General features: G+C 49.3%; 53 protein-coding genes and 1 tRNA gene. 25 read left to right on the top strand and 29 right to left on the bottom strand.

All coding sequences use genetic code 11. The annotated features are described in order from the left end of the window. The first annotated feature begins 144 nt into the window (after window positions 1-144). Window positions 145-2,631: an HDIG domain-containing metalloprotein gene (locus tag H6G50_RS22320; RefSeq protein WP_190721500.1), complete on the top strand. Its 2,487-nt coding sequence runs from the start codon at window positions 145-147 to the stop codon at window positions 2,629-2,631. Window positions 2,632-2,793: 162 nt separating this feature from the next. Here the strand turns inward: H6G50_RS22320 and H6G50_RS23940 are convergent, their stop codons facing one another. Further along, complete coding sequence (locus H6G50_RS23940) at window positions 2,794-3,450, bottom strand: DVUA0089 family protein (RefSeq protein WP_199303375.1); 657 nt, start codon at window positions 3,448-3,450, stop codon at window positions 2,794-2,796. A 419-nt stretch (window positions 3,451-3,869) separates the two neighbouring features. On the opposite strand from H6G50_RS23940, the gene H6G50_RS22310 reads away from it, so the two are divergent. Both H6G50_RS22310 and H6G50_RS22305 read left to right on the top strand, forming a co-directional pair. Continuing rightward, window positions 3,870-4,517 (top strand): hypothetical protein, encoded by a 648-nt coding sequence (locus H6G50_RS22310; protein ID WP_190721498.1) that lies wholly within the window; start codon window positions 3,870-3,872, stop codon window positions 4,515-4,517. A 26-nt stretch (window positions 4,518-4,543) separates the two neighbouring features. Continuing rightward, window positions 4,544-5,890, top strand: a complete 1,347-nt coding sequence (locus H6G50_RS22305) for a Mur ligase family protein (RefSeq protein ID WP_190721495.1) — start codon at window positions 4,544-4,546, stop codon at window positions 5,888-5,890. Window positions 5,891-6,099: 209 nt separating this feature from the next. Here the strand turns inward: H6G50_RS22305 and H6G50_RS22300 are convergent, their stop codons facing one another. From H6G50_RS22300 to H6G50_RS22285, 4 genes are all read right to left on the bottom strand, one after another. Further along, entirely contained in the window at window positions 6,100-7,464 is a 1,365-nt protein-coding gene (locus tag H6G50_RS22300; protein ID WP_190721493.1) for a 16S rRNA (cytosine(967)-C(5))-methyltransferase, read from the bottom strand. 343 nt (window positions 7,465-7,807) lie between these two features. After that, the gene (locus tag H6G50_RS22295) at window positions 7,808-9,481 is read right to left on the bottom strand and encodes a phosphatidylglycerol lysyltransferase domain-containing protein (RefSeq protein ID WP_190721491.1); all 1,674 of its coding nucleotides are present in this window, start codon (window positions 9,479-9,481) and stop codon (window positions 7,808-7,810) included. A 6-nt stretch (window positions 9,482-9,487) separates the two neighbouring features. Next, window positions 9,488-10,042 carry a DUF1003 domain-containing protein gene (locus H6G50_RS22290; protein ID WP_190721489.1) on the bottom strand — a complete coding sequence of 185 codons (555 nt, stop codon included), beginning with the start codon at window positions 10,040-10,042 and terminating at the stop codon, window positions 9,488-9,490. Window positions 10,043-10,127: 85 nt separating this feature from the next. After that, the gene (locus H6G50_RS22285) at window positions 10,128-11,018 is read right to left on the bottom strand and encodes an alpha/beta hydrolase-fold protein (protein ID WP_190721487.1); all 891 of its coding nucleotides are present in this window, start codon (window positions 11,016-11,018) and stop codon (window positions 10,128-10,130) included. Between the two features lie 300 nt (window positions 11,019-11,318). Here H6G50_RS22285 and H6G50_RS22280 point away from each other — a divergent pair, with 300 nt between their 5' ends. Then, entirely contained in the window at window positions 11,319-11,798 is a 480-nt protein-coding gene (locus tag H6G50_RS22280) for a DUF4168 domain-containing protein (RefSeq protein ID WP_190721484.1), read from the top strand. A 15-nt stretch (window positions 11,799-11,813) separates the two neighbouring features. Then, entirely contained in the window at window positions 11,814-12,275 is a 462-nt protein-coding gene (gene ureE, locus H6G50_RS22275; protein WP_190721482.1) for an urease accessory protein UreE, read from the top strand. Here ureE and H6G50_RS22270 read toward each other — a convergent pair. From H6G50_RS22270 to hetZ, 3 genes are all read right to left on the bottom strand, one after another. Next, window positions 12,238-14,583: a transglutaminaseTgpA domain-containing protein gene (locus tag H6G50_RS22270; RefSeq protein ID WP_190721481.1), complete on the bottom strand. Its 2,346-nt coding sequence runs from the start codon at window positions 14,581-14,583 to the stop codon at window positions 12,238-12,240. The two genes, ureE and H6G50_RS22270, sit on opposite strands and share 38 nt — an antisense overlap. Window positions 14,584-14,797: 214 nt before the next feature. Then, a complete protein-coding gene (locus H6G50_RS22265; protein WP_190721478.1) occupies window positions 14,798-15,940 on the bottom strand; it encodes a hypothetical protein in 1,143 nt (380 codons plus the stop codon). Window positions 15,941-15,956: 16 nt separating this feature from the next. Continuing rightward, window positions 15,957-17,075, bottom strand: a complete 1,119-nt coding sequence (gene hetZ, locus H6G50_RS22260) for a heterocyst differentiation protein HetZ (RefSeq protein ID WP_190721476.1) — start codon at window positions 17,073-17,075, stop codon at window positions 15,957-15,959. A gap of 197 nt (window positions 17,076-17,272) precedes the next feature. Between hetZ and H6G50_RS22255 the strand changes: the two genes are divergently transcribed. Continuing rightward, on the top strand, window positions 17,273-17,746 hold the full coding sequence (locus tag H6G50_RS22255; RefSeq protein ID WP_190721469.1) for a hypothetical protein: 474 nt from the start codon (window positions 17,273-17,275) through the stop codon (window positions 17,744-17,746). 155 nt (window positions 17,747-17,901) lie between these two features. On the opposite strand, the gene nblB is transcribed toward H6G50_RS22255, so the two are convergent. The 3 genes from nblB to H6G50_RS22240 all read right to left on the bottom strand — a co-directional run bounded on the left by nblB (window position 17,902) and on the right by H6G50_RS22240 (window position 19,823). After that, a complete protein-coding gene (gene nblB, locus H6G50_RS22250) occupies window positions 17,902-18,561 on the bottom strand; it encodes a phycobilisome degradation protein NblB (protein ID WP_190721467.1) in 660 nt (219 codons plus the stop codon). A gap of 95 nt (window positions 18,562-18,656) precedes the next feature. Beyond that, the gene (locus H6G50_RS22245) at window positions 18,657-19,115 is read right to left on the bottom strand and encodes a CBS domain-containing protein (protein ID WP_190721465.1); all 459 of its coding nucleotides are present in this window, start codon (window positions 19,113-19,115) and stop codon (window positions 18,657-18,659) included. A 135-nt stretch (window positions 19,116-19,250) separates the two neighbouring features. Then, on the bottom strand, window positions 19,251-19,823 hold the full coding sequence (locus H6G50_RS22240) for a metal-binding protein (RefSeq protein ID WP_190721463.1): 573 nt from the start codon (window positions 19,821-19,823) through the stop codon (window positions 19,251-19,253). 53 nt (window positions 19,824-19,876) lie between these two features. On the opposite strand from H6G50_RS22240, the gene H6G50_RS22235 reads away from it, so the two are divergent. Next, window positions 19,877-19,949 (top strand) — tRNA-Val (locus H6G50_RS22235). A 414-nt stretch (window positions 19,950-20,363) separates the two neighbouring features. Here H6G50_RS22235 and H6G50_RS22230 read toward each other — a convergent pair. The 4 genes from H6G50_RS22230 to H6G50_RS22215 form a co-directional block, all read right to left on the bottom strand. Further along, window positions 20,364-20,786: a DUF4332 domain-containing protein gene (locus H6G50_RS22230; RefSeq protein ID WP_199303357.1), complete on the bottom strand. Its 423-nt coding sequence runs from the start codon at window positions 20,784-20,786 to the stop codon at window positions 20,364-20,366. Between the two features lie 212 nt (window positions 20,787-20,998). After that, window positions 20,999-21,328, bottom strand: a complete 330-nt coding sequence (locus H6G50_RS22225; protein ID WP_190721461.1) for a hypothetical protein — start codon at window positions 21,326-21,328, stop codon at window positions 20,999-21,001. Between the two features lie 149 nt (window positions 21,329-21,477). After that, the gene (locus H6G50_RS24305; protein WP_242032945.1) at window positions 21,478-22,101 is read right to left on the bottom strand and encodes a hypothetical protein; all 624 of its coding nucleotides are present in this window, start codon (window positions 22,099-22,101) and stop codon (window positions 21,478-21,480) included. Next, window positions 22,040-23,131 (bottom strand): glycosyl transferase, encoded by a 1,092-nt coding sequence (locus H6G50_RS22215; RefSeq protein ID WP_190721459.1) that lies wholly within the window; start codon window positions 23,129-23,131, stop codon window positions 22,040-22,042. The genes H6G50_RS24305 and H6G50_RS22215 overlap by 62 nt, the downstream gene beginning before the upstream one ends. A 208-nt stretch (window positions 23,132-23,339) precedes the next feature. Here H6G50_RS22215 and H6G50_RS22210 point away from each other — a divergent pair, with 208 nt between their 5' ends. Next, entirely contained in the window at window positions 23,340-24,923 is a 1,584-nt protein-coding gene (locus tag H6G50_RS22210; RefSeq protein WP_190721457.1) for an NB-ARC domain-containing protein, read from the top strand. An 88-nt stretch (window positions 24,924-25,011) separates the two neighbouring features. On the opposite strand, the gene H6G50_RS22205 is transcribed toward H6G50_RS22210, so the two are convergent. Next, window positions 25,012-25,206: a hypothetical protein gene (locus H6G50_RS22205; RefSeq protein WP_190721455.1), complete on the bottom strand. Its 195-nt coding sequence runs from the start codon at window positions 25,204-25,206 to the stop codon at window positions 25,012-25,014. A gap of 289 nt (window positions 25,207-25,495) precedes the next feature. Between H6G50_RS22205 and H6G50_RS22200 the strand changes: the two genes are divergently transcribed. The 6 genes from H6G50_RS22200 to H6G50_RS22175 all read left to right on the top strand — a co-directional run bounded on the left by H6G50_RS22200 (window position 25,496) and on the right by H6G50_RS22175 (window position 32,201). Beyond that, window positions 25,496-26,017, top strand: a complete 522-nt coding sequence (locus H6G50_RS22200; RefSeq protein WP_190721454.1) for a methanogen output domain 1-containing protein — start codon at window positions 25,496-25,498, stop codon at window positions 26,015-26,017. Between the two features lie 17 nt (window positions 26,018-26,034). After that, window positions 26,035-27,429 (top strand): ATP-binding protein, encoded by a 1,395-nt coding sequence (locus H6G50_RS22195; protein ID WP_190721452.1) that lies wholly within the window; start codon window positions 26,035-26,037, stop codon window positions 27,427-27,429. Between the two features lie 79 nt (window positions 27,430-27,508). Next, window positions 27,509-28,795 (top strand): ATP-binding cassette domain-containing protein, encoded by a 1,287-nt coding sequence (locus tag H6G50_RS22190; RefSeq protein WP_190721450.1) that lies wholly within the window; start codon window positions 27,509-27,511, stop codon window positions 28,793-28,795. A gap of 342 nt (window positions 28,796-29,137) precedes the next feature. Beyond that, window positions 29,138-29,698 (top strand): signal peptidase I, encoded by a 561-nt coding sequence (lepB, locus tag H6G50_RS22185; RefSeq protein ID WP_190721448.1) that lies wholly within the window; start codon window positions 29,138-29,140, stop codon window positions 29,696-29,698. Window positions 29,699-29,707: 9 nt separating this feature from the next. Beyond that, the gene (locus tag H6G50_RS22180; protein ID WP_199303356.1) at window positions 29,708-31,594 is read left to right on the top strand and encodes an alpha/beta hydrolase; all 1,887 of its coding nucleotides are present in this window, start codon (window positions 29,708-29,710) and stop codon (window positions 31,592-31,594) included. Window positions 31,595-31,724: 130 nt separating this feature from the next. Further along, window positions 31,725-32,201, top strand: coding sequence for an AAC(3)-I family aminoglycoside N-acetyltransferase (locus H6G50_RS22175; protein WP_190721446.1), 477 nt, complete (start codon window positions 31,725-31,727; stop codon window positions 32,199-32,201). Between the two features lie 69 nt (window positions 32,202-32,270). Here H6G50_RS22175 and H6G50_RS22170 read toward each other — a convergent pair whose 3' ends face one another. Further along, entirely contained in the window at window positions 32,271-32,531 is a 261-nt protein-coding gene (locus H6G50_RS22170) for a hypothetical protein (RefSeq protein ID WP_190721444.1), read from the bottom strand. 78 nt (window positions 32,532-32,609) lie between these two features. On the opposite strand from H6G50_RS22170, the gene H6G50_RS22165 reads away from it, so the two are divergent. Continuing rightward, window positions 32,610-32,759: a hypothetical protein gene (locus H6G50_RS22165; protein WP_190721442.1), complete on the top strand. Its 150-nt coding sequence runs from the start codon at window positions 32,610-32,612 to the stop codon at window positions 32,757-32,759. A 16-nt stretch (window positions 32,760-32,775) separates the two neighbouring features. On the opposite strand, the gene rfbB is transcribed toward H6G50_RS22165, so the two are convergent. Together rfbB and H6G50_RS22155 are read right to left on the bottom strand one after the other, a co-directional pair. After that, window positions 32,776-33,816 (bottom strand): dTDP-glucose 4,6-dehydratase, encoded by a 1,041-nt coding sequence (gene rfbB / locus H6G50_RS22160; RefSeq protein ID WP_242032944.1) that lies wholly within the window; start codon window positions 33,814-33,816, stop codon window positions 32,776-32,778. A gap of 208 nt (window positions 33,817-34,024) precedes the next feature. Further along, window positions 34,025-34,660 (bottom strand): hypothetical protein, encoded by a 636-nt coding sequence (locus H6G50_RS22155; protein WP_190721440.1) that lies wholly within the window; start codon window positions 34,658-34,660, stop codon window positions 34,025-34,027. 186 nt (window positions 34,661-34,846) lie between these two features. Here H6G50_RS22155 and H6G50_RS22150 point away from each other — a divergent pair, with 186 nt between their 5' ends. Further along, entirely contained in the window at window positions 34,847-35,911 is a 1,065-nt protein-coding gene (locus H6G50_RS22150) for a pentapeptide repeat-containing protein (protein WP_190721438.1), read from the top strand. Window positions 35,912-36,097: 186 nt separating this feature from the next. Here H6G50_RS22150 and H6G50_RS22145 read toward each other — a convergent pair whose 3' ends face one another. Together H6G50_RS22145 and H6G50_RS22140 are read right to left on the bottom strand one after the other, a co-directional pair. Continuing rightward, complete coding sequence (locus tag H6G50_RS22145) at window positions 36,098-37,045, bottom strand: S-layer homology domain-containing protein (protein WP_190721436.1); 948 nt, start codon at window positions 37,043-37,045, stop codon at window positions 36,098-36,100. Window positions 37,046-37,126: 81 nt separating this feature from the next. Further along, the gene (locus tag H6G50_RS22140) at window positions 37,127-37,540 is read right to left on the bottom strand and encodes a universal stress protein (RefSeq protein ID WP_190721434.1); all 414 of its coding nucleotides are present in this window, start codon (window positions 37,538-37,540) and stop codon (window positions 37,127-37,129) included. A 161-nt stretch (window positions 37,541-37,701) separates the two neighbouring features. Between H6G50_RS22140 and H6G50_RS22135 the strand changes: the two genes are divergently transcribed. From H6G50_RS22135 to H6G50_RS22125, 3 genes are all read left to right on the top strand, one after another. Beyond that, complete coding sequence (locus H6G50_RS22135; protein ID WP_190721432.1) at window positions 37,702-38,907, top strand: phosphoglycerate kinase; 1,206 nt, start codon at window positions 37,702-37,704, stop codon at window positions 38,905-38,907. A 496-nt stretch (window positions 38,908-39,403) separates the two neighbouring features. Continuing rightward, window positions 39,404-41,197 carry a PKD domain-containing protein gene (locus tag H6G50_RS22130; protein ID WP_190721431.1) on the top strand — a complete coding sequence of 598 codons (1,794 nt, stop codon included), beginning with the start codon at window positions 39,404-39,406 and terminating at the stop codon, window positions 41,195-41,197. 317 nt (window positions 41,198-41,514) lie between these two features. Beyond that, window positions 41,515-42,291 carry a pathogenesis-related family 1 protein gene (locus H6G50_RS22125; RefSeq protein ID WP_242032943.1) on the top strand — a complete coding sequence of 259 codons (777 nt, stop codon included), beginning with the start codon at window positions 41,515-41,517 and terminating at the stop codon, window positions 42,289-42,291. Between the two features lie 111 nt (window positions 42,292-42,402). Here the strand turns inward: H6G50_RS22125 and H6G50_RS22120 are convergent, their stop codons facing one another. Continuing rightward, complete coding sequence (locus H6G50_RS22120) at window positions 42,403-42,789, bottom strand: Fur family transcriptional regulator (RefSeq protein ID WP_190721429.1); 387 nt, start codon at window positions 42,787-42,789, stop codon at window positions 42,403-42,405. Window positions 42,790-42,938: 149 nt separating this feature from the next. Between H6G50_RS22120 and purS the strand changes: the two genes are divergently transcribed. Continuing rightward, window positions 42,939-43,214, top strand: coding sequence for a phosphoribosylformylglycinamidine synthase subunit PurS (purS, locus tag H6G50_RS22115; protein ID WP_190721427.1), 276 nt, complete (start codon window positions 42,939-42,941; stop codon window positions 43,212-43,214). A gap of 4 nt (window positions 43,215-43,218) precedes the next feature. Then, a complete protein-coding gene (gene purQ, locus H6G50_RS22110) occupies window positions 43,219-43,911 on the top strand; it encodes a phosphoribosylformylglycinamidine synthase subunit PurQ (protein ID WP_190721425.1) in 693 nt (230 codons plus the stop codon). Between the two features lie 19 nt (window positions 43,912-43,930). On the opposite strand, the gene H6G50_RS22105 is transcribed toward purQ, so the two are convergent. After that, entirely contained in the window at window positions 43,931-44,875 is a 945-nt protein-coding gene (locus H6G50_RS22105; RefSeq protein WP_190721423.1) for a hypothetical protein, read from the bottom strand. Window positions 44,876-45,043: 168 nt separating this feature from the next. Beyond that, window positions 45,044-46,465: a nucleoside transporter C-terminal domain-containing protein gene (locus H6G50_RS22100; RefSeq protein ID WP_199303352.1), complete on the bottom strand. Its 1,422-nt coding sequence runs from the start codon at window positions 46,463-46,465 to the stop codon at window positions 45,044-45,046. A 272-nt stretch (window positions 46,466-46,737) separates the two neighbouring features. Here H6G50_RS22100 and H6G50_RS22095 point away from each other — a divergent pair, with 272 nt between their 5' ends. The 3 genes from H6G50_RS22095 (at window position 46,738) to H6G50_RS22085 (ending at window position 50,072) form a co-directional block, all read left to right on the top strand. Beyond that, window positions 46,738-47,001, top strand: coding sequence for a hypothetical protein (locus H6G50_RS22095; protein WP_190721421.1), 264 nt, complete (start codon window positions 46,738-46,740; stop codon window positions 46,999-47,001). 79 nt (window positions 47,002-47,080) lie between these two features. Then, window positions 47,081-48,427: an acetyl-CoA carboxylase biotin carboxylase subunit gene (gene accC / locus H6G50_RS22090; protein WP_190721419.1), complete on the top strand. Its 1,347-nt coding sequence runs from the start codon at window positions 47,081-47,083 to the stop codon at window positions 48,425-48,427. A 793-nt stretch (window positions 48,428-49,220) separates the two neighbouring features. Then, window positions 49,221-50,072: a site-specific DNA-methyltransferase gene (locus H6G50_RS22085; RefSeq protein WP_190721417.1), complete on the top strand. Its 852-nt coding sequence runs from the start codon at window positions 49,221-49,223 to the stop codon at window positions 50,070-50,072. A gap of 164 nt (window positions 50,073-50,236) precedes the next feature. Here the strand turns inward: H6G50_RS22085 and H6G50_RS22080 are convergent, their stop codons facing one another. The 5 genes from H6G50_RS22080 to ndhC form a co-directional block, all read right to left on the bottom strand. Continuing rightward, window positions 50,237-51,748, bottom strand: a complete 1,512-nt coding sequence (locus H6G50_RS22080; protein WP_347239980.1) for a helicase C-terminal domain-containing protein — start codon at window positions 51,746-51,748, stop codon at window positions 50,237-50,239. Further along, a complete protein-coding gene (locus H6G50_RS22075; protein ID WP_190721415.1) occupies window positions 51,741-51,878 on the bottom strand; it encodes a hypothetical protein in 138 nt (45 codons plus the stop codon). The genes H6G50_RS22080 and H6G50_RS22075 overlap by 8 nt, the downstream gene beginning before the upstream one ends. 236 nt (window positions 51,879-52,114) lie before the next feature. Beyond that, window positions 52,115-52,567 (bottom strand): NAD(P)H-quinone oxidoreductase subunit J, encoded by a 453-nt coding sequence (locus H6G50_RS22070; protein WP_242032946.1) that lies wholly within the window; start codon window positions 52,565-52,567, stop codon window positions 52,115-52,117. A 43-nt stretch (window positions 52,568-52,610) separates the two neighbouring features. Then, on the bottom strand, window positions 52,611-53,357 hold the full coding sequence (locus H6G50_RS22065) for an NADH dehydrogenase subunit K (RefSeq protein WP_199303350.1): 747 nt from the start codon (window positions 53,355-53,357) through the stop codon (window positions 52,611-52,613). Then, on the bottom strand, window positions 53,348-53,710 hold the full coding sequence (gene ndhC, locus H6G50_RS22060; protein ID WP_190721408.1) for a photosynthetic/respiratory NAD(P)H-quinone oxidoreductase subunit C: 363 nt from the start codon (window positions 53,708-53,710) through the stop codon (window positions 53,348-53,350). Before ndhC ends, H6G50_RS22065 begins: the two co-directional genes overlap by 10 nt. Window positions 53,711-53,935: 225 nt before the next feature. Between ndhC and H6G50_RS22055 the strand changes: the two genes are divergently transcribed. Further along, on the top strand, window positions 53,936-54,874 hold the full coding sequence (locus H6G50_RS22055) for a lipid kinase (protein ID WP_190721406.1): 939 nt from the start codon (window positions 53,936-53,938) through the stop codon (window positions 54,872-54,874). Window positions 54,875-54,964 lie beyond the last annotated feature (90 nt).

Here is a 54,964-nt window from a genome sequence, read left to right as displayed (position 1 = left end):
ATGGATTGGGTCAGTCTTATGCTGGGCATTCTAGCAAAGAATGTTAGATTAATACAAAGCCGTCCTAGAAGGACGGGGTTTTAAACCCAATTTTTCGATAAGCTAGGTGGCATTTTACGCGCTATAACGGGTTGGGGCATTGTTATGAAAAGCTGGAACGCACTGACCGAGCAGATTAAGGGGTGGCATCAGCGCTCGCAGCAGGGCAACGGCTCGCTGAGCAAAAAATTAGCTTTCTTAGAAAGCGAAAAATTGAGATTGAAAGGATCGGGCAAGGAAGCCCTCTGTTCGCCAACTTCGCGGCCGCATAACTCAAAAATTCCCGCTCCTGCGATCGCGGCTTTTGCAATCTTATCCTTAACCAGCGCGATCGGCTACCGCTTCTACAATCAGCCCCAACTTAAAGAAGGAACTTTCGCCCCAAAAACACTGATTGCCAGTCGGGATGCAGTCGTAGAAGATATCCAAACGACGGAAGCCAAGCGCAAAGAGGCCCAAACGGGCATCATTCCCGTTCTTAAAATTGATTCCGCGATCGACCAACGGATCTACGAACGCTTTGACGAGCGGATTGGCGAAGTCGATCGCTTGCGGGAGATTGCCGGAAGCGTTCCTTTCGCGAGCGAATCGCTGTTGTCTTTATCCAATCAGCAATCGCTGCGACGTTTGGATGAAAAAGATTGGCAGGCAATGGTAGCAGCAATCCGAAGGAATGCCGCCGTACCGCCCGCTTTTGGTGGGTTAGTCGTGCCGGAATTCAGCGACGGAAGCGCGATCGCGCAGCTTCAGGCTTACGCACGACAAGCCGGATCGGTTCAACTCGAAGACGCGATCGCGCGTATCGAGAAAGCCCGCAGTCAATATAAAATCGCGCTTTCTACCCTCGAAGGGAAAACAGAAGACAGTTTCGCGGTTGGCGAGCGCCAAGCCTTGTTAGATATCGAAGACAGCGCTTGGGAATCCAGCAAACAAGTAATGCGTCTTGCCCTACAACGCATTTTAGTGCAAGGGATTCCCGAAGGGTTGCCCGAACAGATTCAAGAACAAACTGCCCTCATTCATTTGAGTGGGGAAATTCCCGATGGTGCTTTGGAAACCGGCGTGCGATCGCTGCTTGCGGTTTTAGAGCCAAACTTAACTCAAGATCTCGATGCCACTAAAATCCTTGCAGCACAAGCCGCGAGAAAAGTCAAGCCTGCGATTTACGAAGTGAAAAAGGGAGAGATTATCGCGCGCGAAGGCGAACTCATCGGACGGCAGGAGTTCGTATTGCTCGATGAATTGAAACTGAGTCGGCGCGGCGTGAATTGGCGGGGGCTGATGCTGAGTGCGCTCTTGGCGAGTAGTTCCTTTGGGCTGCTGATTTTCGTTCGGCAACGCCTCAATTTGCGCCTGCGCAGTCGCGATCGCATCCTCATCTGTTTGTTAAGTATCAGTACCCCGTTACTGGTACAGTTTAATTTTAAATACCTCAATCTCGCCGCGATCGGTTTATTAGCGAGTAGCTTTTATCATCCGACCCTCGCGATCGCGCAAGTTCTCGTAGTGAGCGGTTTGACAGCTTTCAGCGCCCTCACCCCAGAAGGCGTAACGAGCGTCCCTTGGGAATACATTATCCCCAGCGCCACCGGGGGTTTAGTCGCTGCATTGGTGGCGGGGCGGTTGCGCAGTCGCGAGGACTTAGCGCTATTAGGCGGTGCAATTGGCTTGACGCAAGGTAGCATTAACCTGCTCGCTACTTTGATTGTCAGCGCCACTCCCGGCACGATTTGGACGGTGGTATTGCCGGGAGCGTTGATTTACGGTTTGTCGGGCGTGGCGTGGTGGATTGTCGCCCTCGGGCTGTCCCCTTACTTAGAACGAGTGTTCGATCTGGTTACGCCGATCCGATTGGCAGAACTGTCCAATCCCAATCGCGCCTTACTCGAACGGCTAGCGACAGAAACCCCCGGTACATTCCAGCATACGCTCTTCGTCGCTTCCCTAGCTGAAGCTGCCGCGCGCGAGTTGCGCGCCAACGTCGAACTGGTGCGCGCCGGTACGCTATACCACGATATTGGCAAGATGCACGATCCGCTGGGATTTATTGAAAATCAGATGGGCGGCCCCAACAAACACGATACAATTAACGACCCTTGGAAGAGTGCGGAAATTATTAAAAAGCACGTCAGTGAGGGACTAGCGATCGCGCGCCGGTATAATCTGCCTCAAGCCATTCGCGATTTTATCCCGGAACACCAAGGAACGATTTTAATTTCTTATTTTTACCTGCAAGCGCAGCAACGCGCCCAGCAGGAGGGGAAAACGGTATCAGAAGCCGATTTTCGCTACGCCGGACCGGTTCCGCAATCGCGAGAAACGGGGATTGTTATGCTGGCGGATGCTTGCGAAGCCGCGCTGCGATCGCTCCAAGACGCGACACCGGAGCTTGCTTTAACCACAATCAAAAAGATTTTTACCGCTCGCTGGCGCGATCTTCAACTTGCTGAATCGGGTTTGAAGTTAGAAGAATTGCCGCTCGTTGCCGATGTTTTCGTGCGGGTTTGGCAGCAGTACAACCATCAGCGGATTGCCTATCCGAAAGCGGCGTTGGAAATCAAACCCGCTCCCAAATCGACGACGCGATCGTAATGTTCCCTGCGCTAAGTTTTGTTGAAGTTGCGCGTTGAAGATTACCGAAAACAAAATTACGCTCTCCTAATACCAATTCTCCGAGTTCGGACGACACATCTTGAGGGGTGAAACCCCTAATAGATCTAATTTTCTTGATTTTTAATTTTTAATTTTTAATTGCTATATATTGTTATCAGCATTCCCCTTCTTTTTGCGCTTAAGAATCGAACCTGCACCCAGCGCGCCCATCGCCGCTAAACCAACGACAGAAGTCGGTTCGGGAACGGATGTTTGTCGAGTCACCGTCACATCCCCCTTAAAGGTGAGTTGATATTTCCCAAATGTTCCGTCAAATGCTTCCCAATCCCAATCATTGTTAACTCCCCGCCGAGCTTCCGAATCGCTAAACAGGAAATCGCTGATTGCCAGAACGTAATTGCCCAAACCTAGATTCACCGATAAGAAAGAATCTTCACCAAATATAGAGCCATCTGCAACTCCATTAGAATCGTCATTCTCTGCAACAAAATTTCCCAACAGTCCTAAACTTCCCTTCGCATCAAACTCGTATAGTCTCAAGTAGGTATCGAGACTACTTTTTCCAGTCAATATCAAACTATCGCCTTTAAGAACGCCGAAGGAGAGAGCGTCGATTTCGATCGCACCGGCTGTATTAACCTGTAAGTTCCAGTAATCCACGGTTACATTCCCCGCATCGTCATCGAAGATCGTTCCGTTCGCGATCGTAGCAGCACGGGCAACTTCCCCGACTCCCAGACTCAGCAGCGCTGTTCCCGCAGCCGTCAAAGCAAGTTTTTTAAAGGTTTTAGTAGGCATTGGCTTAATTTCTCTAAAATAATCAAGGTTTGCAGCAGGTAGAAGCTATCCGATCGCGCCCTTATTGAACTCTAATCCCTGCAAGGAGCGAAAGCACTCCAAAAAAATTCCGAACGCGAGCGACAGCCGCGAACACTCGGACGGTTCAGTAGATTTGACCAGAAAGCCTGGAATACTCGCCCGATATTGATAGGGTTTTAACCAACGAAAGAAGGAATGAAAGCGCGATCGTCTTAGTAAAACAAATGAATTGAAAAGATGCTAGAGTTTTTTCGGAACTTACGCAATTCGTTACACAATTCGTTCTTTTTGATGTGGAAGAACGGGCAAACCCCGCTCTCTACCGTCATCTGAGTTTGCTCCTTGACGGCAGACCGTCAAGCCGCTAATCTGCTATAGACTTCAGTTGCAAATCGATCGTGAAATTGCGTATTGTTTCCCCCGCCCTGATTTTGACGTTGCTTTTCGGAAATGCGCCCTGTTTCGCAAGTTCGCTAAAAAGTGCGCCCTCAACTGCAACGACGTTCGAGACTTTAGAAATTGCCCAGTCAGTGTGGCGGCGGTTTACCTCGCCGGGAGGCGATTTTACGATTTTAATGCCGGGTGAACCGAAGGCGACAGCGGCGAGTACGACGATTAATGATGCCCCCGTTGCGATCGTCGGCTACTTCGTCGAGCGGTATGATGATACGGTGCGCTACTTAGTGACGCGCATCGATTTTCCCAACAGCCTTGATACCAGTAAAATCGATCGCGAGCAGTTTTTGAGCGCGATGCAAAATCAAATTTTGCAGCAAACGAACGGTGAAATGTTACAGGATCGCGTGGTGATGCTGGGCAGTTATCCAGGGCGAGAAATTAAGCTACAAACCACTTCTAATAATCGCCCTTATATTGCTATCAATCGCCTCTATTGGGTCGATCGCAGCATTTATCAGATTAGCGTGACCGTGCCTCAAAATCTTGAATCTAGTTTAGCAGGAAGCAGCACGGGTTTCTTGGATTCATTTAAACTGATTCCGATCGAGCCGCCTGCTAATCCGATCGAGCCACCTGCTAATTCTTAAGAAGATTTTTTTAACAATCTACTTTCATGTCTTTCATCAATCGACTGCGCTTAGGATTTGCCGTTGGAGTTGCTAAAACCGTCACTGCTGGAGTGCGCGGGCTGCGCCTGGGGGCAGCAAGCGTTTTGCCGGGAGAAGTTGCGCGACGCATTTATCCCAACTTGCTACCGCTGCTGTTTCAGCAAGCGAAACAGGGCGTAATTTTAGTAGTAGGAACAAATGGAAAAACGACGACTTCCCTGCTATTGCGAAAAATTTTAGAGGATGGGGGCTTTCGAGTCGCTCACAATGAAACCGGCGCAAATTTAATTAATGGTTTGGTGACAGCGCTGTTAGAAGATACGAGTTTAATCGGTCAACTCGATATCGATTATGCAATCCTGGAAGTTGATGAAAATATTCTACCGTTGGTCTTGCGAGATTGTCGTCCGAGGTTAATTTTAGGGTTAAATTTGTTCCGAGATCAACTCGATCGCTATGGAGAAGTCGATACCATCAGTCAGCGCTGGAAAACTGCGATCGCGCCCCTCCCCCCAGAAACCGCGATCGTTCTCAATGCCGACGATCCCACTCTCTCTTATCTCGGTCAAAATTTAACCCAAAAAGTTCTCTTTTTCGGCTTAAGCGAACCGCAACTTTACCTCGAAGCCCTTCCCCACGCTGTCGATTCAATCTACTGTCCGAACTGCGGTCATTCCCTCAATTATCAAGGCGTTTATTTATCGCATTTAGGCGATTACGATTGTCCCGCTTGTGGATTTAAAAAGAGTCAACCCGCGATCGATAGTAAAGAATGGGGGCAAATTTTAATCGGAGTTTATAATAAGTATAACACTTTAGCAGCGGGATTAGTTGCAAAAGAATTAGGGATTAATTCTGAAGTGATTACCAAGGCAATTCAAAACTTTCGAGCGGCGTTTGGACGGGCAGAAGAACTGACGGTTGAAGGCAAGCACGTTCGGATTTTGCTCTCAAAAAATCCGGTAGGAATGAATGAAACATTGCGGGCGGTAACGCAGATCAAAGAAGCCGGAAAGTCTTCAACGACGTTAATTGTTTTAAACGATCGCACGCCCGACGGAACTGATGTTTCCTGGATTTGGGATGCAGACACGGAAAAACTCGCCTCAATGGGCGGTACGATTATTGTCAGCGGCGATCGCGTCTACGATATGGCGCTGCGGATTCAGTACAGCCAGCCGGAACTCAAAGCCGAAAAAAATGGTTTAAACTTAGTAGTCGAGGAAAACTTAGAAGACGCGATCGCGACGGCTTTAAAAACAACGCCCGCCGATGAAACCTTACACATTATCCCGACTTATTCGGCGATGCTTGAAGTGCGGGAATTGCTGACCGGAAGAAAGATTTTATAGCGTTTTTCACTTGGGTGAGGTACGGAGCGATCCCCCACGGGGCGGCGTTTAATTTCGAGATGGGGCGACTCCAATTTTCGAGGAGATCTCAAGCGCCGCCCCGTCAAAACAGCGTCCCTAAAATCCCCCTTACTAAGCGGGCTAAGTGTTTCACCTTAAGTTGACGCTAATGAACACTGTTACGCCCTTACAAAATTTAGGGATATTACCTAGAATTTCAATTGAAAGCGAGCCATAAAAAAGCCATCCATTTGGTGCTGCGAGGGCAGAATTTCAATCCAACCTTCGGGTTGCAGGAAGGGGGCAGCGGGGGAGTCTGCGGCGGGAGGATCGATGTGCCAGTCGGGATGGGTAGCCAGGAATTGACGCGCGATCGCGCTATTTTCTGGCGCGTTGAGAGTACAGGTGGAATACACCAGAACGCCGCCCGGTTTCACCCAAGTTGCAGCACTTGCGAGCAGTTCTTGCTGCAAATTTGCCAGTTCTTGCAGTTTTTGCGGGGTTTGCCGCCAGCGAATATCGGGATGGCGGTGGAGCGTGCCGAGTCCGGAACAGGGGGCATCGACGAGGACGCGATCGCTACTTTGCGCCCATTGGGGGAAATTGCGGCTGTCGCCGGTGCAAGTTTCGATGCAGTGGAGTTGCAGGCGTTGGGCGTTGGCTTCCACTTTCCGCAGGCGAGAGGCGACGCGATCGCACGCGATAATTTTCCCCCGATCTTCCATCAATTCGGCAATATGCGTCGTTTTCCCCCCCGGCGCGGCACAAGCATCGATAATCGTTTCTCCGGGCTGGGGATCGAGGCAATGAACGACTAATTGCGCGCTCGCATCTTGTACCGTCCAATGTCCATCTTTAAATCCGATTAAATCTTGAATTGCGCCGGTTTTGCCGACTAAACGTAAGGCTTGGGGTAGGGGGGGAAGGTGAGAAATTTGAGTATTTTTTTCGCTCAATTGCTGCGAAAGGGCGGCTTCAACCCCTTCGAGGGAAACGCGCACGGGATTGACGCGCAAATCGAGAGCGGGAGGTATATTAAACCACTCGCAAAGCTTCTCGGTTTCTGCTTCGCCGAATTGCTCGAGCCACAATTCAATTATCCAGTCGGGGTAGCTGTACTGAAGCCCCAACCGCTGGACGGGATTTTCGGGGAGAAGGAGCGGATCTTTGTCGCTGCGAAGATATTGGCGCAATAAACCGTTGACAACGTTAGCGAGTTTTCCCAAACGGTTGCTTTTAGCGAGTTCGACGCTGGTATTGACGGCGGCGGAGGCGGGAATGTGGGTAAGGTAGCGCAGTTGATAGAGTCCGAGATGGAGAATGAGGCGCAAGTCGGGGGGCTGCTGGCGGGCGGTTTTCTTGCCTAGGGTATCGATGAGTGCGTCGAGGGTACGCTGTCTGCGGACGCACCCATAGACGAGTTCGGTGGTTAAGGCGCGATCGCTCGGATTGGCTGAGGTTTTATGGAGGACGCGATCGAGGGCTGCATCGGTATACGCCCCGTGGCGATCGATATTTTGCAGGGCAATTAAGGCGAGTTGGCGGGCGGAGGAAGGGGTTAAGTTAGCGTTCAAAATTCGGAAGGGAGTTAGGGAAAACGAGTTGTCAATTTAGCGATCTTATCGTCTCTTTAGCGCGTCGTCGCGAATTTCTTCGCATTTTCTGCGCGATCGCGATCTCGATCTTTCCTTCATTTGAAATGGATTAATACTAATTCTCATTGAGCTTGCATTGTTCCCTAGGGTAGTGGCACAGCACTGCTATGTACCTACTAGGATTTCGTGCCAACCTAAATCTTTTTAAACGAAAAAGAACGAAGTAAATATTTACGATTTTTTGCAATTTTTTCTTTACGAAAAGACTTGACAACAGTATTATGGAAGCATGGGAAAATGTGCCGCCCTGTAGGGGGTCTTCTTAAGAACCGGGTTTAAAATAATCGAGCAAGCGATCGCCCGAATCTGCCCGAACTAACGCCACAACCACATCGGGCAAAGCAACCGTTCCCGGATAGACAAAGTAACGAGATTCCCAGCGCGGGCGAAATTTCCCTTTATAAGAATGCAGCCCTTTGAAGTTATAAAAACGGTTGAGATGTTCGTAGAGATAATTCAACCCTTTCTCTAATTTTGAGGCTTCATCCGTACCCCCGACTCCAGCGAGGGCAGATAATCCTAAATTCAAACTGCTATAACCCCGTTCTTGGAAATGCTGAAACATGGAAATGAATAAAAAATCCATTGTCCCGCTTTCAATTCCCGTTCGATGGCGCATTAAATCGATCGCGACTTCATTAAGCTGATATTCGGGAATGAGATTGGCAAAGGCGACGATTTCCCCCGTAGCTTTCTCGACGGTGGCAACTTCGCACGATCGCAAATAGTCTTCCTCAAACCAACCGAGAGAGAACTTTTTTTCTGCCCCTTGAACCTGCTGCAACCATTCATCGCTGATACTGCGGAGAACTTGGATTAGTGAATTGCTGAGGGGAGGCTGGTAAAATTGGATGCGATCGCCCACTTTCGTACAGCGATTGACAGCAGTCCGCAAATTTTGGGCAGCTTTTCCTTTGAGGGTAAAAGTATCGAGATCGACGATCGCTTCTTCGCCGATTTTGATCGCTTTAAAACCCGCATTACGGTACAGTTCGAGATAATCTGGTTGTGTTTGATAAAACGCCGGATACCAGTCGTTGCGCTGACAAAACCCTTGAAACCCCAAAATCGCTTCCATGCGGTCTTCTAGAGGCCCAATCGGGTCGCCCAGCGCGATCGCGCCCCGTCCTTTCGGCACGTAAGCAATGACGCTTTGAACTGAGGGACTGAAATAATACGCTTTATCTTCGAGTAGCGCAAACCTCGCCAAAGCAGAACGCCCGTAACGTTCCACCAACGCTTTAGCTTGCTGGCGTTCTGTGGGGGTTGCGGGTTCTCCGCGCAACAAAACCGGACGCAAGAGGAAATACAATGCAGAGATAAAAGTTACTGCGCCGACAGTATAAATAGAATTAACAAAAAAATGACCGAAGCGGGTTCGCGGTTGAACTCCAGCGTTATCGTCGAAGGAGAACATCGCCAGAGTTTTAAAGAAAGCATCGAAGAGGTTAAAATTAAGGCGATGGCTGCGATCGTGCCAATAAAAACCGATGGTTCCGTAAGCGAGGGTAAACAGTAAAGCACCCAAAAAAACCCTTGCACCTTGCGCAATGGAAGGCGGATCCGATCGCGCCGTGAAACTGTGGCGCATCGCTAGTAATTGTAGCAGCAGTACCGATGCGAGTAGACTCTCTTCGATATCTAATCCTTTGAGGAGGTGGGATGCGATCGAAATAATTAAAAGCGCGATCGCTAAAATCCAAGCAACTCGTTTGCGTCGCAGTAAATTTGTTGCCAAAGCGAGCAGAAAAAAACCGCTTAACGCTGCAAAAATATGCGCTCCTGCCCGCACTTCAAAAGGAAAAATTTCTTCAAGCCACTTAACTCGCGAAGGGAAACTAGGAGTCGCTGCGGAAATTAAATTAACAACTCCAACTAAAGCCGTAAGTCCTGCTGCACTCCAAATCCCGATCGCGGTTCGCTGTTTCTGTCGCATTAACTTTTAACTCCCTTCTTCTGTTGGAGCTAGATTCTCTTTTTCTCGATTTTGTTGTGAAACTAAAAAAGCTTCCAAACGTTCGATTTGCTGGCGCTGCTGAAGCAATAAAGTTTTGAGTTCGGCGATTTCTTGTTCGCGCAACAGATTAATTTTATCTTGCATCAACTCGATTTCTAGCTCGGATTTCAGGTTCACTTCGTAGTCGTGACGAGCTTCAGCGCGATCGATCGCCGCTTGCCGATTTTGACTCATCATAATAATCGGTGCGGCATAAGCAGCTTGAAAAGAAAGCATCAGATTGAGCAAAATAAAAGGATAGGGATCCCAATGTTGCGTGCGGGCTGCCACATTGAATAATACCCACAACATTAAAAATAGACTTTGAATAATAATAAACCTCCAAGACCCCATCACCGCCGCAAAAGCATCTGCTAAGCGATCGCCAGGGCTGACGGAAGGTTTAGGAGGATTGTGAGCGGGTTTTTGCTCTCGCAAGCGCAGTAAAAATTGATATTCTTCTTTACTGACTCGAGCGCGAAGCGGTCTTTTAAGAGACATGGTTAAGTAATGAATAATGGATGATGAATGATGAATAATGAATGGAGGAATGATGAGTGATGAATTACGAATTACGAACTACGAATTACGAATACTGTTTTCCAACATAACTTAACTGGTCGTAAAGGTGCTTGTGCCAATAGTTCCAACCCGAATCCGGGCCGACAATTCCGTGACCGCCACGATAAAGATGATACTCGTGACCGATGCCTAATTTTCGTAGCGTTTGATGAAATTGTAGCGTTGAGGCGCGAAACTCTTTATCGTCCTCACCCGCATCTAAAAATATCCGAATGTTTTGACGTTGCTGCGCCGGAATGTTAGCAATAAAAACGTTCGGACTATTTTCAGCGCCCGAACTATCCGTAAAATAACCGCTACTGCTGAAGAAAACCTGAAAATTATCCAGGTGGCGCAAGCCAATATTCAACGCTCCCCAACCTCCCGAAGATTGACCGCCTATTGCCCAAAACTTGGGGTCTTCTAGGGTACGATATCGCGACTTTACAACCGCGACTAACTCTTCACCAATCAGCGTTCCAACTTTACCGTTCGGCCCGTCAAAATAATTAGAATCCCAAAAAGGACTCGTTCCGCGCTTATCGTTACCATCGGGAGTAATTACGATCGCGGGCGGTAATTTTTTGCTGCGGTACAAATCGTGTAAGACGGAAGTTACGGCGGCTTTATCCTCATAAGCGCGCGCGTCGCCATGTCCGCCATGCAGGAGGAAAATAACGGGGTAGCGTCTCTGGGGTGAGGTGGCATAGTCGGGCGGTAAAATAACACCGTATTCTCGTACCTCTCCCATCGCTTGACTTTTAAAACTTTCGATCTGAAAACTTAAGCCAGTATCTGCTTCAATGGGGGGCGGATCGAGTTGGGGCGTACCGGCAACGAAGACATACCAGAATCCTCCACCGAGCAAGACCAGCAATGTGGAAAAACTTCCAAGCAGAAAATTTCGCCAACTCATAGAACTTTAAAGAGTATGATTTGCTATCTGGAGTTTAAACTAATACTGCTTGGGAGAATTAAAAATTAAAAATTAAAAATTCAAGATGTTGACTCAGGGCCATTTCAGCAATAAGCTAAAGCGCATTTAAATTGGGTAGACCCAATCTCCCCCTCACCCTCTCACCCTCTCACCCCCTCACCCCATCTCCCCCTCTTCCTTCGGATGCGCGGCGGAACTTATTGCGACTAAAATAATTCAGAAAAAGTGTATTCCCCTGAAGAGTAGAGTATCCATCCTTTCGTCGGTCAATTTTTCAATATGCTCGCAACCCTATTGTTACCCTCTCGTACCCGCCAAGCCATTAACCGTGCCGTTCTTGTCGGTGCGATGACGGCAGGCAGTTTGTTTCTGAACCTCATACCTGCAATTTCAGGGTCCTCGCATCGCCTTAGCTTCCAAACTTCGGCTTACGCGCAATCGATAAACCAAGCGGAGATTACGAACTACGCTCGCGCTGTACTGGCAATGGAACCCCTGCGCCAAGCCACTTATGATGATATTAAGCGTATCGTCGGTTCCGGTGACGTTCCTAATATCGTTTGCAGCCAGCCTTCGAGTTTTAGCAGTCTGCCGGGAAATGCTCGACAAATTGCGGTGAATTATTGCAATAAATCGCGGGAATTCGTGCGTTCCAGTAATTTGACTGTCGAGCGCTTTAATGAAATTACCGACTCACTGGGGTCAAATGCCGATCTCAAGCGGCGTATTCAGAATGCCATGATCGAACTTCTACGCTAAGGTTTGGTTTCTCGAATGTTGGCATTTACCGAACGTCTATCTTCCCCTCGCCCTGACGACGCGATCGCAAAGCGCTCGAGGAACGAGATCGCGCGTTCCCTGGCACTAACGGCGGAAGAACGCACTCGCACTCGCTACCGCTTTAATACTCCAGAAGGCGAGTCTATTGTCTTGTGTCTGCCTCGGGGAACGGTTTTGCGAGATCGGGATGTGTTGCGATCGCCCGCCGGAGATTTGCTGCAAATCCTCGCAAAACCGGAACCCGTTCTCACGGTGACGGCAGACGATCCCCTAACTTTACTCCGCGCCGCCTATCATCTCGGCAACCGTCACGTCCCCCTCGAAGTTACTGCCACCTATCTACGTCTTTCGCCCGATCCGGTGCTAGAAGCGATGTTAGTTCAATTGGGAGTACGCGCGATCGCGGAAGTTGCGCCGTTTAATCCGGAGTCGGGCGCGTATCGCCATTCTCATTAACGCTTAAGCGCCGCAAACTGCGGTTTAAAGCGCGCAATTGCTGGCTTAAGTAAGCCGTATTTTGAGTTTCTTTCCCGTAGCACCAGCGCACGTAAGCTTGAGAAATTTCGTTGACAATCGCAGCCGTTTCTGGGGAATCGACGCGAGCGCTACGAGCATATTCCAAGGGCGTTTGGGCGGGATGCTTCGCAGCACCGCGCAGAGCCAGACTATCGAGCATTTGTTGGTAAATACGCTCCATTGCGGGCATTTTTGACAATTTGCGGCGATAGCGCCAGCTTTTCCAATTATTCCAAATAATCCAACCGAGGAAACCCAAACAAGCAAGCAGGATTAAGCCGAGAATGAAGCCGAACCAGCCGCCGGAGACTAATCGCCAGAAGGCAAACAAGAGAACCGCGATCGCGCCGCTCGCTTTCTGCCACACTAGATTAAGAAAGCTCGTAACCGGCGAGGGCAGCCATCCGGCAATCCAATTCCAAAATTGCCGCAATACCCCAAAAGTTTCGTATTCCTCAAACGACGGCGGAATTAGCGAGTGTCCCGGCATCGGATCGAAGGCGAACCAACCGTATTTCGGGAAAAAGACCTCCGTCACGGCATACGCATCCGTATTTTTAACTAAGTAAAATCCGGTAAAAGGATTGAACTGACCCGTCCCGTAGCCCGTCGCCACGCGCGCGGGAATATCGAGAGAACGCAGCATAACCGCGAGAACGGTGGCGAAGTGGTCGGGATTGCCGCCTTGATAGCGAAATAGAAAGCTTTCAACCAGATCGTCCTTTTCTCCTAACGGCGGCAGGTTGGGGAACATCTGGTAATTCTGTTTGAGGGATTGAGCCAACCACAAAGTTTTTTCGTAAGGTGACGCGATCGGCTTCGGAGAACGACTCAGTAATTCTTCTGATTTTTGGCGAACTTTTGCGCGAATTGCTGGGGGAACGTCCAGATAAAAGTTGCGAATATTTTTCGGGTAATCTGTCGGTGCTTTTCCGAGGGCGGTGCGATCGCGGTAAGGAACCTCAGAAATGACCGTATAAGACAGATCCTCCGCTAAAGTCGCGGGCGCGCGGATACCGCCTTCGGGATCGACCGCGATTTCTGGAGTCGGGAAGTAGATATTTTTAGGCTGGGATAGCGCCGGAACGAGGTTGGGAAGCGGCTCAACTACGGTATAAGTTTGAATAACCTGTCGGGTTTCGCCTTGTCCGTAGGGTGGAGATAAGAAAAATTGATACGACCAAGAGGAGCGATTGATGTTCGTTAACTTGTCATCGCGAGAAATCTCCCAACCCCTGCCGGTGTAGCGATCGAATCCTAACACGCGCCAAAATCCCGGCGCTTGCGATCGCACCCGCAGCACGGTTTTCGGTTTCAGCCCGCCGCCCGCGCCAAAACCTTGATCGATTTGGCTGCGAAATCCATAGTAAATATCGCCTTCGCCATTCTCGCCCGCTTCGGTTCCGCCGCCGCCGTTCTGGGTATCATTCTGTCCGGAACCCGCGCGCACGCCGGGATTGTAAATGCCGCGATTGTTGTCGTTAAATCGCGCATTTTCGAGTTCCGCCGCACCGCTGACGGGGAAGGTATATTGCTGATAGCCCGGAAAGCGGGGCATCAGGGCAAAAATCGTCAATCCCAACGGCAGGATCGCCAGCAATAAGAGGGCGAGTTGTTTGAGGGAAACGGCGGGATATTTCCGAGTGGAAGCCGTTGAGAGAGGCTGTTTTTGTTTTTTGAGAGAAAATTGAGGGAAGCGATCGACAAATCCAAGGCGCGATCGGTAATCAAGAACTAAAACCGGCAGCGCAACGGCGAGAAATACCAGCAATAGCGGTCCAAAAGCCAGCGTTTCGCTGACTGTCGCCGCCACCCCCAACAGAATCAGTGCAATCACCATCGAATAGCCCAAATCCTTACGTCGGGGCAGATCGAAGCTATGGAAAATTTGCAACTGAATCAACAGTTCGGCAAGCACCAAGCGCGTATCGTTCAAATTCTCGAACAACTTAATGAAGAAGGCCGCCAAAGCAATCAGCATTCCAATCGCGATAAAAAACTTAGCCGCGATATTGCGCTTGCGGCGATTCCGCCAACTCCAAACGCCTCCAACCAGACTCAACGGAATAGCCCAGAGACTCATCCACGTACCGCCCGCCACATCGGTGGCGACAATACCAACCGCCACCAGCAGTTGCACCATTGCCCGCAGCACGATTGACTCTTCGGTTTCTAAGGGCGGAAGCGATGCGAGACGTTGCTGTAATTGTTCGTACCAGCGTCGGGGAAGCAGTCGCGAGCTTTGCATGGCAGTATCGAGTTTAAAACCTCAGTTATTCCCTTCTTACCCAGTTTTGGGGGTTGGTGAAGCAACTTCTTCATGTTAGCCGAGTTTACTAACAAGGAAGGGTTCGCCCTTAACGATGGGGAATGACTGGGTTAGTCACTCGGCGAGGGCGTTAGCTTTAACGTCTCGCGCCTTGCATATTCAAGTTTCTTTAACTTCCCGTATCAGGAGGTCGTTAGCGACAAATAATCGTAAAGGAGAGAGGTTGACGCTCGCATCCGGTTAAATGAATGGTCGCCGGATAGATTTGTCCCGGCTGCCAATCGAATAACTCTACTCTCAGCGGTCCGGGATAAGTGCGATCGGCACGAGCCGATTCTTGAGGGGTTTCCACCGCCAAACTTCCGCCCTTGGGCAACCGGACACCGATCCGGAGGACTTTCGTCCCGGTCGAACGGTTGTTGTCAGCAAAATCCGCACGCACCTGCAACAAGCCAAAATCCGTTTGCCATTGCAATTCTGCGATCGGTTCTTGGGGCGAGAGTGTTAGCGTCAGCTTGTCCATAATTTCCCGCGCAGCGAGTAGCGAGAGGGCGATCTGTTGCTCGTGGGTGGCACTGTCGTAGTCCCGGGGTAGCGATGCTGCTAACTCCTGCCGCTGACGTTCCTGTTCTAATGCAGGCAGGCGACTGGGGGCTAACGATAAGCGAATGCGCCCTGCCATATCGTCGAGTAAAGGCAAGCGATCGGGGAATAGCCGACTCACCGCCTTAACCGTCTTCGCTTCCGACGGTCCAAACGTATTGAGAACCTCGGTACAAGACTCGAACAAAAGGCTGAGAACTCGTTCCGGGAGTTCCACCGGCAACAGATTTAACAATTGCGGCATCCAGAACTGACGGGCGGGAACCGTTCGCTCGGTGGTGTCGTCAGTGTACTGAGGTAGGGTATCGGGAACGTCCATTTCCCAGGGGAATCGGGGGGGATGTCGTTCGATTTCAACTTGCAGCCTGCGCTTCAGCAGCGCTTGAAAACGTTTGCGCACGGTCGGTATTTCTCCCATGTTCAGAGGTTGAGCGCGTTGGGCAGATCCACCAAACTGAGAGGCGATTTCTTCATCTTCTGCCCAATCCAAGGGATCTTCGAGAGCGTAAAGAAATTCGTCATCGACTTCAATCGGTTCTAAGTAGGTCGTTTCTAGCATTGCATCTAATCGATCTTGCGAGCCGTCTCGCTGTTCCGGTCGCGGTGAAAAGCCCGAAGTTTGGGGCTTTTCCGATGGCTCGGAGTCAGACGGATCGGCAGTGGATTTTTGTTTCAGCCAATCTAGGATTTGGCGGTACGCAAAATCCGAATTGTCTTCTCTGTCACTATTCATGTTGAAATGCACCCGATCAGGATACTGAGCGATTGCGAATATCCCAGGCTGTCTCGAGGAGTTTAAACCAAAGCTTTTCGGTCTGCGGAACCGTTAGAGACAAAGCCCGGGCGATTTCGGCAATCTCAATTTTTTGTTGCTTCAACTTTAACAGTTGACGTTGGGGGTCGCTTAATTGTTGGTTAAACTGCTGCCATTCTTGGGGGGTGAGGCCGAGGTTGCGATCGAGATCGGCCTCTAACCACTGATGGACCAGTTCCCAACGATGGGACAGGGAGAAGCGAATGAGGTGATATTTAAAGCGCTGTTGTAGGTAGTCTCGCTCGCGCGGCGTGATGCCGAGAATTTCTTCGATTTCGCTGGTGGAGAGGTCTTTTAGGCGCAGGATGAAGTAGTCGAGGCATTCTTCTTGTTGGCGAGCTTTGAGGTAGTCGATGAGTTCGGCGATGACGGTTTCTCGGATTCCCGCGTCGGGAAGGAGTCCTTCTTGTTCGACCATAAAGGAACGCGCGATCGCGGCGGCCCGATTGCGCCCTTCGGTTTCTGAGTCCCCAGAACTCCCTTCGGCGGCCATATCCATATCGATGGAGGTTTCCGGCGGTTGCTTCTGGGAGAAGGTTTGCGCTCGCAATATAATCAGTTGTTGGGCGCGACTGCCGGGAAGGGGAATGCGGCGCTTGGCGTAGCGCTCGCAGAAGGCCATGTATTCGGCAAGTTCTAGGCGCGATCGCGGTTGATAGCTTGGTTCGAGTTCGGCTTCCCGACGGAACGCATTCAACGCCTCCGCATAGAAACCCTGCAAAAAGTCTTCAATCAGCGTCACTCGCGCCTGATAGCTGGCTGCTTCTTGCGACGGACAGATATAGCGATAGACGATCGCGCTTAAGGTACTTTGCAATTCAATTCGCCCCCGCGCCGAGCCGAGTTTGTAGTAACGCAAGCATAATTTGAGGCGGTGGTTGGCGAGGGTTTTCGCCCAGCCCTCCATTTCGCCAGAAGCCTGAATGCGCGAACTTTCTTGACAAATGCGGGTTACTTCTCGGGTAATGCGGCGAGTAACGTTTTGGCAGATTTGCTCTGAAGCTCGCGTAGATTGCCGCAGTTGCTTCAAAACCAGGTTAAAAATAAATTCCACGTTCTCAGCACTTATTTATCTTGCTTTTTGGCTTCGATCCCGCAGGGATCTGAGTGATTAGCGGCGAGCAACAGCTGCCGAATTGCTTCTCCCCCTACAGCAACTCATCAGAACCGTTATCTACACCTTAAAATATGTCCGTAATTCACTAATCGCCATCAGTAAGATTACGGTTTCCCCCTAATAAAAACTTAGATATGAACTTAGACGATCAAGTCCAACTTTTACTGAATAATGCCCCCGAAGACGAAAATGTCCGAAACGCAATGGCTCGGGCTGTCGGTCCCGTCCTTAAGAGTTTAGCCTCTCGAATGCAGCATCTGAATTATTTTGTTATTCGGGGAACCGAGAGCGGCTTCCTGATTACTACTCTGTCGAATCGCACTTTGCCTCAAGTTGAAAAAAGAGCGATCTATGCTTTCTCCAGCGAAAAAGACGCTCGCGCCTTTCCCAGCAGTTCTCATCGGGACTGTACGGTAGAATCGCTCCCTGTTACTCATATTTTATTTCAAATACTTGCTCTCGAGAGCGTGGATAGCATTATCTTTTTGGAAACGAGCGGCCAGAGCGATCGCGGCGTTGAAATTCGTCGTCGCGATCTCCAACAGTTGGTACAGCAACAATTACAAAAGTTTCAGCGAGCGCGCAATATCCCTCCCGATTTGGCTTGAAATGTCAGGGGGAGATTGCAGCGATCGCTTACCCATAACCCCAAAAAATAGGGGCGAAGGAGCATTCGCCCTCAAATTTTAGCATCCCTATTTTTGGTATTTTGTCAAGCCTCGCCTTACGAATGATTCAGTCCAGTGCGAGGAGTGGACTGTTTCTAGAGGAGGGCTTGGACGAGTTGGGCGACGGCGGGTTCGGGATCTTTTTGCAATTCTTCGAGGGCAGAACGAGTTTCCGGACGATCGAAGTGAATCAGCGCTTGAGCGAGACGATAGCGAATTTGCCAATCTTCATCCTGAGTGTAAGCCAGAAGAAGGGGAATCGCGCGTTCGTCTTTCAACTCGCCTAAAGAACCGATCGCGGCTGTTTTAATGGCATCAATGTCGGATTGCAAGGCTTCTTGCAATAAGTCAAAGGCGCGCGCGTCGCCCATTTCACCGAGGGCAGCTACAATGCTCATTTTGACCAGCCAGCCGGTGCTGTCGTCCATTTCGCGATACAGTGCGACGAGATCGTCGAAGAGATCGGTGAGTTTGAGGGCTGAGATCGCATCGGCGGCAGCAGCGCGCACGTCTAATTCTTTATCGGTTAGCAGGCGATCGCGCAACAGTTCTCTCGTCCGTTGCAAATCGCATTGACCGAGAGTGTCCATTTGGCTAACGGCAGAATAACGCACCCGCGCGTTAGAATCGACAATTAACGGCTGAATCATTTCGTAAGCGACGGCCGGATCGAGATCGCGCAGCTTATTGACACCGCTGAGGCGATCGCCGTAATCGTCGGAATCGAGAAGTTCTTTAACAGAATCAGGAGTCATAGGAGTTTACTAAAAACTTGGAGATGCGAAAGCCTTGACGCGCTCGCACAAAGCATAAACGCGCATTATAGCAATCGGGTTTTGACAAAACTTAACTAATCTTCAACCATCGAGCGCAGGATATCGCGTTGAGTAACAATCCCCGTCGGGCGGTCATTTTCATCAACGACAATCAAGCGACGAATTTTTTTATCGTGCAGAATTTTAGCCGCTTCTGGCAAAGAGCAATTGGGCGAAACCGTAACCGGATTTTCGGTCATCACTTCGCCGACGGTTTGTCCTAAAGCCTTATGCAACTCTTTCTCGTACTGGGTTGGATTTTTGAGATAGATCACACTATCGAGGAACATCACGTAGGGGGGCGTTTCTGCACCCGATTCTTGCCACATTAAATCGGCTTCAGAAAGTACGCCAACCGCTTTGCCGGTTTCATCGACAACGGGCAAGCCGCTAATATCGCGTTCGACAAGCAATTTGATGGCCTCCCGCAACGGCGTTTGCGGTTGCACCGTAATCGGGTTGGGAGTCATCAGATCGGCGACAGTTTTAGACATTGCTGAGGATTGAGAGGGGTTCGATAGAGTCCTTGACTCATTTTGACATACTCCTCGCGCCTTTACGCGCGGGGATCGCTGTCCGAGTTTTTGGTAAGTCTTGCAGGAACCGAGTCGGCTAACGCGATCGGATATTTACCGTTTGCGGGGACGGGTTTTGCGCCGCCTTTTCGATTTGTTGGCGGGGAACAGACCTTTGAGTCCCTGTCTGCGGAAGCGTTTGGAGGTAGTGCTGAGGGTATCCGCGATCGCGTGACTCATTGCACCTAACTCCAATCCGACGAAGGCTGCGATCGCGTGCCAGCGATAGTCCGACAGCCAAACCAGACTCGCCTCCCCAAAAGCGCGCCAATTCCAAGCAAACCCCCAAAATAACTGGGCTAAGGCCACGCCCACAAATCCCGCAAAAGCCAGAAAACTGCCTAAATAAAGCAGACGAAACACCGTCCCCACGATTAAACCGTGGGACAATCCAGAGCGATGGCCGACGTATTTTTGATACGGCAGCCATAACCCGCGCAATGCTCCCCAGCGCTTAAACTGTACTGAGTGAATATCTAAATCCGGGCCGAACATCAAGCCGCTAAAGAGGAACATCGCGGCAACCAGAAGCGTTAACTCGCCGTTGCGAGTCAGGGCGAAGGAACCGCCGACAATCCAAGGTAAAGCCCAAAGGGTAATGCGATCGTGAGTGCGACCGGAAGGCATGAAAAAAAATTGTTAGGCGCGCGCGTTTTATGTTAACTTAGTCTAATAGTACCGGGCGATTAGCTCAGCGGTAGTAGCGCTTGCCTTACAAGCAAGATGTCACTGGTTCAAATCCAGTATCGCCCATCCCCAGAAAACCTCTGAAAACTCCTACAGGCAAGCTTTTTAACATTTCTTTGAAGCTAGCCTTAAAATTGTTCTTTCTCCCCTCGCATTTTCCCCCTTTAGTAAGGCTACTGTGTACACACATCTCGATCGCGGAACCGTTTCGGAACATTCCGATGTCTCAAGAGCCGATGGCTCGTTTCTCTTTCTCAATAAGCTTGAGTTGTTAAGAATCAACTCTGAATTGTGAAAGCCTTGCCTAGCAAGGCTTATACAGATTGGGGGTCTCAATTGTCTACTTGTGTGTACACAGTAGCTTTAGTAAGGGGGGTTAGGGGGGATCGGGAGAGGGGCTGGGGGTGAGGGAAATCAAGACTGTTGGATAATGCACCTCAGACGTTACCCATGTTATTGAAAGCCCAGACAAAAATTAATTTAAAAGGGAACTCGCATCGCAACGCGCGCTTCTTCTACCCAACGCCGCGTCACATCGACAGGCGGACATAAATCGTTTCGCTGCAAAGTAGCGACTTCCAAACGCAACACTTGGCGGTGCAAGCGGTGTACGGGAGTTTGGGCTAACTGCGAAACCGAAGCAATGCCGGAATGCAGCAAAACGCCGCAATACTGGCAGCCAACACTAGGCAAGCGGGCTAAATCGGCTAAAGCTGCCCATTTTTTGAGGTATTGGGGGTGAAGGTGGAGTTGGGCAGCGAGATCGGATTGCGATCGCGTCGTGTTCGATCGCGACAACAACTGCTTTGTCGTTTCGATCCCGCAAGCTTTCAGTTGTTCGATCTGTTCTTGACTCAATCCTGGTAAATCTGCGATCGCCCAATGGCAAGCTTGCATATTCATATTTCCTCCTCGGAAAAATGGTTAAAACCAAAGTTATAAGACTGCAATTGTTTGACAAACCCTTAATCTGCTGTCTGAAGTGCAATCCCTACTGAAGAACGGCAATAACTTCCGCAGCATCATTTCAGCGAACTACCCCGCCCGAATCGGGGATGGGCAGTTCCAGCAATCTTTTGATAAAAGCGGGTCATTAAGGGCCGAGTCGTGCGGGGTTATTCCGCGAGATCCCCTCCATCTTCTAACCGAGGTTCGCTTTCCGCCGCCTCTAACTCAGAAGCCACCGAAACCTCTTCCGTCGGTTCTTCTTCCTCTTCCCGCCAAGGCGAATCGTAATGATTCCAAGGCAAAATCGGCGTGTCGGGGAGTTTATTCGTCAGGACGGCAATCTGCTCTGGATCGGGTTCGGGCAGCACGAATTCTCTTTCCTCCGGAACGCGCGCTTCCGAGCGACTCTGGGCGGGATCGGTGGAATCTTCTGGCGATTCCTGCGATAACTCCACGGTAGAATCGCTCGGTATAGGGGTAGAGATAGGATTTATCATCGATCGTTGGCGGGTTAAGCGAACAAATTTCCTCGGATTTAGAGAGATAACCATAAATGGAACAAACCTTCAACTCGTCCTCGAAAAAAGGGGAAACGAGCGATCCGCATCGCGGATCCCCTCGGGCGCGCGCTCCCTTTCAGCATAGTTCAAAAAGACAGATATGTCTTAAAGTCGGGTAACAAGTAGGCAAAGATGACTTGTAGCATAATGACAAGGGCTACCGTCCAAGTGACGTAGGCGGAATAGGTGAGGGATTGAGACACATCATCGAGGCGCTGCTTGTTAATTTGGTAAGTTTGGACGAGATTGACCATCATTTTTAGATGATATTCCTCCGGCGTTAGCGTTAAATAATGCTCTAAAAACTTGCGATCGCCTAAATTGGGACTCACAGCCACTTGACGGGGCAAAAAAGCATTAATCAGCAGCGAAAAATTAATTAAAAAACCGACAATTTCGCCCAAACTAAACCAACTTTGGGCAAACATCAGCCGCGACAGCGTTAAGCTCGTCAAGAGCGCGCCATTCACCACAAACAAAATATTAAGTTTTGTGGTGAGGTTGTGACTTTCTTGACGCTGCTGCTCGAGAACGGAGCGCACATCCGCCGCAGCGAGGGCAAGCGTCGGGCAAACTTCCTGCTTTTTGGTTTCTTCGGCTTTGCTCTGTATTGGCGGTTCGGCGATCGCTTGAAAGGGTTGAACGGCGTTAGTTTCGGGAAGAATTGCGGCAATAGTCGATGAGAGCGCGAGCGATTGAATCTGTTCCATCGGTGGGTAGAGGGGTGGTTTGGCGGGGGGGAGAGAGAGGAACGTGCAAGAATTCCCAAGCCCCTCGGAAAAATTCGTCAGCACTTAGGATTTGATGGCGGGCGTAATTTTGTAGCCCCTCGAGCAAGATGGGCGATTCGGCAAACCCTTCGCGCGTTAGCGAAACGATGGAGGCGTTGAGGCGCAGCGCTTCGGAAAACGTGCTATATCCGGGTTTGGAAACAATCCGCCCGCACAAGGGCATAAAATCGACGGGGCGGTAAGCGCGATCGCAGACTTTAATTAAATTCGGCAAATCTGGCGCGCGATCGTCAAACGTGATAAATTGCCAGTCCGAAAAGTCCTTAATATTATTGTAAGGAATTTCTTGCAATCCTAACCCACCAAAGGTTAATAAAACTATTTTTTCTGACGGTGCGTGGAGGCGAAAGGTTGCGCGCAGTTCGGATTCGTCGAAGTGGGGCGTTCCGCCCGTCAATCCCATGTCGGTGATGTGGGGAAAGGCGCTCATCGGTTCGTGGAGCGGCAAGCGGAACAGGCGATCGCATTGACGGTAACATTCAGAAATCCAATCGGCAATTTCGTTAAATTCTCCGCCCCAATCGCGGTAGATAAAATCCCAACCAAAATTACTCATCATCCAGCAAGGAACGCCTGCTGCTTTAGCAATTGGAGCGGCAAGAAAAGGAACATCAGCAAACACTAAGTTTATTTTGTTAGTCCGAATATAATCGGCTTCTGCGGCAATAATTGAATGCTGCCTAGTGCGAATTTCTCGGAGTTTATCTAACGTTGCTTGTTTGTCCATATTGATGCTATCGGATTGAATGACACCAACATCAAAAGCACGCGCGCGTTGAATAAAATCGCCGGGAATATAAGATTCGAGCAACCAACGCGGGGCTTGCGTGACTAAAACGAGTAGAATTTCTGGGTCGAGTTCTTGAATTCTTGCGGCGACGGAAGCAGCGCGAACGGCGTGACCGAAACCGTGGGCGGTAACGGCTAAGTAAAGAGAAGGGTTTGTCATGAGGAGAAATGTTGAATTGTTCGGGTCTAATTGTAAGGAGCAAAAGGTCGATAAATGCCGAGCAATGATATTCAATCCCCTGGCGACCGTCGTGGGGTAATAATTGCGAACTACGAATTATCAATTACGAATTATGTTGACTTAGTTTAGTCTTAGGGCGGTTGATTGTGCAAGAATCGTTAAAGGAGATATTGCGATTGGGGAAAGCATGGCCGATACGTTGAAAGCTTGTAAGGAAGGGCTAGAAATTGTCGATCGCGCCCGACGCAGGAAGGGTTGGACGAAAACCCGCACTCCAGCTTGGTGGGATAGCGCTTACACGACGCAAGCGACGCTGAAACGCTTTTGGCGCGGGATTGCAATTCAGCGAGAGAACTTTATTGCTATTTGTCAAGCGGTGGGCGTATCGGATTGGGATGCGATCGCAACTTCGCTTCCGTCTGAAGACATCAAAGATTTAGCCTCGCCGAAATCTCCCCTTTCCCCTCGTATCGACTGGGGAGAAGCGCCAGATTTACCTTATTTTTACGGGCGCGATTTAGAATTGCAAAAGCTGGAACGCTGGATAATTGGCGATCGCTGCAAGTTAATTACCCTGCTAGGATTGGGCGGAATTGGCAAAACTTCTCTAGCGGTAACGGCGGTGGAACGCTTCGGAGAACGGTTTGAAGGCGTTTTTTGGCGTTCTTTGCTCGGAACTCCACCGACTTTAGCTATTTTTGAGGAACTGATTCAATTTGTTTCCCAAGGGCGAGAACGTCTGGCAACCGACAATCTGCAACAAGCGATAACGCAGGTTATTGCGCTCTTACAGCGCCATCGCTTCCTAATCGTGTTGGATGAAGTCGAAGCGATTCTTCCCGCTCGGAGTGGCGAAATTCCGGCGGGATGCGAGGGGTATGGGGACTTTTTGAAGCGTGCGGGAAGCGATCGCCATCAGAGTTGTTTGTTGCTAACCAGTCGCGAAAAACCGGGCGAAGTGGTCGCGTATGAGGGGCAAATGCTGCCGATTCGCTCGTTGCAGTTGAGCGGGTTGAAGTCGGAGGATGCGATCGATCTGTTGGCGACGAAAGGGCTTTCGGCAACTGAAAATGAATTGAAGATGTTGAGCCATTTTTATGGGGGAAATCCTTTAGCTTTAAAGACGATTTCGACAACCATTCAAGAATTATTTAATGGCAATATTGCTAAGTTTTTGCATCAAAATACTTTGGTGTTAGGCGATCGCTTGCGGGGACTGCTCGCGCAACATCTCGATCGCCTCTCGAAAGCCGAGACAACGATCTTATTTTGGCTCGCTCTCGATCCAGAACCGCTCTCTTTGGAGCAATTGAGCGAATACCTTGTCTTTCCCCTGTCGCGATCGCAGATTTTAGAAATTCTTGCAGCCTTGGAGCGGCGATCCTTAATCGATAAAATAACCCATGAGGGCGAAATTGCTTTTACACTGCAACCGCTGGTGATGAAGTACGCGATCGAAAAGTTTGTTGAAGGTAGCGTAGCAGAGCTTCAAAGCGCGATCGCCGAGCGAACCTTAGAACCGCTCGAATTGCTCGATAGTCATACTCCCATTCTGCATCGAACTGAGCGCGCTCCTAAAATTCCGCCTTCGCGTGTTTTCTCGAGACTGATTGAAGGCTTGCAAGCCAAATTAGGCTGCGGTAAAAGCAAGCTTAAAGAACAACTTTCCCCGTTGATCCTTTTGTTAGACGGGCGCTCTCCCGCAGCCGTCGGTTATCTAAAAGTGAATTTAAAGGCAATTTTTCAGGCATTAGATGATGCCATTGCTTAGGCGCAACTGTCGTGCTATTCTCCTAAATTTGTTATCAATTTTGTGAAATTACTCGTTAATGAGAATAATTAGCGATCGCGATCGGCATTCAAGGCAGCCTATCATCGGCTAGCGAAGCTTCAGCCCATGATGCAGCGCGTGCAGGAGGTTCGAGCGGACGAGCGAGCAATTTTTTCTCTCTAAATAGATAAAATAAACGATGGCTCAGATCGACCAGAACCCCGATAATTCGAGCGTGGCACAACTCCACAAATTTACTGGGCAGCAGCAAGCACTCTTTCATACACATTCGAGTGAAACTGAGGCTAATCTAAAAGCAATTTGACAACGCGCGAACGATCCTCGCGTCAAAAATAAGTATATTTTCTTAGATCGTTTACAATTGGTTTTGTGACGACTATAATTCTAATTAGGATGTGTAATGATTAAATTTAGATATTGCTATACCCTGCAAAGATCCGATCGGATCGACTTGAGTCATGGAACGCTAGTCACTTATAGCTCCATAACTAAGTAGCCATGTCTTAGTCTAATCATTATTAAGTTGCGCGGACTAAAAGGTAGGGAAAATAATGAGTGAATCCTCTTTAGAAGCTTTAGAAATCCCCTTAGAACGAGACATATTTTTACGAACCTTAATTCGCGAGCTTTCGGGGACGCTACAAGAAACAGTTGGGGTAGAAGAAGCCTCTGGTTTTATTAGCATTGTCGGTCAAAGAATCGGCGGTCAAATCAATACAGAATATCGCGACGCACTGAAAGTTAAAACTCTTTCAGTTCAGCAAGTTGCTGAAGCCCTCGTCGATCTCAAGCGTCGGATTAAAGGGGATTTTTATATTATTGAAGCTGACGAAGATAAAATCATTTTGGGCAATCGCGCCTGTCCTTTTGGCGAAAAAGTTTCAGAGCGGCCTTCAATGTGCATGATGACTTCCAATGTTTTTGGTCTGATTGCAGCCGAAAATTTAGGATATGCTAAAGTTGAACTACAAGAAACCATTGCTTTAGGTTATGCAGGTTGCCGCGTCGTCGTGTACTTGAAATTGAATGACGAAACCGAGGATATTGTCGGCAGAGAATACTTTAAAACATAAGTAGCTGTTAAGGAGCAATGACAATTGCTGGATTTTCTCAATTATTCCGTGCTTTTAAAGAACCCTTCCTATTGCTTACGAATCGAGGAGAGATCCAAGCAGCAAATCAAGCAATTACAACAGTTTTCAACTGTAAACGCAAACAGATCATTGGCAAGAACTTACTCGACTTTGTGCGAGAAACGCCTGAAGAAGTGCTTGCTTACTTAAAATTGTGTTCTCAGAGCAGTAGTTTTACGATCGGTTCTCTGACTTTTTTAAGATCGGACGGAAAAGAAGTTGCTTACCGTGTTGAAGGTGCAGTCGTTCAGCCACAAACCGAAAATAGTCCTGCCCTTAATTTGCTTCGATTTCAAAGCAAAGAGGTTGCAATTAATGATTTTACCGTACTCAATCAACAAATCGAACAATTAGGCGAAGAACTCGGTAAAGAATTGCAGCGGCGCAAACAAGCTGAGTCAGAGCTTCAGCGCAATAACGAACAGTTAAGAAAAGCCCTCACCGATCTCAAACTAGCTCAAATCAAGTTAATTCAAACAGAGAAAATGTCCGGTCTCGGACAATTAGTTGCCGGAATCGCGCATGAAATCAATAATCCGGTCAACTTTATCGAAGGGAATCTTTCTTATCTTAGTAATTATTTAAAAGATCTAATAGAGTTAATAAAACTTTATCAAGCAGAATTTCCTGATGCTAGTCTGACGATTAAAAATTATCTCGAAGCAATTGAATTAAATTATTTGATTGAAGATTCAAATAAAATTATCAGATCGATGGAGTTGGGATCTCAGCGACTTTCAAATATTGTTCGTTCGTTGCGGACATTTTCAAGACTGGATGAAGCGAAACTGAAAGAAGTTAATATTCATGAAGGAATAGAGAGTACGCTTTCAATTATCCAGTACCGACTGAAAAAGGAAGGCACTAAACGCGGCATTAAACTTATCAAGAAATACGGCGATATCCCGTTAATTGAATGCTATCCGAGTCATCTGAATCAAGTCTTTTTTAACTTGCTCAATAATGCGATTGATGCCTTGCTCGATGTCAAGCTAGAAGAAACCTTGAATGGAAGCGCTTGCACGGTGAGATGTATTTGGATTCACACCGAGCGAGAAGCATCCGATCGCGTTAAGATTCGCATTCGCGATAACGGTACGGGAATCAAAAAAACTATTCTCCCTCAAATTTTCAATCCTTTCTTTACGACCAAACCTATCGGTCAAGGAACGGGATTAGGTTTAGCAATCAGCTATCAAATCGCAACCCAGATGCACCAAGGAAGTTTGAGTTGTAATTCCATTGAAGGAGAAGGAACAGAATTTGTCTTGGAAATTCCGATTTTTCAATCTCCAGTTATCCCGCTTACCAATTCCGCCCTGTTTTCCCCCGCGACTCAGGAAGATCTGTAGTCAATCCCAAAGCGATTGAGGAACGAGATCGCCCTAAAGATATAATGGATGGACACTCTCCCCCGTCACCTCAACAATTGTGGCTAAGGTCGTTCTCGATAAAATCTACAAAAGCTATCCCGCTCGCCGAGGAGAAGCCCCCTCCAGTACCGCAGATGGTTCTAAGAGTCAAGCGAATTCAACGAGCGTTTTGCGCTCCATCAACTTAACGATAGAAGATGGAGAATTCATGGTGTTAGTGGGGCCGTCGGGATGCGGTAAAAGTACGCTGCTGCGATCGATCGCGGGATTGGAAGAACTCACCGGCGGTAATATTTACGTTGGCGATCGCCTTGTCAACGCCCTCCCGCCCAAAGAACGCAATATTGCAATGGTGTTCCAAAGTTACGCCCTCTACCCCCATTTAACGGTGTACGATAACATCGCCTTCGGGTTGCGGCGGATGTACGGCGAAGAAAATGTCGCCAATGAAGAGATCTCCGCCGATGCGAAAGAACGCGCGATCGCGTGGGGCAAGAAACTGTGGGACGATGTTAAACAGGGCGCGCTGAGAAGTCTGCGAGTCGCCACGGACAAAGAAACCGCGATCGCGCAACAAGTCCGCAGCGTCGCCAAACTCCTGCAAATCGAACCCCTGCTGCGGCGCTACCCCAAGCAACTCTCCGGCGGGCAAAAACAGCGCGTCGCATTAGGACGCGCGATCGCGCGCAACCCCCAAGTCTTCTTAATGGACGAACCCCTCTCCAACCTCGATGCCAAACTGCGCGCCGAAACCCGCAGCCAAATCGTCCAACTGCAACGCCAACTCGGCACCACAACCATCTACGTCACCCACGATCAAACCGAAGCCATGACAATGGGCGATCGCATCGCCGTCATGAACCAAGGCGAAATTCAACAAGTCGCCAAACCCCTCGAACTCTACAACCGCCCCGCCAACCGCTTCGTCGCCGAATTCATCGGTTCGCCGCCGATGAACTTCCTCCCCGTCCAAGTCAAAGCACCGCTTCTTCTCGTCCATCCCCAATTCCGCCTCACCGTCCCCGCCCTCTGGTTCGACTATTTAGAACCTTACGACGGACGTTCTCTCCTACTCGGACTGCGCCCCGAACACCTCGCCCTCAGTCCCGCCGCCCCCAAAAATATCTGTGCAATTGTCGATCGCATCGAAGCCCTCGGAAACGATACCTACGTCGCCGCCCACCTCGTCGAAGATCGCACCTGTCCGCTACAAGTCCGCCTTCCTCCCGATGCAGAGGTCAAAATGGGCGAAACCATTTGGTTTTCAGTAAATTTAGATAAAATTCACCTTTTCGAGCCTCAAAGCGGTCAAGCAATCTGGCAGCGAACGGCGATTAATGGATAATGGATAATGGATAATGGATAACGGATCGGGATATTAAACTCAAACTATCTCATCTAGATATCCCACAAATCTTTCTCTTTGTCCCCGTCACCCCGTCACCCCGTCCCCTCGTCACCCCGTCCCCCCGTCCCCCCGTCCCCCGTCCCCTCGTCACCCCGTCCCCCCGTCACCCCCTCACCCCCTCACCCCTAACTTAGGTCATTCAACCGAATTTTATATGAGGGGTGAGTAATGACTGATGACTGGTAAAGGGGAATGGGTAGACGCAATAATAACCAAGCAACTTGTTCGCAAAATTGTTAGTCTAAGAAAACAAAAGAATCCCAAAAGTTTAGAGCGCGTATGGAAAAAGAACCGCAGCCCCAAAATGGTTGGATTGAAGCCGTTAAAACCGTTGGCTTGAGTCTCTTCCTCGCTTTTGGCATCCGCACCTTCATTGCCGAAGCGCGTTACATCCCTTCAGAATCAATGTTGCCCACCCTCGAAATCAACGATCGCTTGATTGTCGAGAAAATTAGCTATCACTTCACCAAACCAACTCGCGGCGATATCGTCGTTTTTCATCCTCCCAACGAAGCGATTATTTGCAGCCCCAACCAGCCCCTCCCCATCAAAGATGCCTATATCAAGCGCGTAATCGGACTTCCGGGCGAAAGTGTCGAAGTTAAAGATGGTAAAGTTCTCGTCAATGGCAAAACCCTCAACGAAAACTACATCAAAGACGCACCGAATTACCCCCTTCCATCCGTCACCGTTCCCCAAGGTTCTTACCTCGTCCTCGGCGACAATCGCAATCAAAGCTGCGATTCTCACGTTTGGGGCTTTGTCCCAGAAGGGAATATTATCGGTAAAGCAGTGGTAAGATTTTGGCCCCTGAACCGTTTGGAGGGGAATCTGCATTAGGAATTAAAAATGCAACATTCTAAATTCACAATGCCGACCTGGAAAATATCAACCCAAAGGGCGACAGGGAGGCGGCAAAGGCTATTAGGTCGTCTGTTTGCTGTGGCGTTAGCACTCCCAGTTTGTAGCGCGGGGGCGGTTATTGCCGCAGAACGAGTAACGCTGCGCGTCGGACCCCTTCAACAAACCGTAGAAGTTGAAGATTTAGAATATTACGCAGAAACGGGAGAATTGCGATCGTCCTTGCAATTTTATCGCCCCTTGCTCTCGCCGCAAGTTCGAGAACTGCTCGGACAGCGCTTGCAAGTCGATCCGAGCGTTGCCGATACGTTTCTCAATCAATTGCTAGCTAAACCGGACGGAAAAAAACTGCTCGAACAACTGCGGCGTGCTTTACCCGATAGTAGTATCGAACAGTTGCGAGCGGCGCTTTATTTGACGCTGAGACAGGCAAATGGTTTGAGCGTGCTGAGTTTCTTGCGCGCCTATCCCCAGGAGAATTTGACGGTTGATGCGTCTGCGGCGGTGGGGATTATCCTACAACTGAATGCTTCTAACTTACAAAGTCAGATGCTTTCGCCGATGTTGGAACGCGAATTAAGCGTGACGCGATCGCGCAGTTTGCAGCCTTTGCCCGATTTTGACCCCAGAAGCGATGGAACGCAGCAAGTGCAGCAGCGATCGCTGGTATTTTACGATCGCGATCGCAAGCGAGAAATTCCTGTCGATCTCTACTACGCTTCTGAAACGCGCGGCCCCCTAATCGTCTTTTCCCACGGGTTCGCCGCCGATCGCAACTTTCTCAACTACCTCGCTTACCACCTCGCCTCCTACGGCTTCACCGTCGCCACCCTCGACCATCCCGGCAGCAATATTCGCAATATTGCCGAAATTTCTTTCAATCTTAATAATCCGAGCGACCTCCTCGCTGGCTCGGAATTCGTCGATCGCCCCAAAGATATTAGTTTCCTCCTCGACGCACTCGAACGCCTCAACACCGATGGCGGCGAACTCGGCGGCAAATTAAACGCCCGAGAAACCGTCGTCATCGGTCATTCCCTCGGCGGTTACACGGCTTTAGCCCTCGCCGGGGCAGAATTGAACACTGACGAATTGCGCGACTTCTGCCAAAACTTATCTCCCCTGGGGCGTTCTCCCGCCGATTGGCTGCAATGCGCCGCCGTCAAACTGCCAGAACGAAATTTGCGGTTGCGAGATTCGAGGGTTGTGCGGATTATTGCCCTCAATCCCGCGATCGGCAAGCTTTTTGGCAGTAAAGGATTGGAGAAGGTGGAAGTGCCGACGCTGATTTTAAGCAGCAGCGAAGATGCAATTACGCCGCCCATCGACCACCAATTGCGCCCGTTCGATCGCCTGCCCGGGGAAAAATATTTAATTGCCGCGATCGGAGCAACTCACATGAGCGTTACCGATATTGGCAATCAGAATAGCATGGTCGGGCAAAGCACCCTCGTGCGGGAAGTGATGGGACCGGAATCCGAACCCGTCCGACAACTGATTCGCGGCGTTGCATTAGCCTTTGTCAGCCAACTCACCCCCGAAGCCGATCGCTATCGCCCCTTCCTCACTTCCGACTACGTGCAATCTCTCTCTACTACTAAATTACCCCTGCGCTTGACGACTAAATTGCCCTCAACCCTCGATCCTTGGCTGCAAGTGCTGGCAAACGGACAACGGCATATTGCATCGGAAAAGTCAAGCAATAAAACTCAGAAAATAGCAAGTCTTCACAGAGCCTCGTTTGGCAGTTTAGCGAGCTTTGATAACCTGCCTCGCTGTTTCTTTAGCAGTCGCTCGCTAATTCCTTCCCTACAACCTTGTAAAGGGCAGTTGCACTATATTTTTACCAGTGTATTGAGCAATTATCCGGCTTAGCTAATTCGTAATTCGTAATTCGTAATTCGTAATTTCAGTGGCTACGGCTATATTAGAAAAAACTCCCGAAGAGGAATCGCTGAAACCTGCTCTGGGTCTGGGTTACTTCGCAAAGTGACAGAAGAGGATTATGTTGACTAACATCGCAATTCACCGGCTGACATCCAAAGATCTGGCGCTAATGGAATCAATGATGACGCTATTCGGTCGGGTATTTAATGAGATTGAAACCTATACATCGAATCGCCCGAGTCAAGCTTATTTCGAGCGCCTGCTTGAGAGCGATTACTTTATTGCCCTTGTAGCTTTAAAGAATAACTCGGTAGTCGGTGGGATTGCCGCCTACGAACTGAAGAAGTTCGAGCAAGAACGCAGTGAAATTTACATTTACGATCTAGCCGTCGCAGAAGAACATCGGCGCGAGGGGATTGCCACAGCGTTGATTCAAGAGCTAAGAAAAATTGCAGCCGCGCGGGGAGCTTATGTTATCTTCGTGCAGGCAGATTTAGGGGACGATCCCGCGATCGCGCTCTATACAAAATTAGGCGTTCGCGAAGAAGTGTTGCACTTTGACATTGCTGTTACCAACAATGATGGCATTGCATAAAGACGATTAGGTGCGTAAGGCGTACTGTTTGTTAAATGGGGGATATTCGGAGTTTAAACTGCCATTAATTCAACCAATAGGGGGAACAGATTCCAGGAATTTTATCAACGGGCTTAAAAACTTGTTTCCAAAAGCTGCCGCTAGTATTCCACAAGACAAAACGAGTGCCGCTAAGACAACAACATCTAACAAGTTCAACTCCATCGCTGATATCGAGATGTAGGACAATGGAACGAGCAGAAACAGCAGTCCAAATGCAAGACCCAAAAAGAATTGCTTAATCGCATCAGTTGAGGTGCGCTGTTTCTGGCTACTATTCTCAAATTTCATAGCTCTCCTCCTAAAATTTTAAAATGCAATCTTTAGATCTTAACAAGTTTGTCGAGTAAGTATCCGGATCGAGCGAGAATGGTACTCGAAGAACCCCGACCGCGCGATCGCAGCCATCAACCGCGCGATTTTAACGGATGTTTCGGGTGGGCATTGCCGTTTCTGGGATTGAACCTAAAAAAAGGACATAAAGTCGGCACCCACCCGCGTAATGTTGCCCGTGACTGAGTAGTTGACCGGCACTCTAGGAGATTGAACGCCTAGCGAGTAACGGTTCCCACCAATCGCGCCGTTCCAGATACCATTGCACTGTTTTTCGCAATCCTTCTTCAAATGTTACCGAAGGACTCCAACCCAATTCCTGTTGAAGTTTGCTGCTATCAATCGCGTAGCGGCGATCGTGGCCGGGACGATCTTTAACAAACTCAATGAGTTGCTCGGAAGGATGCACGGGCAAATCGGGGGCGAGTTCGTCCATCAACGCACACAATGTTTTGACTAAATCGATATTTTTGACTTGATTATTGCCGCCGATCGCATAAGTTTCGCCGGGATTTCCCCGATTAATTACTGCTTCGATCGCGCGACAATGATCCCAAACATAAAGCCAATCGCGCACGTTTTGACCGTCTCCATAAACGGGTAATGGTTTCCCTTGCAAAATGTTAACGCAGATTAGGGGAATGAGTTTTTCGGGGAAGTGATAGGGGCCGTAATTATTAGAACAATTGGTAATAATAACCGGGAGTTGGTAGGTGTGAAAGTAGGCGCGGGCGAGGTGATCGCTGCCTGCTTTAGAAGCGGAATAAGGACTATTAGGCGCGTAAGGCGTACTTTCGTTAAATGGGGGATCTTCGGGGTTTAAACTGCCGAAAACTTCATCGGTGGAGACGTGGATAAATCGAGCGGTTGGAGAAAGGGTTTTGTAGTGGTTGCGAAAGGCTTCGAGCAGGGTATAAGTGCCGATGAGGTTGGTTTGAATGAAAGCATCGGGGGCTATAATGGAGCGATCGACGTGGGATTCGGCGGCGAAGTGGACGAGGGTATCGATGCGTTCTTCTTGGAGAAGGGTATCGACTAGGGCGCGATCGCAAATATTACCGCGAACAAAGCGAAAGTTCTCGCCTCCCTCTACTTCAGCGAGATTTTGACGGTTTCCGGCGTAGGTAAGCGCATCGAGAACGACGACGCGATCGCTCGGGTGAGTTTTACACCAATGGCGCACGAAGTTAGAACCGATGAATCCCGCACCGCCCGTAATCAGCAGACAATTAATAATGGACAAGGGATAATGGATAATGGACAAGGAATAATTGATAATTGATAATGGACAATGGATAACGATTGAATCCAAAGACTTATTATCAATTGTCAGTGGATAACTGTCAATTACGATTGAATCCAAAGACTTATTATCAATTGTCAGCGTAGAATTGTCAATTACGGTTGAATCCAAAGACCGCCTTCTCAACTGTCAACTAGTCAAAGATTGACTATGACGGACAAGAACAGCTATTAAAGGGACGACAGATGCGATCTTTGCGATCGCCACGGGTTTCGTCGGTGCATTTCCAATCTTCGCTACACACGGCATCGCGTTGGATAAACCCGCGATCGTTCACCGAAACTTCTAAGGTAATCTTACCGCTTTCAAGGACGTTGTTATTCCCTTGTTTAATTTCGTATTCAATTTCATTGGTTCCAGTAATGACTGAGAAATTTCGCTGATTGTGTTCGTAGTCGATTTTAAGGTCGAATCCTTCTGAATAGCGCCCTTCGTCGTACTCGCGATCGGTAAACGGCAGCGTATCGCCCCCGATTCCTCGCGTTGCGTTCCGCAAAAGCGCTCGTAGTCCCGGTGCGGGGGGCGTTGTCGCCGAGACAAATTGCGCGCGGAGTTCTCCCGGAACGTAGGTTACACCCGAGCATTGACCGACATACTGAACGCGATCGAAGCTGGCTCGATTGCTGAGAATGCCGCCGCGATCGCGAACTAAAATTTCTGCCTGCGCGCCGGTTTGGGAAATCGCCGTAAATTGGGGGAAAAACGCGATCGCGATTGAAAATAAGACAGCCAGTAAACCCATGCTCCAAATTTTCTTTTGGGAAATTTTTTTACGCATTACCATAAGTTGTTCGATTTAAAAATCTCCTAAACTACAGACTGACTCTTTTATCAGTAGTTCCGGACAAGCCTTCAAAGGATTTAAATATCGTAACAGTTTGTATCGTTGTCAAAGATTTTCCGTCAAGGTAGAATTCTCTTTGCAACAATAGAGCTAGATGTCTTTCCTCAAAGATTCAAGATACTCGCAATGAATGCTAGTAAGCTTCTGCTTCGTTATGCTGCCGGACATCGGGATTTTAGAGCCGTCAGCTTTCGCGAAGCGAATCTAAGTCGAGCCGATTTACACGAAGCTGATTTCGGCGGAGCGGATTTGCGCCAAGGGAATTTAGCAGGGAGCCAACTCTGGGGTATAAATTTTAGCCGTGCTAACCTCAGTGGTGCCGATCTCAAGCGCGCTAACTTAATTCGAGCTAATCTCCATTTTGCCAACCTTTGGGGGATTAATGCGATCGACAGTGACTTCACTAAGGCAGATTTGCGAGGTGCAGATTTGCGAGGTGCAGATTTAACCCGAGCGAACTTGAAAGGGGCAGATTTACGGGGAGCAAATTTACAAGGCGCAGACCTGACTGAGGTCGATCTCTGTCAGACAGACTTGAGAGGGAGTACGCTGAGTCGAGCCTATTTGTACCGCGCCGATTTGAGCCGAGCTAACCTCTGCAATGCGGATTTCAAGAGTGCCGATCTCAGTGGCGTTTCCCTCACAAAAGTTAGAGCGCTCTCGACAAATTTTGAAGGTGCAATTTTAAGCGGTGTTTGCATCCAAAACTGGTACATTGACTCCAGTACGAATTTAAAGAATGTTATCTGCGACTATATTTATCTAGAAGAAAACCAAAAAGAACGCCGTCCTTCTAATCCTTACGAAACGTTTGCGAGCGGTCAATTTGCGAGTCTTTTTCAAAGATGTAAAGAAACGCTAAACCTCACCTTTCAAGAGCATATTGATTGGTCGGCTTTTATGATTGCTTTCAAGCAACTGCAACAAGATTTTAACGGGCAACTGCACATCCGAACGATGGGTTATAGCGAAGAAAATTTCTTCTTAATCGGCATCGATCTTCCTTTAGAAACTAACAAAATAGAAATCGAGCAATCGTTTCGGAAAAAGTACGAGGAAGCCTTGGTAAACGAGCAAGGCAAAGAGGGCGGAGAGAGGGGAAGTTTTATTCAAGATAGGAGCCATAAAGAGCAAGATCGGGAACTTCTGGAAATTGTCAAGCTCCTCGCTCACTATCGCATTAGTATGTAGGGTCGGGATAATTGATAATTGATAATGGACAATGGACGAATGGCGCTGAAATAAGAGTTCAAAAATCGCCTGTAGAGACGTTGTATACAACGTCTCTACAGATAATTTTGTAGGGTGGGCAGCGCCCACCAGTCTTAAGTAAGTGCCATTCATCCATTGTCCCTTATCAATTATCCAAGAACCGGGCTATTTTGCGGGCGATCGCTCGACGACTTGGTAGAGCATCGCTGCAACATCCGCGCGCGTTGCCGGACGCTGGGGTTCGAGTAGTTGCGCCTTATCGGGTGGGTTAACAACTAACTCGGCAATGCTAGCCGAAGCAACACTGTTTGTCGCCCAAGCGGGAAGTTTATCGCGATCGGGATATTTCTCCAACACCTGTTTGGGATTGGGGGGCGGCTGAAGATCCAAACCCGCACTCAAGGCAACTAGGGCTTCCAGGCGGGGGATTTGCTGGGCGGGCTTGAAGATTTGTCCGGGATAACCCTTCATGAAACCTTTTTCAACCGCGAGATCGATATCGGGAGCCGCCCAAAACCCCGGTTCGATATCTTTGAATTGAATGGCTGGGCGACGAGTATTATCCGGCAAAACGTCGCGAACGATCGCGGCAAACTCGGCGCGCGTAATCGGGCGCTCTGGGCGAAAGGTTCCGTCAGTAAAACCCGCAACGATTCCGCGTTCGGCGAGCGCGATAATCGCATCGTGCGCCCAATGATTGGGGGGAACGTCCTTAAATTGAATTCCCGTGCTGGTTGTTTTGGATTCCACTCGAGCGGGCGCAACAGGAACGGGGACAAGGGGAGTGGGTGTCACACTCGGAGAGGGTACAACAACCGTTGTGCTGTCGGGAGTCGGGACGGTTTCGCGTCCCAATAAACGCGGGAGTAGCGGTTGTACGGTGGGGGCGGGCGTTCCTGAAACGATAGGAGATGGCGATGAGGGCGCTACTGGGGCGCTCGCAGGTGCGAATAGACCAGACAAGCCCTTAAGACCCCATTGGCTCTCTTTGTCACCTAAAATCCAAAAGAGAAGGGCTGCGATCGCGCTAAAAGCAACAATCGCTGCAATCCACTCATCATCTCGACGGCGATGTTGGGGGGGAGGGGGTTCGGGTGTTAATGGATTCGTCATGAGCGTTAATTAGTTATCGGTTATTCAGTTATCGGTAGCGAGCCTCAGCCATCTCAACCAAGGTTTGGTTCCTTACTCGGGTTAGGGGACAACCAAAACCGGACAGGGCGAGAGCGCGATCGTGCGATTGGTAACGCTTTCTGCCGCACCTTCTGCGGTCAAACCCGTACCCCTCGAACCCATAATAATCAAGTCCGCATCTAATTCGTCCGCGACATCGCAAATCGCAAACGAAGGCATTCCCTGGCGCTCGATCGCTTCGGCATTAATCCCTTTCTCTACCAACCAGGTTTTCGCCCCCTCGAGCAATTTTCCGACGGCTTCCTCAGAACTCATCGGATCGGTCGCACCGCCTTCTTCAGGTGCGGGCGGGGGTTCGACGACGGACAGCAGCACTAAGCGACTGCCGTATTTTTTCACGAGGTCGGCGGCAATTTCCAAAGCATGGCGGGATTCTTGACTGCGATCGATAGCAAATAAAACGGTCTCAAACATAATCTATAAGATCCTCGGTACGCGCGCTCCGGTACAATCGGCATGAGAGAATTGTTCTCGAGTAGAGTTAGTCGCGATCGGCATACATCTTGGCAAACAGCGGCACGCCGATCGAACTCTCTCAAACAAGACTTTAAGACGCAATTAGGAGGTTATATCCCGTGTCCAAGAAAACTTTAGCCAATTTATCAGAAAGCGACGTATCTGGAAAAAAAGTTTTAGTTCGAGTTGATTTTAACGTGCCGCTGGACGAACAGGGGAATATCACGGATGATACCCGGATTCGGGCTGCACTGCCGACGATTCAAGATTTAATTAAGAAGGGCGCAAAAGTCGTTCTCGCCAGCCACTTCGGTCGTCCCAAAGGGCAATTCAACGATAAATATAGCTTGAAACCCACTGCCCAGCGCCTTTCGGAACTTCTCGGTCAAGAAGTCAAAATGTGCGAAGACTGCGTTGGCGAAAAAGCATCTTCCGTTGTCGATAGCCTTGAAAACGGTCAAGTCGCCATGTTGGAAAACGTGCGTTTCTACGACGGAGAAGAAGCAAACGATCCTGAATTTGCCAAGCAATTGGCGGCTAATGCTGATGTCTACGTTAACGATGCCTTCGGAACGGCCCACCGCGCTCACGCTTCTACTGAAGGTGTAACCAAATCCTTAAGTCCTTGCGTAGCGGGTTACTTAATCGAAAAAGAACTTAACTACCTCCAAAACGCCGTAGACAATCCCCAACGTCCTTTGGCTGCCATTGTCGGCGGTTCTAAGGTTTCGAGCAAAATTGGGGTGATCGAAACGCTGCTCGATAAGTGCGATAAGCTCCTGCTGGGCGGCGGCATGATCTTTACGTTTTATAAAGCGCGCGGTCTCAATGTCGGTAAATCTTTAGTTGAAGAAGACAAACTGGAACTTGCTAAATCCTTAGAAGCGAAAGCGAAGGAAAAAGGCGTAGCTTTCCTGTTGCCGACGGATGTTGTCGTGGCTGATAACTTTGCCCCTGATGCGAACTCGCAGACCGTAAGCATCGAAGAAATTCCCGACGGCTGGATGGGCTTGGATATCGGCCCCGACTCGGTGAAAACCTTCCAAGATGCCCTGGCAGACTGCAAATGCGTCATCTGGAACGGTCCGATGGGCGTGTTCGAGTTCGATAAGTTTGCTGTCGGAACCGAAGCGATCGCGCATACCTTAGCCGAGCTTACCCCGAAAGGAACGATTACGATCATCGGCGGTGGCGACTCCGTGGCTGCGGTCGAAAAAGTCGGCGTAGCCGAGCAAATGAGCCATATTTCCACCGGCGGCGGCGCGAGCTTAGAATTGCTCGAAGGCAAAAAACTGCCTGGAATCGTTGCTTTGGATGATGCTTAGAGCGATCGCTTAGTTCGTGCGAGTTGGGAGGAAAACTCGAAATTTGAGCCTTTAAATTCAAGAAAAAGGCGTTCTATTTACAAAAGAATCCAGTTTCAAGCTCCCTCGAACTCCCGTTTAATTTAACTCCATCAAACAACCCGGTTTGTGTTGCCGCAAAGCTCGAATCCCCTCGAGTGCTGCCCCATGCAAGCCGGGTTTTTGATTTTCTTCTATAAATCCACGTCAAACCCGCGACGGAACATTCATCGCCTCATTCCCGTCTTTTCCCGTTGTACTTCTTTACGGAAATTTAGCAATAATATTCCGAAGTGCTTTGCGATCGCTACGGGTGCAGGGAGGGGCATTTTCAGTTTTTTTCAGGCCGGCGAACTCTCTTTCCGGATTAAACCTCAAAAAAAACTTAGAGAAACTCACATGATTGCTGAAATCAGCCAAGCGACCTTGGATCGTTAAACTCCCATTGTTAGTGAAAACAATTAGAACTTCAGATCCCATGAACGACTTGTGGAAATATTCATCTTCTTTACTGCTTGGAACAGCAGCCCTTAGCTTCGCCCTCCCCTTATCCCCCACTCGCGCCACCACTCTATCCGGCTATGTCACCACAGGCGCGGATATGGCTGGGATGAACATTACCGTCAATTTTTTTGATGGAACCTCCCAGAGTGCAATCTGGGGACGCACGGGCGGCGTTTCCGGTGGCGCTTCGGGAAATGGTTGGTCGCTGACCCAATCGGGGAATACCTACGGATCCTATGGCAACCCCTGGAATTTTAATGCTTGGTACGGCAGTGGCGTGGCAGCGTTGATTATCGATGCCATTCCCGGTAACACTCTATTTGATATCGTTCCCGGTATCTACGATTCCCGACAAACGCCCGGTTCGGCAGAAGGTTGGCCCTTTCAAGTCGTCGGCGGACGCGGGCCGAGTCGCTACGATTACTCGGTTCCCATCGATATCTCGCGCGGCGATTTATTCGGGCGATTATCGCTGTTTTGGGATAGCGCCTTCCAAGGCTATCTCGGTTTCTTAGCCGATGCGGATAACGGTACGGGGTGGGATCCGGTCAGGTCTCGAGATCCCGTTCCGCCGCCGCCTGCACCGCCTGCACCGCCGCCACCGCCCCCGGTTGCGCCGACGCTGATCGGGATTTATCCGTCTGCCAGCGTCATTTATGAAGGGCAAGGCGCTTCCATCTCGCTGGCGGCAGTGGATGGTAACGCAGACCCGCTTCATTTTTACCTCAATGGCGGTTATATCGGAACTGCTGGCAATACAAGCGGGACGCGCTGGCAGAGTACGAACCTCGGCCCGTTCTACGATGAGGGCGTTTGGACTTACACCGGACAAGTTCACGATCCTAGCGGTCTTTGGAGCAATGCGGCAACCTCAAGCATCACGGTTCTCAACGTTGCGCCGACGATTACCCAAATTACCCCAGATTTAGCGATCGATGAAGGTAATTGGTTCGGTTTTGGGGCGACAGCAACCGATCCTGGCATTTACGACCAATTGACCTATCGTTGGGATTTAAATCAAGATGGCGTTTACGATAATTTCATCGGGCAGTCGGGACAGCATACTTTTGCCAATCAAGGTAACTACCGCCTGAACTTGCAGGTCGATGATGGCGATGGGGGTTATGCTTACAATGGCTTTAATGTCAACGTTCGTAACGTTGCGCCGACGATTACCCAAATTACCCAAGATTTGACAATCGATGAAGGGAGTTGGTTTGGTTTTGGGGCGACAGCAACGGATCCGGGCATCTACGACCAATTGACCTATCGTTGGGATTTGAACCAGGATGGCGTTTACGATAATTTCACCGGGCAATCGGGACAGTATACTTTTGGCAATCAAGGTAACTACCGATTGGGATTGCAGGTGGATGACGGCGATGGCGGCTATGCTTATAATGGCTTCAATGTCAATATTCTCAATGTTGCCCCGACGATTACTCAAATTACCGATAATTTGCGACTGAGACGCAAGCAGTTATTCGATTTTTCGGGATTGGCAACCGATCCCGGTATTAATGATTTGCTTGCCTTTGATTGGGATTTCAGTGGTAAGGGTTTGTTTGATGATTTTACGGGTCAATCGGGACAGTGGTCGTTTGCGGATAAGGGCATTCATACTGTCACTCTGCGCGTTTCTGATGGCGATGGGGGCATAACTTATCGTTCCTTTACGGTAGAAACGGTTCCCGAACCCAGTTCGGCGTTAGGATTGCTGACTTTGGGTGTTGTGGGCGCAGCGGCGAGGAGAAAACGGAAGGTGTAGTAGAGTAGTAAAAACCGGGTTTTTCGGAACAGCCCGGTTTTGTAATTCATAGTTCGTAATTCGTAATTCGTAATTCGTAATTCGTAGTTCGTAATTCGTAGTTCGTAATTCGTAATTCGTAGTTCGTAATTCGTAATTCGTAATTCGTAGTTCGTAATTCGTAGTTCGTAATTCGTAATTCGTAGTTCGTGATTCGTGATTCACCATTCACCATTCATCATTCATCATTCATCATTCACCATTCACCATTCACCATTCACCATTCACCATTCACCATTCATCATTCATCATTCATCATTCATCATTCATAATTTAATATGATGTCTAAATTACGCTGGTTTGAAGCAATCTTAGCAAGTGCGTTGGTGGCTGCCTGCGCGCCCCAACTCGATGCAATTCCCGTTCGGCGTACTCCTACATCGTCTACCCCTCGCGTTACTGCTATGTCTCAACCTTCCATTCCCCTCGATGGCAAACCCGTTTACGTGCAGAAAAACGGTCAATGGCTCGAAGCGATTCTGATGGGATGGAGTTGGCGCAGCGATACGGGCGAGCGCTACAAAGTTCAGTATGTCGGGGATAATAGCACGGAGTCGGGGGTTGGGCGCGATCGCATCCGCACTCTCGCCCAAGCCCAAAGTGCGGGCGTTTCCACTAATGTCTACGATTTGTCTTCGCAGGCGGGAATCGACCAAATGGTATCCGCTCACAACCAATGGCGTGCGAAAGTTAAGGTTCCGCCGCTGCGTTGGTCCCCAGAACTGGCTGCTTATGCCCAAGAGTGGGCTAATAAACTGCTTGCAGAAGATAAGTTCGAGCATCGTCCCGACGGGCGCTATGGCGAAAATCTCGCTTCTGCTAGCGGGCAGCAATTGAGTCCCGCCCGCGTGGTGGATATGTGGGGTAACGAGGTGCGCGATTATAACTATGCTAGAAATAGTTGCGCTCCGGGTAAAATGTGCGGTCACTATACGCAAGTGGTTTGGCGCAAGACAACGGAAGTTGGCTGCGGGATAGCCCGAGACAGTAATAGAGAAATCTGGGTTTGTAATTACAATCCGCCGGGAAATTTTGTCGGTCAGAAGCCGTATTAATGGCTAGAAAAATTCGACTTTAATATTGAGTAGTAGAGACGTTGTATACAACGTCTCTACAGGCGATTTAGGGTTTATTGATTTCTGTGCCATTCAATATTCTATTCACTCTTACCCTAATGAAGGGTTATGGCAGCGATCGCACAATCCGAAAAACTCTAAGGTGTGATAGTAAACTTTAAAGTTATGAGACTCTTGGAGTTGGCGTTCTAATTCGCGCACGGGGCAGCAGTCGAGAGGGAGCGATCGCCCGCAGTTTACGCAAGTGACGTGATGCTGGTCTTTTTTGGCGCAACTGTAGAGCGATTCGCCATTGGCTAGCGTCCGCACTTGCACTAATCCTCCGAGTTTGAGTGCTTCGAGGGAACGATACACCGTTGCCAGTCCCAATCCTTGCCGAGCAGTACGCAGTTCGAGATAAAGTTCTTGTGCGGAAATTTCTCGATTGAGGCGATCGAGGAAGCTTAAAATTTTTTCCTGGGAACGGGTTCGTCTCATTTCAGTTATCAGCTATCAGTCATGAGTCATTGTTGAGGACTGCTGTATCGATCGCACTCAACTTAATTTTAGAGCGGTCTGCTCGATCGCGCCGTACAATTGAAGCGATAATGTTCGCGACGATGGCGTTTTTTGAGTTAAGCGACAAGATGAATTGCAAATTTCACGCTCGTATCTATGTTACCCTTAGACCTTCCGTTCTCGACCCGGCTGGAGTTGCGGTTGCATCCGGCCTTCAACAGATGGGTTATGAAGGCGTTGAAGGGGTGAGAATTGGCAAGTATGTAGAGTTAAACCTGACGGCACGCGATCGCGCTGATGCTGAATCCCAACTCGATACCATTTGCGATCGCCTCCTCGCGAATACCGTCATTGAGAATTATTGCTTTGAGTTGACAGAATTGCCAGTTAGTGAAGCGGTGTAAAACGATGAAATTTGGAATTATTGTGTTTCCGGGATCGAATTGCGATCGCGATATGGCTCATGTTACCCGCGATTTGCTCGGGCAACCAACGCGCATGGTGTGGCATCAGGAGACAGATTTAAGCGACATCGACGTTATTATTTTGCCGGGAGGGTTCAGTTACGGGGATTATTTACGCTGCGGCGCGATCGCGCGTTTTTCCCCGATCGTGAATAGCGTTCTCGAGCAAGCGCGCCAAGGCAAGTATATTCTCGGCATTTGCAACGGCTTCCAAATTTTAACCGAAGTCGGACTGCTGCCCGGAGCCTTAATTCGCAACCGCGACCTCCATTTTATCTGCGATCGCGTCCCCCTGCGCGTCGAACGCAACGATCTGCCCTGGACGCAACAATACGCCACCAACGAGATTATCTCGCTTCCTCTCGCCCACGGCGAAGGACGCTACTACGCCGACAGCGACACTCTCAAAACCTTGGAAGATAACGGACAAGTTCTCTTACGTTACTGTAGCGCCAGCGGCGAAATCGACGAAGCAAGCAACCCCAACGGTTCCCTGGATAACATCGCCGGAATTGCCAGCCCAGACGGGAAAATTGTCGGCATGATGCCCCATCCCGAACGCGCCGCCGATCCGATTTTGCGGGCAACGGATGGAATTAAACTGTTTGAAGGATTGTTAGCTGGCGCGAGGGTTTAAATCTGGATCGAGAGCGATTCTAACGCTCGACGGATTCAAGCGTTGGGGCAACTGTTGCTAGCACTGACTCGACTTGTCCTTTTGCCGTTTCCGTTGCCGCAATTAATAAAATCAAAACCTTTCCCGGAACTTGACGCGCCAAAATTAAGCCACTTAGCGCTTGCTGGTTCGTATCTTGCATTAAAGTACCTTTCCAAGGAATGCGCGTGCCGCCAATGGTGGATTCAAACTTATCGGCAACAAATCCCTCGCCTCGAGCGAAGGTGTCGATCGCGATTTGAGCGAGTGAGGCGGGTGTCAGCGGGCTATCGACTGCTCTTTGTCTGGCCGTAACAGTATAGGCTAAATTTCCATCCGGCGACGCGATCGCGGTAACGCCTCCTAGGGAAACCGCTTTATAGCCTTCTAATATGCCCAAGCGGTAGCCCATTGTCGTATCTGTATAAGGAACATCGGCTAGGGGAAGTCTCGGTAGGGCGGGAGACTCAACAGCAGGCGTTGAGGGCGACAGTTGAGGGGTAGGATTAACGGTTGGCGTTGGCGAGGGTGAAGGAGAGGGAGTGGTTTTAGGAGATGGCGTTGCTGTTGGCGAGGGTGAAGGAGAGGGAGTGGTTTTAGGAGATGGCGTTGCTGTTGGCGAGGGTGAAGGAGAGGGAGTGCTTTTCGGAGATGGCGAGGGCGAGGGCGAAGGAGAGGGCTTAGGGGGAACTGTCGCTGCTGGCGAGGGCGAGGGCGAAGGAGAAGGCGTGGGTTTAGAAACTGCCTTTGGGGAAGGGGGCGCTTCGGATAAGTCGTCGGGCGCTTCCGGTAATTCGGGGGAGGGAGGGAGTTGTTGGGCTTGTACGGCGGCGGTTTCGGGGTTTAATACTTGAAAAACAGCGGGCGCGACAAATTCGCTGAAGATGATAATGCCTATGGCTGCCGTTATTGATAGCGCGATCGCACTTATCCAGTTCTTTTTCAATTCACTTATCCCCTATTGAATGATTAGTGCTGTCTATCCTACAGAATATCGGTAGAGACGTTGTATACAACGTCTCTACCTGCCATCTTTTTCTTGTTTCAGTTCTATTCATTGACAATTGACGATTAAAATCAAAACTTTCGACAATTCAAAATCAATGCTTCATAATTAACTAAAAATTCCTACGATACAGCCTGTCATTAAGGTGGCTAAAGTAGCAGCCCAGAGTGCTTTAAAACCCACAGCAGCTATTTCGCTACGTCGTTCTGGGACTAATGCAGCGATTCCGCCGACAAAGATACCGAAGCCAGCGAGGTGGGCAAAACCGCGTAGAACGTAGGTGACAATTAGTAAGGCGCGATCGCTCATTTCTCCGGCTGCTTGCAGTTGAACTAAGCTTTGGTAGGGTGGGAAGCTAGTTTCAATTAATCTGCGACCAATTAAAAGAGAAGAATTCCACAACTCCTGCCATTCTAAAGAAATTCCAGTCAGGAAAGCCAACGGTAAAAATAGCATTCCTAGAAGATTACTTAAAGGATTGGATAAAAACTGCACGAAGAGCGAATCGGACTGAAGATCGGCTCCAATAACAGTAATTAACCAACTTGAAAGTCCCCTCAATCCTAAATCGAAAAGCTTAATAATTCCTAGGATGGCAATGACAACTGCCACAATTCCTAGCACGACTTTTAAACCCTCGATCGCGCCGATAACGAAACGAGCGATTGCGCCGTTCGGTTCTTCGCGTTCCCCCTCAATAAACTCAGAAATATCGCCCATTGTTTCCGGGATTTCAGTCTCGGGAACCAGAAGTTTGGAGATAACGAAACAGGCAGGGATGGTGAGGAAGGAAGCCGCAACGAAATGCCCGAAAATGTCGGGAAAAGTGGGACGGAGTAACCCGATGTAAAGCCAAAAGACGGGAGCGCCGAGAGAGCCAAAACAACTGGCGAGAACGGCACACAGTTCGCTGCGCGTCATGCCGAGTAAAAACGGTTTAACCGCGATCGCGGACTCAATTCCGACGAAAAGACTGGCTGCGCCCGCTAGCGATTCCGCACCGCTCAAATTCATCGCGCGCTGAAAAATCCAAGCAAAAATCCGCACCACGGGCTGAATTAAATTTAAACCATACAGCAAACTGACCAGCGCCGACCAGAAAACGATCGCGGGGAAATTGCGAAAGGCAAAAATCGAACTAAGATTAGAGGGCTGGAAACTCGCGTTCGCGCCAAGCTCGGTTTGCTCGCCGGAAATCATTGCATCGGGGCTGCCCAGCGCTCCCGCAATCCAGCGCGCCGCCGCTCCAGGATCGGGAACCTGCGCCGGTTCTGGGGCAGATCCGGAGCCAAACAAAAAGCCCGTTCCCGCTCCCGAGGCTTGAAAAACGTTATCCAACCAATGGTTCGAGCCTTCCACCCCTCTCACACCCAGAATAAAAAAGATAACCCCAGCGAGCAATTGCAAGCCAATCCCCACCGCCAGCGTTTTCCAGGGAACAATGCGCCGTTCCTCCGAACCCAGCCACGCGATCGCGCAAAGGGCAAAAATTCCGAACAAAGAAATGAGATTGAGCGTAGGATTCACCATGCTAGTACCGCTCTTGTAGAATTCACAACTCGAAATTCAACAGCGCGAACGAGATCGGACGAGGTTTTTAATGGAAAGCGGCTCCGTCGCTATCCCTGACCCCAAAAATGCCACAATAGAAAGCATTTCGCTCGCTAATCTCCTGCTGCCTTTGTTCAAGACAATACCCGAAAATGGGACAGTTGCCTACCGCTATACTATTGCTTCCCCTCGCAGAGGATAATAGTTAAATCCTTGCGGGCTGAAACCTGTCACTCGCCCCCTATATTTTAATGGACGCTTTTAACCCCACTCCCCCCGAATGGACGCAGACTGCTACTCATTCTCTGGGCTTTTGCTGTCCCACTTGCAATAATTCCGCCTATAAAGCGCGCCGAGTTTGGATCAATCGTCGCGCGCCGGTGATGAACGAAGATTATCAGCGGAAATGGCAGGAATTCTACGAATGCGAGTGCGGAGTGGCTTGGTGGGCTTGGAGTAGCGATCGCCCGCCTTCTACTCTCCAAAAACGAGAAGAAGAAATGGATAATGGATAAGACCAAGGTCACGCAGTTATCAATTATCTACTACGTTATCCATTATCCATTGTCAATTATCAATTATCTACTACGTCCGATGCAGTTTTCAAAAATATTAATTGCCAATCGAGGGGAAATCGCGCTGCGCATTATACGCACCTGCGAAGAAATGGGGATTGCAACCGTTGCCGTTCATTCCACCGTCGATCGCCACGCCCTCCACGTTCAACTCGCCGATGAGAGCGTTTGCATCGGACAACCGCCTAGCAGTAAGAGTTACCTCAATATTCCCAATATTATTTCGGCGGCACTCACGACCAATGCAACAGCCATTCATCCCGGTTACGGATTTTTAGCAGAAAATGCTCGTTTTGCTGAAATTTGCGCCGATCATAAAATTGCATTTATCGGGCCGAGTCCCGAAGCAATGTTGGCGATGGGGGATAAATCCACAGCCAAGAAAAACATGATGGAAGCGGGCGTTCCCACGCTTCCCGGTAGTAATGGCTTGCTGGCGGACGAACGCGAAGCCGAAGCAGTCGCGGCAAGAATTGGCTATCCCGTCATCCTCAAAGCCACCGCAGGCGGCGGCGGGCGAGGAATGCGACTCGTGCGCGAAGAAAGTGAGTTAGCACGGGCGTTTCAAGCCGCTCAAGGCGAAGCGGAAGCAGCTTTCGGCAATGCAGGGGTTTATTTAGAAAAGTTCATCGAACGTCCGCGCCACATTGAGTTTCAAGTTCTTGCCGATCGCTACGGTAACACCATTCACTTAGGCGAACGGGATTGTTCGATTCAGCGCCGCCACCAAAAATTGCTCGAAGAAGCCCCCAGCCCAATTTTATCGCCAGAACTGCGCCGCGAGATGGGCGAAGCCGCCGTGCGCGCCGCCCAAGCGATTGGGTATGTGGGCGTGGGAACGGTAGAATTTCTCCTGGATGATTCGGGGAGTTTCTGTTTTATGGAGATGAATACACGCATTCAGGTGGAACATCCGGTGACAGAAATGATTACCGGACTCGATTTAATCGCCGAACAAATTCGCGTGGCTTGCGGCGAAAAGTTGCGCCTCACTCAAGAGGACGTGAAATTGAGGGGACACGCGATCGAATGTCGAATTAATGCCGAAGATCCCGATCGCAATTTCCGCCCCCATCCCGGCAGAATTAGCGGCTATCTCCCTCCCGGTGGCCCCGGCGTTCGTATGGATTCTCATGTTTACACCGATTACGAAATTCCAGCTTATTACGATTCTTTGATCGGGAAATTGATTGTTTGGGGGCCCAATCGCGATGCGGCTATTAAACGCATGAAACGCGCCTTACGCGAGTGCGCCATTACCGGCGTTCCAACAACCATCGGCTTCCATCAGCGCATCCTCGAAACGGCTGCGTTTCAAAAGGGAGAAGTTTACACGAACTTTATTGCAGAACATATGATGCCTTAAAGTCCCAATCGATAAACACTCGATAGTAGGGTGCGTCAAGCTTTAATTGATGCCTTAGAAAAATGAGATGATGCTTTGGATAGGTTGCCGCGTCCAAATCTATTACACTATTTTAAACTTGACGCGCCAGTAGTGGATTGTTTCAGCTAAAACTGTGCGATAGGTTTCTCGCTCTATTGCTTACTCAATCGAGGTTTCGAGAGTTTTTCTAAAGCCTCATTTAAGCTGAAACAATCCAGTAGGGTGCGTTAGCGACAGCGTAACGCACCATTATTTTAATCCAAACTTCTAAGTTCCGCACCAATTAGGGCAGAGCAATGCTCATTAGCGTCAACTTAAGGTGAAACACTTAGCCCGCCAAGAACTCAAGTTCTTTGCTAATAGCTGAAACCCGTTGAAACGGGTTGGATACATCTGAATTTCCCAGTCCTATAAATGAGGACTTGAGCTATTAGCCTTGGGTTTGAACCCAAGGCGGTCTGTGCGAGCAGGTTTAAGCTTAAGTTGACACCAATGAGCAATGCTCTGTCCCTACCGATGAAATTGAGTGCATCAGGACTGGGAATTGGTATAACTAAACATCCCTATTAAATTTGGCATTCATTGATTATATAGCAGTTTTCACGTGGATGAGGTACACCCAGCGGGCGAATACCATTTGCCCCTACGGAGCGGCGTTTAATTTCGAGGCGACCTCGAAATCCGCGCCCCTACCGATTTGATTTTTGGAACTGTACCTCACGCAAACAAAAAACGCTATATTTTAACCCTTTCATTAGCAAACTCTCGCATCATGCTTGTTACCCATACTGAAGATTATAAAATCATTCAAGCCGATGCAACTCAAGTCATCGAACCGTCAATCTTGGGTTCTGAAATTGACTTAACTTTTCTCGATCCGCCGTTCAATCAAAATAAAGAATATAGCTTCCACAAAGACGATTTGCCCGATCGCGATTACTGGCAAATGATGGGGCTTATGTGCCAACATCTTTTTGAAGTCACTTCAGAGGGTGGGGCGATTTATTTCATGCAACGCGAAAAAAACTCGGAACAAGTCTTAAAAACTTTACGAGAAACAGGTTGGACATTTCAAAATTTAATTGTGTGGAAAAAGAAAACCTCGGCGGTTCCTTCAGCCTATCGTTATAGCAAGCAATACCAAATTCTTGGGTTTGCAACGAAAGGTCGAAAGCCTAGAGTTTTCCATCGTCTTCGCATCGATCCGCCCTTACTACCCGAGTATAAATACGAACGTAAAAATGGTCTTTATGTAACAGATGTTTGGGACGATATTCGAGAACTTACATCGGGGTATTTTGCGGGCGACGAGGCAATCCGAACGCCAGACGGCAAACGCTTTCACAAACAGCAAGCCCCGCTATCTCTTTTGGTGAGAATTATTCTTTGTTCGTCAAATCCGGGTGATGTTGTTCTCGATCCTTTTTCGGGAACTGGAACTACGGCAGTTGTGGCAAATCAGCTAAATCGTCGCTCGATTTCTGTTGAAATTTCACCGGAAAATGTTGCTTGTGTTCAAGAGAGATTAACGAGACTTAGAAAAGCCGATAATATTCATAAATATTACGGTGAATATCGTTGCACGGAAAATATCGAGCAAATTTGGGGAACTGTCGCTAAATAAAGAATAATGATGAATTGAATGACACTAATTTAAGGCGGGTGGGCGCTGCCTACCCTACGAAATATCAACGATCTGGGCAATTTTTTCAACTCTTATTTCAGTTAAGGTAATGGTGCGTTACGCTTCGCTAACGCACCCTACTTTTGATTCTGAAAATAGCGATTCTAAATATTATCGAACCAAGCGCGATCGATGTAGTTAATGCGCGCGAGGGGTTCGAGGGCAGCGAGGATTTGTCTGCCGTAGCTGCGATGGTTGACGCGGTTATCGAGGAGGGCGACGATTCCCTGGGATTCGCGTAGGGGAACGACGGCACGCTGGAGTTCGCGCAGGGCAGTGGGGAGGAGGTAGTAGCGGAACCAGTCTTGATGTTTGCGTTTGTGGTAGGCGACGCGGGCGGCGACGAGGGGGTTTTCGAGGGAGGGAAAGGGTAAGGTCGCGATGATGAGGAGGTGGGGGGTAGGAAGTAGGTTTTGGTGCGATCGCCAGAATTCCCAACCGCTGACTAAAATACCGTTAGCGGGTATATTGGGTTTTTCGACTTGGACGAGGGAACCGAATTCGGCTGCAAGTGCTGTACCAACTTGGGCTTGCAGGGGAACGTCTTCGATTAAAATCGCGATCGCTTGGGTACGATCTAACCCGATCCTTGACAAAAGCAGCGTTTGCTGCATTAAAACCGTTCTGAATTCCGGCGTGTTGGGTAGGGGTAAGCGATCGGGCAGATACAAGCGAATATGTTCGTTTTGGCGGTTAGGAGAGAATTTAAGGCAGGTTAGCTCGCCTAAACCCAGTTGGGCGCGGTAAATCGGGGCAGTGGCTTCTGAGTCGAGAAAGCCGCCGATGAAAACGACGGGTTGTTTGTCCCAAATCGGTTGTAGGGCGCTGGATACGTCGATGGGGGTGCTGTGGAGGGTGAATTGACCGCGATCGCGATCGATCGCAACCCAAAGCGATCGCGTCTTTTCCTTGCCGATCGCTTCAGCGAAAGCACCCCAAGGAGAATCCGACGGTATTAAGCCTAATTCCTCGAACAATGCGCTTAAAATCGCCCGATCGGAAGCATCCAGCAAATAGCATTCGTAGGGATTTTTAGGGCGGGAAAAGAAGGATTTCGTAAGTTTGACGCGGGCGTTGCGAATTGCTTCGTCTTGCGAGGAAAAAGACAGCATCAAAGCATCCCAATCTTCGGGGCGCAAGCGATGAGTCAAACAGGATCGCGCCCACTCTTCTAAGTCGTCGGCGGGATCGATGAGGGTGGGAATGTCGGGAGGAAAATGGTCGTTGTTTTCGAGGCGAGAGTGCAACCAACTTTCCGGCGATGTTATCAATATTCCTTGAAAACCTTCCGGGAAGCGATCGCCGCTCTCAATTTCTTTAGTCGTGTTAAGGTGGGTTTGCAGTTGCGGGATTAACGTTTGCAGCAACTCTTCACCAACCGCAAGCGGCGCAACCAGAATAACGGCGCGATCGCAAAGCAGCGCTGAAGTTAAGTAACTTAGCCCATACTTAAATCGAGGACTCCCGGTTTGAATTAAGGCAGAACGCCCCAACTGCAAAGCCCGTGCGACTAACCGCGCCATCGTTAAATGATGCGGCCACTCCGAAAGTTTCCCGCGATCGCGCAGAAAATCTTTTAAAGCGGCATGAACTCTAGAAATATAGCTGCTATGCACTGTTGCCGATTGTCGAGGGAGTGGGTGTTGCTTTTAGCTTAAAGCTTTCCGCAGCAGCATGGGGGAGCAAACCGTTTGCGCGATCGCGCTCTGCGCCTCGCACCTCAACCTCCCCAGGCATTTCTTGCATTGCAGTTCGTTCAAAAGTTATTTTTGCACCCCAAAGCTCGGAGGTGAATAATTGACAATGGATAATGGATAATGGACAACGTTTCTAGCATGATGGGTTGAGTATTCCCCTTAAAAAGGGGAAAAATAGACAGCGATCGAGCATAATAGCCCAACAATGGAGATCGAGAGCTAGATGCGGCAATCGCAGTCTATACTGTTCTCAAACACAGGAGTAAGCTTCAAGTTGAGGACAGTTTAATACGCATCCTGAATTTCGTAAAAATCGGGCGAAATATAATCCTTTCGCAGCGGCCAACCCACCCAATCTTCCGGCATTAACAAGCGCTTCAAATTCGGATGACCCTCGTAAACGATACCGTACATATCGTAGCTTTCCCGTTCTTGCCAATCCGCTGCCCGCCAAATCCAATAAGTGGAAGGTACTCGCGGATTGTCGCGCGGCAAGAAAACCTTCACTCGCACTTCTTCCGGGCGGTCTGCATTATCGCTAACCTTGGTTAAGTGGTAAAAACTGACCAAAGATTTACCCGGGCCTTCATCGTAACCGCCTTGACATTGGAGATAATTAAACCCATAGGCATACAGTGCGGTTGCGACGGGCAACAGAAAGTCTGCATCGACTTTAATCATCTCTACGCCGAGATGGTCGGGTTCCAACGATTCCACCCCAAAACCATTCTCGCTCAACCAAGAAGCCGTTTTACCGGGTGCGACTAATTGAGATGTTTCTTCAGCCACGGTTGACCTCCTCCTTCACTTCTACCGCTTCTAATGCGGGCATCGGCATTCCATACGCTTCTGCGAGTTCCTTCGGCGGCGCTTGGCGCGTTGGCGACTTGAGATACTCGCCAGTGAGAATCGGGGGAACGGCTTTCATGTTGTGAGTCGTGCTGTGGAAGCGGTGCGTCTGAGCTTGAAGCTTGCCGCGTTCTTGGATGCACTCGTTAGAAACTTTTTTCCGCAGTTTGACAATTGCGTCCATAATCGCTTCTGGACGCGGCGGACAGCCGGGAATGTAGACATCGACGGGGATGAGTTTGTCTACACCGCGCACTGCCGAGGGAGAATCGACGCTGAACATCCCGCCGGTAATCGTACAAGCACCCATTGCGATGACGTACTTCGGTTCGGGCATTTCTTCGTAAAGGCGAATGAGAGCCGGAGCCATTTTCATGGTAATCGTCCCAGCCGTAACAATTAAGTCAGCTTGGCGGGGACTGCAACGCGGCACCAGACCGAAACGGTCGAAGTCGAAGCGGGGGCCGATCATAGCGGCAAATTCGATGAAGCAGCAGGCCGTACCGTACATCATCGGCCACAGGCTTGACAATCGCGCCCAGTTGTGCAGGTCATCTACGGTCGTAAGAATGACGTTTTCGGATAAGTCCTGGGTAACTTGGTTGCGCGCGATCGGGTTGAGAATTTTTTCAGTTTGTTGTTTTTGGATATCGGCAAGAGAATTGGGGTTCATGACCATTCAAGCGCTCCTTTTCGCCAAGCGTAGACTAGGGCAACAATTAGAATTGCAATAAAGATGAGGGCTTCGATAAAAGCGAGAAGTCCCAGTTGACTGAAGGCAACAGCCCAAGGGTATAAAAATACGGTTTCTACGTCGAAGACGACAAAAACCAGGGCGAACATATAGTAGCGTATGTTGAATTGAATCCAAGCTCCCCCAATGGGTTCCATACCGGATTCGTAGGTTGTTACTCGTTCGGGACCGCTGCCTTTGGGTCGCACCAACCAAGATGCGCCGAGGGCGAGAATGGGGACGGAGCTAGCCAGGAGCAAAAATCCAAGAAAATATTCGTAACCGCTTAGGGCAAACACTAGGGTTCTGTTCCGTTTCTCTAATAAAGGACTGAAAAGGACTGAAGTAGGCACTTCTCAACAATTGTTCATTATAGGGCGTTTGGGGAGTGCGTTTCATTGAGGGTCGCGATCGCGGATATAGGCCCGGGTGATGGAGCGAGTTTGAGGTTCTCAATTCCAGCATTGTTTAGCTAAATATTCATTTTCACGAATAATAGTAATTAGTGGCTCAAAACTACTTGCATGACGGAACCTAAACGAGCGTTACTTTTGATCAATCCTCACGCGCGCCAAAACCATAAGGATACTTCTGGGAAGGGCAAAGGGGGGCGAAAAGCGTGCATTCGTCAGTTACAGGCGATGGGGTTTTCTGTCGTCGAGCCCCTGCGCGAACAATCGTCGGACAAACACGAACAGGACTATTCAGAACTGATTCGCCAGTATCGGCACGAAGTCGATTTGGTCATTGTCGGGGGCGGGGATGGTACGCTCAATAGTGCGATCGCGGGTTTAATCGATACCCAACTTCCCCTCGGCATTTTGCCCCTCGGAACGGCGAACGATTTGGCGCGTACCCTCGAAATCCCGAATAATATCGAGACGGCTTGTCAGATTATTGCGGCAAACTGTACCCGACGCATTGATGTTGGCGTTGTCAACGGTCAGTATTTTTTCAATGTCGCGAGTCTGGGGTTGAGCGTTAAGATTACCAAGCAACTCTCGAAGGACGCTAAACGACGCTGGGGCGCGCTTGCCTATGCTTTGACTGCTTTTAAGGTTATCGCGCGATCGCGACCCTTCCATGCCCAAATTCACTGCAATGATGAAACTTATTCAGTCAAAACCCTGCAAATCGCTGTCGGCAACGGTCGTTATTTCGGCGGCGGATTGAGCATTGTTGAAGATGCAAGTATCTCCGATCGCCGTTTGGATTTATGTAGTATTGAAGTCGAACATTGGTGGCAAACGCTTGCGATTCTGCCCGCTTTATGGAAAGGGCAAACCCTCAATCCTAAATGGATGCGTCGCCTTGAAGGGCAGCACATTGAAATCCATACGCGCAAGCATCGGCACATTAATACCGACGGCGAAATTACGACTCGCACTCCCGCTCAATTTAAGGTCGTTCCGGAAGCGATTAACGTCTTTGTCCCGCTCCCAGCTATAATTCGTAATTCGTAATTCGTAATTCGTAATTCGTAATTCGTAATTCGTAATTCGTAATTCGTAATTCGTAATTCGTAATTCGTAATTCGTAATTCGTAATTCGTA

Origin of the sequence: Oscillatoria sp. FACHB-1406, from assembly GCF_014698145.1 — a bacterium.
In the GTDB taxonomy this organism is placed as follows: Bacteria; Cyanobacteriota; Cyanobacteriia; order Cyanobacteriales; family Spirulinaceae; genus FACHB-1406.
Note: the sequence above shows the minus strand (reverse complement) of the source record. Positions and strands in the feature narration are given on the sequence as shown.

What these genes read in the sequence shown, in the direction of transcription:
- H6G50_RS22120 (WP_190721429.1), bottom strand. Translation starts at nt 42,789, where the DNA reads ATGAGACGAACCCGTTCCCAGGAAAAAATTTTAAGCTTCCTCGATCGC.
- H6G50_RS22075 (WP_190721415.1), bottom strand. Translation starts at nt 51,878, where the DNA reads ATGCAAGAAATGCCTGGGGAGGTTGAGGTGCGAGGCGCAGAGCGCGAT.
- H6G50_RS22270 (WP_190721481.1), bottom strand. Translation starts at nt 14,583, where the DNA reads ATGCAAAGCTCGCGACTGCTTCCCCGACGCTGGTACGAACAATTACAG.
- H6G50_RS24305 (WP_242032945.1), bottom strand. Translation starts at nt 22,101, where the DNA reads ATGGAACAGATTCAATCGCTCGCGCTCTCATCGACTATTGCCGCAATT.
- H6G50_RS22230 (WP_199303357.1), bottom strand. Translation starts at nt 20,786, where the DNA reads ATGAATATGCAAGCTTGCCATTGGGCGATCGCAGATTTACCAGGATTG.
- H6G50_RS22180 (WP_199303356.1), top strand. Translation starts at nt 29,708, where the DNA reads ATGCAACATTCTAAATTCACAATGCCGACCTGGAAAATATCAACCCAA.
- H6G50_RS22245 (WP_190721465.1), bottom strand. Translation starts at nt 19,115, where the DNA reads ATGTCTAAAACTGTCGCCGATCTGATGACTCCCAACCCGATTACGGTG.
- H6G50_RS22265 (WP_190721478.1), bottom strand. Translation starts at nt 15,940, where the DNA reads ATGAATAGTGACAGAGAAGACAATTCGGATTTTGCGTACCGCCAAATC.
- H6G50_RS22065 (WP_199303350.1), bottom strand. Translation starts at nt 53,357, where the DNA reads ATGGTCATGAACCCCAATTCTCTTGCCGATATCCAAAAACAACAAACT.
- H6G50_RS22225 (WP_190721461.1), bottom strand. Translation starts at nt 21,328, where the DNA reads ATGATAAATCCTATCTCTACCCCTATACCGAGCGATTCTACCGTGGAG.
- H6G50_RS22140 (WP_190721434.1), bottom strand. Translation starts at nt 37,540, where the DNA reads ATGTTTGAGACCGTTTTATTTGCTATCGATCGCAGTCAAGAATCCCGC.
- H6G50_RS22175 (WP_190721446.1), top strand. Translation starts at nt 31,725, where the DNA reads ATGTTGACTAACATCGCAATTCACCGGCTGACATCCAAAGATCTGGCG.
- H6G50_RS22215 (WP_190721459.1), bottom strand. Translation starts at nt 23,131, where the DNA reads ATGACAAACCCTTCTCTTTACTTAGCCGTTACCGCCCACGGTTTCGGT.
- H6G50_RS23940 (WP_199303375.1), bottom strand. Translation starts at nt 3,450, where the DNA reads ATGCCTACTAAAACCTTTAAAAAACTTGCTTTGACGGCTGCGGGAACA.
- H6G50_RS22290 (WP_190721489.1), bottom strand. Translation starts at nt 10,042, where the DNA reads ATGTCTCTTAAAAGACCGCTTCGCGCTCGAGTCAGTAAAGAAGAATAT.
- H6G50_RS22095 (WP_190721421.1), top strand. Translation starts at nt 46,738, where the DNA reads ATGGACGCTTTTAACCCCACTCCCCCCGAATGGACGCAGACTGCTACT.
- ureE (WP_190721482.1), top strand. Translation starts at nt 11,814, where the DNA reads ATGTTGGCATTTACCGAACGTCTATCTTCCCCTCGCCCTGACGACGCG.
- H6G50_RS22085 (WP_190721417.1), top strand. Translation starts at nt 49,221, where the DNA reads ATGCTTGTTACCCATACTGAAGATTATAAAATCATTCAAGCCGATGCA.
- H6G50_RS22100 (WP_199303352.1), bottom strand. Translation starts at nt 46,465, where the DNA reads ATGGTGAATCCTACGCTCAATCTCATTTCTTTGTTCGGAATTTTTGCC.
- purS (WP_190721427.1), top strand. Translation starts at nt 42,939, where the DNA reads ATGAATTGCAAATTTCACGCTCGTATCTATGTTACCCTTAGACCTTCC.
- H6G50_RS22055 (WP_190721406.1), top strand. Translation starts at nt 53,936, where the DNA reads ATGACGGAACCTAAACGAGCGTTACTTTTGATCAATCCTCACGCGCGC.
- H6G50_RS22255 (WP_190721469.1), top strand. Translation starts at nt 17,273, where the DNA reads ATGAACTTAGACGATCAAGTCCAACTTTTACTGAATAATGCCCCCGAA.
- H6G50_RS22145 (WP_190721436.1), bottom strand. Translation starts at nt 37,045, where the DNA reads ATGACGAATCCATTAACACCCGAACCCCCTCCCCCCCAACATCGCCGT.
- H6G50_RS22165 (WP_190721442.1), top strand. Translation starts at nt 32,610, where the DNA reads ATGGTACTCGAAGAACCCCGACCGCGCGATCGCAGCCATCAACCGCGC.
- H6G50_RS22155 (WP_190721440.1), bottom strand. Translation starts at nt 34,660, where the DNA reads ATGGTAATGCGTAAAAAAATTTCCCAAAAGAAAATTTGGAGCATGGGT.
- accC (WP_190721419.1), top strand. Translation starts at nt 47,081, where the DNA reads ATGCAGTTTTCAAAAATATTAATTGCCAATCGAGGGGAAATCGCGCTG.
- H6G50_RS22240 (WP_190721463.1), bottom strand. Translation starts at nt 19,823, where the DNA reads ATGCCTTCCGGTCGCACTCACGATCGCATTACCCTTTGGGCTTTACCT.
- nblB (WP_190721467.1), bottom strand. Translation starts at nt 18,561, where the DNA reads ATGACTCCTGATTCTGTTAAAGAACTTCTCGATTCCGACGATTACGGC.
- H6G50_RS22130 (WP_190721431.1), top strand. Translation starts at nt 39,404, where the DNA reads ATGAACGACTTGTGGAAATATTCATCTTCTTTACTGCTTGGAACAGCA.
- H6G50_RS22295 (WP_190721491.1), bottom strand. Translation starts at nt 9,481, where the DNA reads ATGCGACAGAAACAGCGAACCGCGATCGGGATTTGGAGTGCAGCAGGA.
- H6G50_RS22305 (WP_190721495.1), top strand. Translation starts at nt 4,544, where the DNA reads ATGTCTTTCATCAATCGACTGCGCTTAGGATTTGCCGTTGGAGTTGCT.
- H6G50_RS22210 (WP_190721457.1), top strand. Translation starts at nt 23,340, where the DNA reads ATGGCCGATACGTTGAAAGCTTGTAAGGAAGGGCTAGAAATTGTCGAT.
- H6G50_RS22285 (WP_190721487.1), bottom strand. Translation starts at nt 11,018, where the DNA reads ATGAGTTGGCGAAATTTTCTGCTTGGAAGTTTTTCCACATTGCTGGTC.
- H6G50_RS22195 (WP_190721452.1), top strand. Translation starts at nt 26,035, where the DNA reads ATGACAATTGCTGGATTTTCTCAATTATTCCGTGCTTTTAAAGAACCC.
- H6G50_RS22320 (WP_190721500.1), top strand. Translation starts at nt 145, where the DNA reads ATGAAAAGCTGGAACGCACTGACCGAGCAGATTAAGGGGTGGCATCAG.
- purQ (WP_190721425.1), top strand. Translation starts at nt 43,219, where the DNA reads ATGAAATTTGGAATTATTGTGTTTCCGGGATCGAATTGCGATCGCGAT.
- lepB (WP_190721448.1), top strand. Translation starts at nt 29,138, where the DNA reads ATGGAAAAAGAACCGCAGCCCCAAAATGGTTGGATTGAAGCCGTTAAA.
- H6G50_RS22280 (WP_190721484.1), top strand. Translation starts at nt 11,319, where the DNA reads ATGCTCGCAACCCTATTGTTACCCTCTCGTACCCGCCAAGCCATTAAC.
- H6G50_RS22125 (WP_242032943.1), top strand. Translation starts at nt 41,515, where the DNA reads ATGATGTCTAAATTACGCTGGTTTGAAGCAATCTTAGCAAGTGCGTTG.
- H6G50_RS22200 (WP_190721454.1), top strand. Translation starts at nt 25,496, where the DNA reads ATGAGTGAATCCTCTTTAGAAGCTTTAGAAATCCCCTTAGAACGAGAC.
- H6G50_RS22150 (WP_190721438.1), top strand. Translation starts at nt 34,847, where the DNA reads ATGAATGCTAGTAAGCTTCTGCTTCGTTATGCTGCCGGACATCGGGAT.
- H6G50_RS22205 (WP_190721455.1), bottom strand. Translation starts at nt 25,206, where the DNA reads ATGAAAGAGTGCTTGCTGCTGCCCAGTAAATTTGTGGAGTTGTGCCAC.
- H6G50_RS22170 (WP_190721444.1), bottom strand. Translation starts at nt 32,531, where the DNA reads ATGAAATTTGAGAATAGTAGCCAGAAACAGCGCACCTCAACTGATGCG.